This window comes from Loktanella sp. 3ANDIMAR09, assembly GCF_001420005.1.
GTDB lineage: Bacteria > Pseudomonadota > Alphaproteobacteria > Rhodobacterales > Rhodobacteraceae > Loktanella.
Window position 1 is genome coordinate 278,338 of record NZ_LJAK01000004.1, and the last position, 55,373, is coordinate 333,710.

General features: G+C 63.2%; 54 protein-coding genes, 1 tRNA gene and 1 riboswitch (1 of these 56 running past the window's edge). Of the genes, 24 read left to right on the forward strand and 31 right to left on the reverse strand.

What is annotated here, in order from left to right; translation table 11 throughout:
• The 4 genes from AN189_RS08645 to AN189_RS08660 all read right to left on the reverse strand — a co-directional run.
• On the reverse strand, positions 1 to 290 hold the start of the coding sequence (locus AN189_RS08645; RefSeq protein WP_083484322.1) for a putative PEP-binding protein. It extends 2,227 nt beyond the left edge of the window; only the first 290 of its 2,517 coding nucleotides appear in the window; its start codon is at positions 288 to 290; its stop codon lies beyond the left edge, outside the window.
• 142 nt (positions 291 to 432) lie between these two features.
• Complete coding sequence (gene glyS / locus AN189_RS08650; protein WP_056034049.1) at positions 433 to 2,481, reverse strand: glycine--tRNA ligase subunit beta; 2,049 nt, start codon at positions 2,479 to 2,481, stop codon at positions 433 to 435.
• Positions 2,481 to 3,008, reverse strand: coding sequence for a DUF6446 family protein (locus tag AN189_RS08655; protein ID WP_172794886.1), 528 nt, complete (start codon positions 3,006 to 3,008; stop codon positions 2,481 to 2,483). The genes glyS and AN189_RS08655 overlap by 1 nt, the downstream gene beginning before the upstream one ends.
• Positions 3,005 to 3,925, reverse strand: coding sequence for a glycine--tRNA ligase subunit alpha (locus AN189_RS08660; protein WP_056034053.1), 921 nt, complete (start codon positions 3,923 to 3,925; stop codon positions 3,005 to 3,007). Before AN189_RS08660 ends, AN189_RS08655 begins: the two co-directional genes overlap by 4 nt.
• A 163-nt stretch (positions 3,926 to 4,088) precedes the next feature.
• On the opposite strand from AN189_RS08660, the gene AN189_RS08665 reads away from it, so the two are divergent.
• Positions 4,089 to 5,840, forward strand: coding sequence for a trypsin-like peptidase domain-containing protein (locus AN189_RS08665; RefSeq protein WP_056034319.1), 1,752 nt, complete (start codon positions 4,089 to 4,091; stop codon positions 5,838 to 5,840).
• On the opposite strand, the gene AN189_RS08670 is transcribed toward AN189_RS08665, so the two are convergent.
• From AN189_RS08670 to metZ, 4 genes are all read right to left on the reverse strand, one after another.
• Positions 5,841 to 7,289 (reverse strand): TrkH family potassium uptake protein, encoded by a 1,449-nt coding sequence (locus AN189_RS08670; protein ID WP_056034055.1) that lies wholly within the window; start codon positions 7,287 to 7,289, stop codon positions 5,841 to 5,843.
• Positions 7,290 to 7,495: 206 nt separating this feature from the next.
• The gene (locus AN189_RS18765; protein WP_083484323.1) at positions 7,496 to 7,912 is read right to left on the reverse strand and encodes a VOC family protein; all 417 of its coding nucleotides are present in this window, start codon (positions 7,910 to 7,912) and stop codon (positions 7,496 to 7,498) included.
• A gap of 357 nt (positions 7,913 to 8,269) precedes the next feature.
• Entirely contained in the window at positions 8,270 to 9,370 is a 1,101-nt protein-coding gene (folE2, locus tag AN189_RS08680) for a GTP cyclohydrolase FolE2 (RefSeq protein WP_083484324.1), read from the reverse strand.
• A gap of 78 nt (positions 9,371 to 9,448) precedes the next feature.
• Positions 9,449 to 10,630, reverse strand: coding sequence for an O-succinylhomoserine sulfhydrylase (gene metZ / locus AN189_RS08685; protein WP_056034323.1), 1,182 nt, complete (start codon positions 10,628 to 10,630; stop codon positions 9,449 to 9,451).
• A 45-nt stretch (positions 10,631 to 10,675) separates the two neighbouring features.
• A riboswitch (SAM riboswitch) is annotated at positions 10,676 to 10,753 on the reverse strand.
• 111 nt (positions 10,754 to 10,864) lie between these two features.
• Here metZ and AN189_RS08690 point away from each other — a divergent pair.
• Positions 10,865 to 11,515, forward strand: a complete 651-nt coding sequence (locus AN189_RS08690) for a glutathione S-transferase N-terminal domain-containing protein (protein WP_056034065.1) — start codon at positions 10,865 to 10,867, stop codon at positions 11,513 to 11,515.
• A 54-nt stretch (positions 11,516 to 11,569) separates the two neighbouring features.
• Positions 11,570 to 11,899 (forward strand): PilZ domain-containing protein, encoded by a 330-nt coding sequence (locus AN189_RS08695; RefSeq protein ID WP_056034069.1) that lies wholly within the window; start codon positions 11,570 to 11,572, stop codon positions 11,897 to 11,899.
• Here AN189_RS08695 and AN189_RS08700 read toward each other — a convergent pair.
• Both AN189_RS08700 and ftsY read right to left on the reverse strand, forming a co-directional pair.
• Complete coding sequence (locus tag AN189_RS08700) at positions 11,896 to 12,516, reverse strand: inner membrane-spanning protein YciB (RefSeq protein ID WP_056034071.1); 621 nt, start codon at positions 12,514 to 12,516, stop codon at positions 11,896 to 11,898. The genes AN189_RS08695 and AN189_RS08700 overlap by 4 nt on opposite strands.
• A gap of 25 nt (positions 12,517 to 12,541) precedes the next feature.
• The gene (ftsY, locus tag AN189_RS08705) at positions 12,542 to 13,639 is read right to left on the reverse strand and encodes a signal recognition particle-docking protein FtsY (protein WP_056034326.1); all 1,098 of its coding nucleotides are present in this window, start codon (positions 13,637 to 13,639) and stop codon (positions 12,542 to 12,544) included.
• A 102-nt stretch (positions 13,640 to 13,741) separates the two neighbouring features.
• Between ftsY and AN189_RS08710 the strand changes: the two genes are divergently transcribed.
• Positions 13,742 to 14,623, forward strand: coding sequence for a lytic transglycosylase domain-containing protein (locus tag AN189_RS08710; protein ID WP_056034074.1), 882 nt, complete (start codon positions 13,742 to 13,744; stop codon positions 14,621 to 14,623).
• On the opposite strand, the gene AN189_RS08715 is transcribed toward AN189_RS08710, so the two are convergent.
• Entirely contained in the window at positions 14,620 to 16,305 is a 1,686-nt protein-coding gene (locus tag AN189_RS08715; RefSeq protein ID WP_056034077.1) for an NAD(P)H-dependent oxidoreductase subunit E, read from the reverse strand. The two genes, AN189_RS08710 and AN189_RS08715, sit on opposite strands and share 4 nt — an antisense overlap.
• A 58-nt stretch (positions 16,306 to 16,363) precedes the next feature.
• Between AN189_RS08715 and AN189_RS08720 the strand changes: the two genes are divergently transcribed.
• Both AN189_RS08720 and AN189_RS08725 read left to right on the forward strand, forming a co-directional pair.
• Positions 16,364 to 17,500 carry an alkane 1-monooxygenase gene (locus tag AN189_RS08720; RefSeq protein ID WP_253279581.1) on the forward strand — a complete coding sequence of 379 codons (1,137 nt, stop codon included), beginning with the start codon at positions 16,364 to 16,366 and terminating at the stop codon, positions 17,498 to 17,500.
• A complete protein-coding gene (locus AN189_RS08725; RefSeq protein WP_157057429.1) occupies positions 17,497 to 17,877 on the forward strand; it encodes a hypothetical protein in 381 nt (126 codons plus the stop codon). Before AN189_RS08720 ends, AN189_RS08725 begins: the two co-directional genes overlap by 4 nt.
• Here AN189_RS08725 and xseA read toward each other — a convergent pair.
• A complete protein-coding gene (gene xseA / locus AN189_RS08730) occupies positions 17,874 to 19,298 on the reverse strand; it encodes an exodeoxyribonuclease VII large subunit (RefSeq protein ID WP_056034083.1) in 1,425 nt (474 codons plus the stop codon). The two genes, AN189_RS08725 and xseA, sit on opposite strands and share 4 nt — an antisense overlap.
• Positions 19,299 to 19,369: 71 nt before the next feature.
• Between xseA and purD the strand changes: the two genes are divergently transcribed.
• Positions 19,370 to 20,632 (forward strand): phosphoribosylamine--glycine ligase, encoded by a 1,263-nt coding sequence (gene purD, locus AN189_RS08735; protein WP_056034086.1) that lies wholly within the window; start codon positions 19,370 to 19,372, stop codon positions 20,630 to 20,632.
• Between the two features lie 215 nt (positions 20,633 to 20,847).
• Here the strand turns inward: purD and AN189_RS08740 are convergent, their stop codons facing one another.
• The 5 genes from AN189_RS08740 to AN189_RS08760 all read right to left on the reverse strand — a co-directional run bounded on the left by AN189_RS08740 (position 20,848) and on the right by AN189_RS08760 (position 25,645).
• On the reverse strand, positions 20,848 to 21,354 hold the full coding sequence (locus AN189_RS08740) for a CarD family transcriptional regulator (protein ID WP_056034090.1): 507 nt from the start codon (positions 21,352 to 21,354) through the stop codon (positions 20,848 to 20,850).
• 189 nt (positions 21,355 to 21,543) lie between these two features.
• Complete coding sequence (gene fdxA, locus AN189_RS08745) at positions 21,544 to 21,879, reverse strand: ferredoxin FdxA (RefSeq protein WP_056034093.1); 336 nt, start codon at positions 21,877 to 21,879, stop codon at positions 21,544 to 21,546.
• Between the two features lie 50 nt (positions 21,880 to 21,929).
• The gene (locus AN189_RS08750; RefSeq protein ID WP_056034096.1) at positions 21,930 to 22,304 is read right to left on the reverse strand and encodes an RNA-binding S4 domain-containing protein; all 375 of its coding nucleotides are present in this window, start codon (positions 22,302 to 22,304) and stop codon (positions 21,930 to 21,932) included.
• Complete coding sequence (locus AN189_RS08755) at positions 22,301 to 25,072, reverse strand: helicase-related protein (protein ID WP_056034099.1); 2,772 nt, start codon at positions 25,070 to 25,072, stop codon at positions 22,301 to 22,303. The genes AN189_RS08750 and AN189_RS08755 overlap by 4 nt, the downstream gene beginning before the upstream one ends.
• 24 nt (positions 25,073 to 25,096) lie before the next feature.
• Entirely contained in the window at positions 25,097 to 25,645 is a 549-nt protein-coding gene (locus AN189_RS08760; protein ID WP_157057430.1) for a tetratricopeptide repeat protein, read from the reverse strand.
• Positions 25,646 to 25,721: 76 nt separating this feature from the next.
• Between AN189_RS08760 and AN189_RS08765 the strand changes: the two genes are divergently transcribed.
• The 7 genes from AN189_RS08765 to AN189_RS08795 all read left to right on the forward strand — a co-directional run bounded on the left by AN189_RS08765 (position 25,722) and on the right by AN189_RS08795 (position 33,157).
• The gene (locus tag AN189_RS08765) at positions 25,722 to 26,018 is read left to right on the forward strand and encodes an SCP2 sterol-binding domain-containing protein (RefSeq protein ID WP_056034103.1); all 297 of its coding nucleotides are present in this window, start codon (positions 25,722 to 25,724) and stop codon (positions 26,016 to 26,018) included.
• Positions 26,019 to 26,022: 4 nt separating this feature from the next.
• The gene (locus tag AN189_RS08770; protein ID WP_056034106.1) at positions 26,023 to 26,958 is read left to right on the forward strand and encodes an alpha/beta fold hydrolase; all 936 of its coding nucleotides are present in this window, start codon (positions 26,023 to 26,025) and stop codon (positions 26,956 to 26,958) included.
• A gap of 152 nt (positions 26,959 to 27,110) precedes the next feature.
• A complete protein-coding gene (locus tag AN189_RS08775) occupies positions 27,111 to 28,133 on the forward strand; it encodes a ligase-associated DNA damage response exonuclease (RefSeq protein WP_056034110.1) in 1,023 nt (340 codons plus the stop codon).
• Positions 28,130 to 29,719, forward strand: a complete 1,590-nt coding sequence (locus tag AN189_RS08780; RefSeq protein WP_056034113.1) for an ATP-dependent DNA ligase — start codon at positions 28,130 to 28,132, stop codon at positions 29,717 to 29,719. Before AN189_RS08775 ends, AN189_RS08780 begins: the two co-directional genes overlap by 4 nt.
• 3 nt (positions 29,720 to 29,722) lie before the next feature.
• The gene (locus AN189_RS08785; protein ID WP_056034116.1) at positions 29,723 to 30,802 is read left to right on the forward strand and encodes an endonuclease/exonuclease/phosphatase family protein; all 1,080 of its coding nucleotides are present in this window, start codon (positions 29,723 to 29,725) and stop codon (positions 30,800 to 30,802) included.
• 67 nt (positions 30,803 to 30,869) lie between these two features.
• The gene (locus tag AN189_RS19485; protein WP_056034119.1) at positions 30,870 to 32,690 is read left to right on the forward strand and encodes a M3 family oligoendopeptidase; all 1,821 of its coding nucleotides are present in this window, start codon (positions 30,870 to 30,872) and stop codon (positions 32,688 to 32,690) included.
• Positions 32,687 to 33,157 (forward strand): GNAT family N-acetyltransferase, encoded by a 471-nt coding sequence (locus AN189_RS08795; RefSeq protein ID WP_056034122.1) that lies wholly within the window; start codon positions 32,687 to 32,689, stop codon positions 33,155 to 33,157. The genes AN189_RS19485 and AN189_RS08795 overlap by 4 nt, the downstream gene beginning before the upstream one ends.
• Here the strand turns inward: AN189_RS08795 and AN189_RS08800 are convergent.
• From AN189_RS08800 to AN189_RS08830, 7 genes are all read right to left on the reverse strand, one after another.
• Positions 33,154 to 33,837, reverse strand: coding sequence for an NAD(P)-dependent oxidoreductase (locus AN189_RS08800; protein ID WP_056034125.1), 684 nt, complete (start codon positions 33,835 to 33,837; stop codon positions 33,154 to 33,156). The two genes, AN189_RS08795 and AN189_RS08800, sit on opposite strands and share 4 nt — an antisense overlap.
• 44 nt (positions 33,838 to 33,881) lie before the next feature.
• On the reverse strand, positions 33,882 to 34,847 hold the full coding sequence (locus tag AN189_RS08805) for a Gfo/Idh/MocA family protein (RefSeq protein ID WP_056034128.1): 966 nt from the start codon (positions 34,845 to 34,847) through the stop codon (positions 33,882 to 33,884).
• An 87-nt stretch (positions 34,848 to 34,934) separates the two neighbouring features.
• A complete protein-coding gene (gene rpoH, locus AN189_RS08810; RefSeq protein WP_056034130.1) occupies positions 34,935 to 35,831 on the reverse strand; it encodes an RNA polymerase sigma factor RpoH in 897 nt (298 codons plus the stop codon).
• Between the two features lie 144 nt (positions 35,832 to 35,975).
• Entirely contained in the window at positions 35,976 to 37,007 is a 1,032-nt protein-coding gene (locus AN189_RS08815; RefSeq protein ID WP_056034134.1) for an RluA family pseudouridine synthase, read from the reverse strand.
• 46 nt (positions 37,008 to 37,053) lie between these two features.
• Positions 37,054 to 38,079, reverse strand: a complete 1,026-nt coding sequence (locus tag AN189_RS08820; RefSeq protein WP_056034138.1) for an ABC transporter substrate-binding protein — start codon at positions 38,077 to 38,079, stop codon at positions 37,054 to 37,056.
• Entirely contained in the window at positions 38,049 to 39,410 is a 1,362-nt protein-coding gene (locus AN189_RS08825) for a sensor histidine kinase (RefSeq protein ID WP_056034141.1), read from the reverse strand. Before AN189_RS08825 ends, AN189_RS08820 begins: the two co-directional genes overlap by 31 nt.
• Positions 39,407 to 40,072, reverse strand: a complete 666-nt coding sequence (locus AN189_RS08830; RefSeq protein WP_056034145.1) for a response regulator transcription factor — start codon at positions 40,070 to 40,072, stop codon at positions 39,407 to 39,409. Before AN189_RS08830 ends, AN189_RS08825 begins: the two co-directional genes overlap by 4 nt.
• Positions 40,073 to 40,194: 122 nt before the next feature.
• On the opposite strand from AN189_RS08830, the gene AN189_RS08835 reads away from it, so the two are divergent.
• Genes AN189_RS08835 through AN189_RS08855 form a run of 5 tightly spaced genes read left to right on the forward strand, consistent with a single transcriptional unit; the run spans position 40,195 to position 44,736 of the window.
• Positions 40,195 to 41,160 (forward strand): tripartite tricarboxylate transporter substrate binding protein, encoded by a 966-nt coding sequence (locus tag AN189_RS08835; RefSeq protein WP_056034149.1) that lies wholly within the window; start codon positions 40,195 to 40,197, stop codon positions 41,158 to 41,160.
• A gap of 1 nt (position 41,161) precedes the next feature.
• The gene (locus AN189_RS08840) at positions 41,162 to 41,605 is read left to right on the forward strand and encodes a tripartite tricarboxylate transporter TctB family protein (RefSeq protein WP_056034151.1); all 444 of its coding nucleotides are present in this window, start codon (positions 41,162 to 41,164) and stop codon (positions 41,603 to 41,605) included.
• Positions 41,605 to 43,116, forward strand: a complete 1,512-nt coding sequence (locus AN189_RS08845) for a tripartite tricarboxylate transporter permease (protein ID WP_056034154.1) — start codon at positions 41,605 to 41,607, stop codon at positions 43,114 to 43,116. Before AN189_RS08840 ends, AN189_RS08845 begins: the two co-directional genes overlap by 1 nt.
• Positions 43,109 to 44,440, forward strand: coding sequence for an acyclic terpene utilization AtuA family protein (locus tag AN189_RS08850; RefSeq protein WP_056034157.1), 1,332 nt, complete (start codon positions 43,109 to 43,111; stop codon positions 44,438 to 44,440). Before AN189_RS08845 ends, AN189_RS08850 begins: the two co-directional genes overlap by 8 nt.
• Complete coding sequence (locus AN189_RS08855) at positions 44,437 to 44,736, forward strand: DUF4387 family protein (RefSeq protein WP_056034160.1); 300 nt, start codon at positions 44,437 to 44,439, stop codon at positions 44,734 to 44,736. The genes AN189_RS08850 and AN189_RS08855 overlap by 4 nt, the downstream gene beginning before the upstream one ends.
• A gap of 12 nt (positions 44,737 to 44,748) precedes the next feature.
• Here the strand turns inward: AN189_RS08855 and AN189_RS08860 are convergent.
• Positions 44,749 to 44,825 (reverse strand) — tRNA-His (locus AN189_RS08860).
• 83 nt (positions 44,826 to 44,908) lie between these two features.
• Here AN189_RS08860 and AN189_RS08865 point away from each other — a divergent pair.
• Positions 44,909 to 45,100 (forward strand): DUF6324 family protein, encoded by a 192-nt coding sequence (locus tag AN189_RS08865; protein ID WP_056034162.1) that lies wholly within the window; start codon positions 44,909 to 44,911, stop codon positions 45,098 to 45,100.
• Positions 45,101 to 45,241: 141 nt separating this feature from the next.
• Here AN189_RS08865 and AN189_RS08870 read toward each other — a convergent pair whose 3' ends face one another.
• From AN189_RS08870 to AN189_RS08890, 5 genes are all read right to left on the reverse strand, one after another.
• Positions 45,242 to 45,718 carry an MmcB family DNA repair protein gene (locus AN189_RS08870; protein WP_056034164.1) on the reverse strand — a complete coding sequence of 159 codons (477 nt, stop codon included), beginning with the start codon at positions 45,716 to 45,718 and terminating at the stop codon, positions 45,242 to 45,244.
• A gap of 479 nt (positions 45,719 to 46,197) precedes the next feature.
• The gene (gene nusB, locus AN189_RS08875; RefSeq protein WP_056034166.1) at positions 46,198 to 46,665 is read right to left on the reverse strand and encodes a transcription antitermination factor NusB; all 468 of its coding nucleotides are present in this window, start codon (positions 46,663 to 46,665) and stop codon (positions 46,198 to 46,200) included.
• Entirely contained in the window at positions 46,662 to 47,189 is a 528-nt protein-coding gene (locus AN189_RS08880) for a 6,7-dimethyl-8-ribityllumazine synthase (RefSeq protein ID WP_056034169.1), read from the reverse strand. Before AN189_RS08880 ends, nusB begins: the two co-directional genes overlap by 4 nt.
• Entirely contained in the window at positions 47,189 to 48,319 is a 1,131-nt protein-coding gene (gene ribB, locus AN189_RS08885) for a 3,4-dihydroxy-2-butanone-4-phosphate synthase (RefSeq protein WP_056034171.1), read from the reverse strand. Before ribB ends, AN189_RS08880 begins: the two co-directional genes overlap by 1 nt.
• 72 nt (positions 48,320 to 48,391) lie before the next feature.
• The gene (locus AN189_RS08890) at positions 48,392 to 48,997 is read right to left on the reverse strand and encodes a riboflavin synthase (RefSeq protein WP_056034174.1); all 606 of its coding nucleotides are present in this window, start codon (positions 48,995 to 48,997) and stop codon (positions 48,392 to 48,394) included.
• 149 nt (positions 48,998 to 49,146) lie between these two features.
• Here AN189_RS08890 and AN189_RS08895 point away from each other — a divergent pair, with 149 nt between their 5' ends.
• The 3 genes from AN189_RS08895 (at position 49,147) to AN189_RS08905 (ending at position 53,815) form a co-directional block, all read left to right on the forward strand.
• On the forward strand, positions 49,147 to 50,433 hold the full coding sequence (locus AN189_RS08895) for a capsule biosynthesis protein (protein WP_056034335.1): 1,287 nt from the start codon (positions 49,147 to 49,149) through the stop codon (positions 50,431 to 50,433).
• A 289-nt stretch (positions 50,434 to 50,722) separates the two neighbouring features.
• A complete protein-coding gene (locus AN189_RS08900) occupies positions 50,723 to 51,808 on the forward strand; it encodes a polysaccharide biosynthesis/export family protein (RefSeq protein WP_172794889.1) in 1,086 nt (361 codons plus the stop codon).
• A gap of 3 nt (positions 51,809 to 51,811) precedes the next feature.
• Positions 51,812 to 53,815, forward strand: coding sequence for a capsular polysaccharide biosynthesis protein (locus AN189_RS08905; RefSeq protein ID WP_056034178.1), 2,004 nt, complete (start codon positions 51,812 to 51,814; stop codon positions 53,813 to 53,815).
• A gap of 90 nt (positions 53,816 to 53,905) precedes the next feature.
• Here the strand turns inward: AN189_RS08905 and AN189_RS08910 are convergent, their stop codons facing one another.
• A complete protein-coding gene (locus AN189_RS08910) occupies positions 53,906 to 54,895 on the reverse strand; it encodes a PleD family two-component system response regulator (protein WP_172794887.1) in 990 nt (329 codons plus the stop codon).
• Positions 54,896 to 54,974: 79 nt separating this feature from the next.
• Here AN189_RS08910 and AN189_RS08915 point away from each other — a divergent pair.
• On the forward strand, positions 54,975 to 55,373 hold a 399-nt coding region (locus tag AN189_RS08915; protein ID WP_056034184.1), incomplete at its 3' end, for a hypothetical protein.

Consider the following 55,373-nt stretch of genomic DNA (forward strand, 5'->3'; position numbering starts at 1 on the left):
GCCTCGGTCTGGCCGATCCTGTCCGCCAACAGCGGCAGGCAGGCATCGTTCATCCCGATATTCAGGATCGCACCCGGCCCGCCCCAATCAGGGTCCTGACTGGACGGACGCACCGACAACAGCGGCTGCGGGCCAAAGGGGGCCAGAATGGCCTTCATGTCCGGCAACTGGCCCTTTGCACAGCGCAGGACCGCATCGAACGACAGCGCCACTGTCGTCGGCACCGGCATATCCAGCCGGATCAGACGTTGCAGACACTTGGCACGGCCACCGTGAACGTCCGGCGACATCCGCGCTGTCGGTGTAATCAATGTCACATCGTCAAAGGGGGCATATTGCTGCACTGCGGCATCCTTTCGTCAGTTCAGCATATGGGGCAGCGCGCCAACCTGTAAAGTCCGCGTCCGCCCCAACTGTCAACTTGACGCTACATCAGCCCTCAATTCGCGTCAGATCGGCGACGGACAGGCAAATTTGCCGAATACGGGACAGCAGATTCAGACGGTTGCGCCGCACGACGGTCGATTCGGCGTTCACCTGCACATCGGTGAAAAACATATCGATCGGGCCGCGCAGGGCCGCCATGGCAGTCATTGCGGTGCCGAAATCCTCGGCCGCCATCGCCGGCGCGATCTTTGCATCCGCAGCATCGAGGGCGTCGAACAGCGCCGTTTCCGCGTCCGCTTCGGCGAACTTGCGGTCGGCACCGTAGGAATATTCGACCCCGTCCTTGGCCTCGGCCTGGGTCAGGATATTGTTTGCCCGCTTGAACCCCTGGATCAGGTTTTCCCCATCGTCAGTGGCCAATGTCGCCTGCAAGGCCCGCGCCCGTTTCACCAACAAGCTCAGATCGTCGTTCCCCGGCATGGCGATGCACGCGTCTATGACATCGTGGCGAATGCCCTGGTCCTTGAGGTAGACCTTCAGGCGGTCGTGGAAGAAGGAGAGCAGGTGCGCCGACCATTCCGCATCGCCGAACGTGTCCGTCAACGGCATCCGCAGATCATTTTCCAGCACCAACCGAATGACCCCCAGCGCGGCACGGCGCAGCGCGAACGGGTCCTTGGATCCGGTCGGTTTTTCGTCAATCGCCCAGAACCCGGTCAGCGTGTCCAGCTTGTCGGCCAGCGCCACGGTCACGGACACGGGCGCTGTCGGCACATCATCCGACGGGCCCAGCGGCTGATAATGTTCTTGAGCAGCGGCGGCCACGGCGTCCGACTTGCCCGCAAGACCCGCGTAATAGCGGCCCATCAAACCCTGCAATTCGGGGAATTCGAACACCATCTCCGACGACAGGTCAGCCTTGGCCATCTTTGCCGCCTCTTCGGCCTCGTCTGCGTCAGCCCCCGTCACCGGTGCCAATGCCCGCGCCAGTGCGGCGATCCGGTCGATCCGGTCGCGCTGGCTGCCCAGCTTGTTGTGAAAGGTCACGTCCGACAGGCTATCCAGCCACGGCTGCATGCCACCCTTTGCCACGCGCAAATCATTATCCCAAAAGAATTTCGCATCCGCCAGCCGCGCGGACAGCACCTTTTGGTTACCGGCCAAGATCGTGGCCCCGTCATCCGCCGCCTCGATATTGGCGACCGTCACGAACCGTTCGATCCGGCCCGTTTTCGGGTTGCGCACGGAAAAGAACTTTTGGTGTTCCTTCATCGAGGTCTGCAAGACCTCTGGCGGCAGGTCCAGAAACTGATCGTCGATCTTGCCCAGCAGGACGACGGGCCATTCGACCAGCCCGGCCACCTCTGCCAGCAAGCCGCGATCCTCGACCAGATCGAGGCCCAGCGCAAAGGCCTGCGACGACGCATCGTTCCAGATTGCATCGGCGCGTTCGTCGGCCCGCAGCATCACGCGCGCACGTTTCAGCTTGGCCTCGTAGTCGTCGAACGACGTGACGGAAAACGCATCCGGCCCCATGAAACGATGACCGCGGGTGGTGTTGCCCGCCGCGATGCCGTCAACCTCCAGCGGGACGACCCGCGCGCCTTCTTCGTCCGTCAGGATACACAGGATCGTATGCAGCGGACGCACCCAGCGCAGGTTGCCCGATCCCCAGCGCATGGATTTGGGCCAGGGAAAGTTGCGGATCGTGGCGTCCAGCACCTCTGCGATGATTTCAGGGGCGCTGCGGCCCGGCTTTTCGATGACGGCGACGTAGAACTGGCCTTTCTTGTCATCGCGCACCTCGAGCTGGTCCAGTGTCAGGCCGGTGGACCGCAGAAACCCTGCAACGGCCTGTTCGGGTGCACCGACCTTGGGGCCCTTGCGTTCCTCGCGCACGGCGCGGCTTTCGGTGGTCAGGTCTTCGACCGACAGCGTCAGGCGGCGCGGCGTGGAAAACGCAGCCGCCGAGGCATAGGTCAGCCCCGCCTCGACCAGCCCGTCGGTCACACGCTTTTTCAGATCGGCGGCGGCCTGCGTCTGCATCCGCGCGGGGATTTCCTCGGAAAAGAGCTCGATCAATAGGTCAGACATCAGCGGGTGCTTTCAGGGGGCGGTGGGCAATTTTCGGGTGCGGGGTTGCCGTCGAACACGACCTCGCCGCAGTCGTTGATCTGGTGCCAGGCATAGGCGCGACCGTCATCATAGACCGCAACGATCCGGTCGATGCCATAGGTCACGTCCTTTTGCCCCAAGAAACCGATGGCAATTCCGGATTCCAGATCGGCACCGATCTGGCGGGCGTCGAAACAGTCGAACCAATCGGGGGCGACACGCGGTGCGGCCTCATCTGCAATCTGGTAGGTTTCGGTCATCATGGCCAGCGAGGTCGGCATCTCGTAGCAGGCACGATAGCGCAGCGGACTGGAGAGGCTGTCGATCCCCTTGTAGTTTTCGAACGTCAGCGGCTCTGCCTCGCCGGAAATCAGCGAGACAAATTGCACATTTGCGTCCTCGACCGCCACTTCTTCGTAATAGGCGTAGACTTGCAGGTAATAGAGGGCCACGCCCGCGATCAAAGCTATCAGCACCGTTGCTCCTATGAATAAGCGGGCGATCATGCCGCGGCACCACCGGCGGCCGTCTGCACGAATGCATCAGCGCAGGCCTTGGTCAGGGCGCGCACACGTCCGATATAGGCCTGCCGCTCGGTCACGGAAATCACGCCGCGCGCATCCAGCAGGTTGAACAGATGGCTGGCCTTGATCGCCTGATCATAGGCCGGATGCGCCATGATGATCTGCTTGCCCGTCTTGGGGTCCGTGGCCGGTTCGGCCAGGATGCGCGCGCATTCCGCCTCTGCATCCTTGAAATGTTGCAGCAGCGTATCTGTATCGGCCACATCAAAATTCCAACGCGCGTATTCCTGTTCGGTCTGCAAGAACACATCGCCATAGGTCAGTGCGATGGGCGACTGCGGGTCGTTGTAGGGCATTTCCATCACATGATCGACGCCCAGCACATACATCGCCAGACGTTCCAGACCGTAGGTCAGCTCGCCCGAGACAGGTTTGCAGTCGTGCCCGCCGACCTGCTGAAAATACGTGAACTGGCTGACTTCCATGCCGTCGCACCAGACCTCCCAGCCCAGCCCCCAGGCCCCCAGTGTCGGGCTCTCCCAGTCGTCCTCGACGAACCGGATGTCATGCATCTGCGCGTCGATCCCGATGGCCGCAAGCGACCCCAGATACAGCTCTTGCAGATCGGGCGGGCTGGGTTTGATCAGCACCTGATACTGGTAATAATGCTGCAACCGGTTCGGGTTTTCGCCATAGCGCCCGTCGGTCGGACGGCGCGAGGGCTGCACATAGGCCGCAGCCCAGGGTTTCGACCCCAGCGACCGCAGGGTGGTGGCCGGGTGGAACGTGCCGGCGCCGACCTCCATGTCGTAGGGCTGCATCACGGCGCAGCCGCGGCCGGCCCAATAGGTCTGAAGCCGCAGGATGATTTCCTGAAAACTGCGTGGTGTGTCGGCCATGTCACCCTCATCAATTGTTGCGACGGTGAATAGGCGGCTGGGCCGACAGGGTCAATCAGGTCACATTCACCGCCAAGTCATTGTCACACGCCGAATTGTGCTGCGCCGGTGATGCCGTCTGATAAAACCCGGTCGAATGACCGACAGCGCACAAGGGCCCGGAATGTTGAAGTTGAATGCGTGTCTTTTGATCGGAGCAGGTTTGTTGACGCTGGCGGGGCCCGCGCTGGCCCAAGACGGTACGTTCATCCAGCTCGAGGCGCAGCCAACGACGGCCGCGGCCATCACCCGCGCACAGGTCTATGACGCGACGCAGGACAACGTGCTGGGCTATAATCTGGGCGGACGCTGGAATGCCGTGGTCATCGGACCGTTCGCGACCCGGGATCAGGCGACCGCGGCCCTGCGTGTTTTGCGGCAGGCGGGCATTGCACCGGACGACGCGTTCTTGACGGACGGCGAACGGTTCACGGACCAATTCTATCCCGCAGCAGGTGCGACCCAGACAGAGGTGACGCCACCTGCGGCACCGGACGCACCGGCGACTGACGTCGTGGACCAGGTGGTCGAACTGCCCGCGCCAGCTGCGGATGAAACCGTGCAAGAGGCGCGCGTGTCCGAACAGACCCTGACGCGCAGCGAAAAGCAGGATCTGCAAATCGCCCTGCAATGGGCGGGCTATTACGATTCGGCCATCGACGGGGCCTTTGGCCGCGGCACCCGCAGCGCGATGGAAGCCTGGCAACTTGCAAACGGTTATGACCCGACCGGGGTTTTGACGACCTTGCAGCGAGACGTGCTGACCACCGCCTACAACGCGGTGCTGGACGGCATGAACCTGCAATTGATCCGCGATGATGCCGCCGGGATCGCCGTGCAGATTCCCACCGGAGTGGTCAGTTTCACCGAATATGAACCGCCCTTTGCCCGCTTTGGTCCGAAATCCGATGCGCTGGACGCGCAGGTGCTGCTGATTTCCCAAGAGGGCGACCAGAACCGCCTGTTCGGTCTTTATGAAATCCTGCAAACCCTCGCCATCGTGCCGACCGACGGCGACCGGCAGCGCGGTGATGACCGTTTCGAGATCAACGCCGTTGGGCCGCGGGTGGAAACCTACGTCACGGCCCAGCTGTCAGACGGGCAGATCAAGGGGTTCGCCCTCGTCTGGCCTGCCGGGGACACTGCCCGGTTCAGCCGCATCCGCGACGAGATGATCGCCAGCTTTGCCACGACCGAAGGCGTGCTGGACCCGGCATTGGCCCGCCCGGACGAGGATCAGGCCATCGATCTGGTGGCCGGTCTGGAGGTGCGCAAACCGCGCCTATCACAGGCGGGTTTCTACATCTCGGACACCGGCACCGTGCTGACTGCGGCAACCAAACTGGACAGCTGCACCGAAATTACCCTGAACGGAAGCGATGCCGCCACAGTGACGGCCAGCGATGCAGCCCTTGGGCTGGCGGTGCTGGAACCCGCGCAACCACTGGCACCGCAGGCGGTCGCTGCATTCCAAACGCAGGTGCCGCGCCTGCAATCCGAAATCGCCGTTGCGGGCTATCCGTTCGGGGGCGTGCTGCCTGCGCCCACGCTGACCTTTGGCCGGCTGTCCGACATCCGCGGCCTGAACGGTGAAAAAGATATCAAGCGGCTCGCACTTGCGGCGGAACCTGGCGATGCGGGTGGCCCGGTGTTCGACAATGGTGGCGCTGTGCTGGGGATGTTGCTGCCCCGCGCGACAGGGGCCGGGCAGGTTCTGCCGGCGGACGTCAGTTTTCTGGTCGATTCCGAAACCATCATCGGGTTTCTGGATCAGGCCGGGATCGCGGCACAGATCACCGACAGTCTGGCGTTCATGCCGCCCGAAACACTGACGCTGCTGGCGGCGGACAACACCGTGCTGGTGGATTGCTGGTAATCAGGTCCGCCAGAACCGCGGGCTGATCAGCACCAGCACCACCATGATTTCCAGCCGCCCGATGAACATGGCCGCGGCCAGCAGCCACTTGGCCGTCGGGTTCAGCCCGGCAAAGCTGCCCGCCGGCCCGATTTCAGCCCCCAGACCGGGGCCGACATTGGCCAGCGCCGTAGCGGCACCCGATACGGCCGTCACGAAATCCAGCCCCGTCAGCCCCAGTAGCACCGAAAACAGGCCCAGCAGCAGCAGAAACGCGACGAAAAACGCCATGACCGAATTCATGACATCCGCATTCACCGGCTTGCCCTCGTAGCGCGGCACGAACACCGCATGGGGGCTGTGGATCTGGCGGATCTGCGTCTTGATCGACGCGAAGAGCAACTGATAGCGGAACACCTTGACCGAACAGGCGGTGGACCCCGCGCAGCCCCCGATCAGACCGATGAAAAAGAACATGACGATGGGAAAGGTGCCCCATTGCATGTAGTCCGCGCTGGCATATCCCGTGCCGGTCACGATCGACGTGACGTTGAACAACGCCTCGCGAAAGGCCAGTTCCGTCACCGCATTTTCGCGGGCCCAGACCCAGAATGAAATCATCACGACGCAGACGATGATGATACAGATGAACGTGCGGATCTGGCTGTCCGTCAGGATCGGCCGCCCTGCCCCGCCCATCATCTGCACATACCGCACAAACGGCAGCGCCGCGAGGAACATGAACGCCGTCGCGACATAATGGACGCCTGCGCCGTATGCCCCGAATGAGGCGTCACTATTGGCCATTCCGCCCGTGGACACCGTCGTCATCGCATGGGTCAGCGCATCCAGTCCCGGCATGCCCAGCGCATAATAAATGATCCCGCAGGACACGGTCAGCGTGACATAGATGACCGAGATGCTGGCCGCGATCTGACCCGCACGCGGCAGGATCTTTCCCATCGTGTCAAAGGCTTCGGACCGGAAAATCTGCATCCCCCCGACCTTGAGTTCGGGCAGAAAGACCATCGCGACCACGATGATACCTATGCCGCCCAGCCATTGCAGGATGCCGCGCCACAGCTTGATCCCGTCGGGCAAGGTCTCGATCCCGCCCAGCACGGTGGCCCCCGTTGTGGTCAGGCCGGACATGGCCTCGAATACGGCGTCCGTCAGATTGGACTGGGTGGCCCCCAGCATGAACGGCAAGGCCCCAAAGGCCGGGAGCGTAACCCAGACCGCCGAGGTCAGCAGGAACGTCTGTCGCAGCGTCAGGCCTTGCGACACGCCGTTCGAACAGGCCAGCGCCATCAACCCGCCAGTCAGGATGCACAGGATCGCGCTTTCGGCAAAGACAGGCCAGTGACCGTTGTCGGCCAGCAGATCCGCCAGCATCGGAAACAGCATGAACATGCCCAAAGCCGTCACCAGCAGGCCGATTACATATCCAACGGGGCGCAGATCAATCATCGGCTATCGGTCGCCCGTCCGCCCTGCCCTGTCAAGCGTGGACGCAGTGCCCGCGCCCTGTCGGGCATCGTCGGTGGCGGTCTGGTGACGTTGCCCGTCAGGTCACCCCCATGAACCGACCGGAAAGGACTCTGCAGCAAAGGCCCGGTTTGAGCCCAAGAGTGACCAGTGCTGCTAGCTGTACAAATGTCAGCAATCATTTGGTTTCAATCGTCGCGTCCGGGTTCGTCTGATCTGTCGCAGAACAACGCAACCTTGTTTCCGTGAGGATCGCGAAGATAGCCAACGTAGAAATGAGAGCCGTATGAAGCACGAAAGCCCGGCTGCCCCTCGTCGGCCCCACCAGCAGCCAGGGCTGCCGCGTGAAGTTCGCGAACTTGGACCTGGCTGCTTGCTTCAAATGCCACCATGCAACCGTTGCCAGGCGATGCAGGACGACCATCGAAAGGGGATTTTACATAGAAATCGGGAGAGGTCGGTTTCTGACCGGGTGGTCCCGGGGGGATGTAACTCAAGTCTCCGTGGTATTCTTCGAGGGCATAGCCAAGGGGGAGCAAAAAAGCAGAGTAGAACCGCTCTGCCCGTGCGATGTCATCTGCGCCGACCGTGACATAGGCAATCATCCGAACTACTCCTCAATAAGCGCTTTGAAACCCGGGTTCGGGAATAGGTCCCTACAAAATCATTGTCATCTGCTTTCAAAGCTGACCTTGGCGCAGACGCGGCAGAGGTCGGCTTCGTCCGCAATTTGATCCATGCCGTGTCCCGTGCTGATCGACTGGTCTGGGGCCAAGCTTGCGGAATTTCGGCCAGTTTTGCGGGACCGGGGGACAAACAGGGTCAGTCAATCGGGCAGATTGCAACGGCCAATACCCGTGCGCCATCAACATCAACCTGAATGTCAGTGAGCCTTGTCGGCCAAATGCAAAGGGGCCGCGTGGACTGACGTCCGCACGGCCCCCAAAGTAGATGCACCTATATTAACCGACGTGGAACAGTGACGCGAACAGACGCGGGTCCAGCGACGTGGATTCGAACGTCGGGCCGCGTGTCAGCACCGACACGGCGTCGTGGCTGTGCAGGCTTTCCTGATGGCTGGCGACCACCCGGAAATCACCGATACGCTGATCGGCCTCCAGCGCCTGCGTGAACAGACGCGCCGCGTCTTCGACGAAAATCGGATTGGCGGCGTTCAGTTCCGCAAAGGCCTGTTCGTCCTCGCGTTTCACCATGACCTGCGTTTCGGTCGGCACCGCGGACCGCGCCAGTTCCACCAGATCCTCGAACCACAGGATCGGGGTGTCGGGTGCGATCACGGCGGACAGACGCGCGACCGACCGCTGCGAATGCGGCGTGGCCAGCTGCCCGCGGAACTGGCGGGCGTGTTCCGACAATTCCAGCGAACAGGGGCAGGTGCTGGAATAAACGTAGTCCAAGTGCACGATCTTTTGGCGCACGCCATCGCGTTCGACCACCTCCAGCGCGATGTCGTAATACTGATAGCCCGACAACCCCGACCGCAGGCTCTCGATCTTCATCGGGAACGAGAACCGCATCTGGATGCGCGCGTCAAAGCTTTCGAGGTCGGTGATATAGGCATCCAGCGCCTTGATCATCACGTCAAAGCTGAATGTCTCTTCGGCATAGCCATAGAATGTCCGCATGATGCGGGACATGTTGATGCCCTTTTTCTCGGCCTCCAGCGACACGGTCCCGGTCACGCTGGTTTCCAGCGTCAGGTCGCCATTGTCGCGCGTGTGAAACCGGATCGGCAGTCGGAAATTGCTGATGCCGACGTGCTGGATCTGCGCCTTGGCCCCCCGGATCAGGCTGGACGGACCATTCTGCAAATCCGGCATTGACGCGCGATAGCTGTCGTCGACCGCGAAATCCTCGGGATACGCTCTTGCGAGTGCAGGATAATTCGACTGGACCGCACCGGGGATCAGACGCGACAGCAGCGGATCGAGGTCCGCCACTTCTTCTGGTGCGGCATCACCCGCCCAGCTGCGCAACAGGCGCAAGGCATCCTCGGCCTGTTCGCGGGTTGGGGTCATGGGTTCACGCATGTGCTTGTTCATATCGGGCCCTCCTTGGGACGACATCGGAGGCCACTATATGGGGCGTCCTTTGATTATGAAAACAAAGCTAATGCATTTTTATGACCCGGCTATGTCGAGTGCCTGCGTCAGATCGTCCAGCAGATCGCCCGCATCCTCGAGGCCGACAGACAACCGGATCAGACCCGGTGTGATGCCCAGATGTGCCTTTTGGTCGGCGGGCAGGCGCTGGTGCGTTGTAGATGCAGGCGGCGTCGCAATGGATTTCGCATCGCCCAGATTGTTCGAGATCAGCCAGATTTTCAGGGCATTCAACAGTTTGAAGCTGGCCTCTTTTGACCCGGTGTCGATGGCCAGCAAGGTGCCGCCACAGCCCATCTGCGCCATGCACAGGTCATGCTGCGGATGGCTGGCAAGGCCCGGATAGATCACGCGTGTCAGGCCGGGATGCCCTTCCAGACCGCGGGCAATCTGTTCGGCGCTGGCTGTCTGTGCGCGCACGCGCAGTTCCATGTGCTCCAGGCTCTTGACCAGCGTCCAGGCGGTAAAGGGCGACATCGAGCCGCCGGTATGTTTCATGTAGGTCTCGATCGGACCCCGGATGAAATCGCGCTGGCCCAGGATCACGCCGCCCAGAGACCGGCCCTGCCCGTCGATGTGTTTCGTGGCCGAGTAGATCACGACATCCGCGCCCAGCTCAAAGGCCCGCGTATAGACCGGCGTGGCAAAGACGTTGTCGACCGTCACCATCGCCCCCTTGTCATGGGCGATCTGCGACACGGCGGCGATATCAACGGCCTCCAGCGCGGGGTTTGACAGGCTCTCGAAAAACACGACCGTGGTGTCGTCGCGCACGGCAGCACGCCACTGATCAAGATCGGCACCGTCCACGAATGTCACCTCGACCCCGAAACGCGGCAACACGACCTCCAGCACATAGAGGCAGGACCCGAACAACGCGCGCGACGACACAACGTGATCGCCCGCCTTGAGCGTGGCCATCAGCGCGCCCGACACGGCCGCCATGCCGGATGCACAGGCAAATGCGTCCTCGGCCCCTTCGATTGCGGCGATCCGATCCTCGAACATCGCGGTGGTGGGGTTGCCGTAGCGGGCATAGATGAATTCGTCGTCGCCAGCGGCCTCGAACCGGGCCTGCGCATCCTCGGCCGTGGGATAGACAAACCCCTGCGTGAGAAAAATCGCCTCGGACACTTCGCCGTATTGGCTTCGGCGTGTGCCTGCATGGACCGCCTTGGTCCGCTTGTTCCAGTTCGACATATCAGGCCCTTTCAAGGCAAAGAAAAACCCCGACACCACAGGTATCGGGGCAAACCCCTCACCCTTTTAGCGGAATGTTTAACGTGGTCCGCAATCCGGCATCAAATCACCACGCGCATCGCATACGCCCGACCGCCCCGTGGGTCAAGCAGGCGGCAGCGTTGCCTCGCCGTGGATTGTCGTGAATAGTCATATGCGCGGCAGTCGCGCCGCCGATTGCACACAGGCTGGACCATGCCGGACCCCATCGACCTATATTTCTGGCCGACGCCCAACGGATGGAAGGCGTCGATCATGCTCGAGGAATGTGGCCTGCCCTACGTGACGCATCTGATCGACATCGGCGCAGGCGACCAGCATGCCCCCGCGTTTCTGGCAATCAGCCCCAACAACCGCATCCCCGCCATCGTGGACCCTGACGGGCCGGACGGCGCGCCGATCTCGATTTTCGAGTCGGGCGCGATCCTGCGCTACCTGGCAGACAAGGTCGGACGCCTCGCGGGTGAGACACCTCGCGACCGGGTTGCGGTGGACCAATGGCTGATGTGGCAGATGGGCGGCCTTGGCCCGATGGCGGGTCAGGCGCACCATTTCCTGAAATTCGCCCCGCGTGCAGGCCACGACATCCCCTATGCCCAGGACCGCTACCGGGGGGAAACCGCGCGCCTGTATGGCGTCATGGACCGGCAGCTGTCGCGCACGGAATTTTTGGCCGGGGACCAGTACAGCATTGCGGATATCGCCTGCTGGGGCTGGGCGTCCCTGTGGCAAGGTCAGCAACAGACGCTGGATGACAAACCCCACCTTGCACGCTGGCTGGAAACGGTCAGCGCGCGTCCCGCCGTGCAGCGCGGCAGGGCCCTGCACGCAGAACTGCGCGGCTAACGCCGCCTTCATCATTTCGACCTAGCGTATCCCTGCAACCAAAGAGGGACCGCCATGACCCAGATTTACCGTCACCACCGTTATCCGACAGATTTCCCGACCATCGCAGGTACGGCCCACGGCCGGTCCAGTGCGCAAATCACAGACATCAATCAGGCAGGCGCACGCCTGCGCGGTCTGATCAACGTCCAGCGTGGTGACCAGATCATGCTGGAGGTGCTGCATCAGCGGATCAGCGCCCAGATCAGGTGGGTCCGGGGCGACACCTGCGGCATACGGTTCACGCAGACCATGGCGACGACTATTGTCGATACCGTCAGGCAATCACCCTCGCGCATCACGGGATGGCGGCATGTGTCATCACATATGCACGAAATGCGCTAGGCGTCGGTTTCCTCGGCATCCTTGTCTTGCTGGATCATGTAGGGTTCCAGCCCCATGATCTGCCAGACCATGAACACCATCATCAGGGCCGGAAAACCAAAGGTTTCGACCTTGACCCAGACATCGGTCGACTGCGTGCGCCACAGGATTTCGTTGAACACCGCGAGAAAGACGAAAAACGCCGTGATCCGCCGGGTCAGCAGCATCCAGCCGGCGGTGCGCATCGGGATCAGTTCACCCATGACCCATTCCAGATAGGACCGCCCGCGCCACAGCCCGAACCCCAGGATCGCCGCGAGGAACGTATAGACGATCGTGGTCTTCATCTTGAAAAAGCGTTCGTCGTTGAAATAGCCCGTCAGCCCGCCGAAAAAGATCACCATGACAGCGGTGAACACCTGCATCCGGCTCAACTTGCCGGTCAGCGCCCACAGGATCGCCATTGCGACCAGCATGATCGGCACGAACAGCAGGGTCGCCACGATGAACCCCGAATAGGCGGTGCCGCCTATGTCAAATGTGCGTTCATCCAACCGCTGGTAGATGATGAAAAACGCCAGCGTCGGCCCCAGTTCCAGCACCTGCTTCAGCACCGGGTTGATCTTGCGTTCACTCATTAACTTACCTTCCTTGCGGCCTGCATCACGGTCGGTCCAACCCGACCAATGCTGCGGCAAAATCCTCGGGATCGAACGGTGCCAGGTCGTCGATCTGTTCGCCCACGCCGATGGCGTGGATCGGCAGGCCGAACTTGTCGGCCAGCGCCACCAGCACGCCGCCCTTGGCTGTGCCGTCCAGTTTCGTCATCACGAGGCCCGACACATCTGCCAGTTCCTGAAACACCTTGACCTGTTGCAGCGCATTCTGACCGGTGGTCGCATCCAGCACCAGCAGGGTGTTATGCGGCGCATCGGGGTCTTTCTTACGGATCACGCGCACGATCTTGGACAGTTCTTCCATCAGGTCGGCCCGGTTCTGCAACCGCCCCGCCGTGTCGATCATCAACAGATCAGCGCCGTCCGCCTGCGCCTTGGTCATGGCGTCAAAGGCCAGAGACGCAGGGTCCGATCCCTCTGGTGCCGTCAGTACCGGCACGCCGGCCCGGTCGCCCCACACCTGAAGCTGTTCGACCGCCGCGGCACGGAACGTGTCGCCCGCAGCAATCACGACCGATTTGCCCGCCGCCTTGAACTGGCTCGCCAACTTGCCGATCGTCGTGGTCTTGCCCGACCCGTTCACGCCCACCACCAGCACCACCTGCGGGCGATGCGCATACAGCGGCATCGGTCGCGCGACCGGGTCCATGATCCGCGTCACCTCATCAGCCAGCAGCTGTTTGATTTCAGACACGGACAATTTCCGGCCCAGACGTCCTTCGGCCATGTTGGCGGTGACGCGCAGCGCGGTATCAACCCCCATATCGGCGGCGATCAGCAGCTCTTCGAGTTGCTCGACCATGTCGTCATCCAGCGTGCGCCGCACCACCGGGGCCGCATCCCTGCCCTTGAACAGCCCGCCAAGAATGCCGGGCTGGCTGGCCGAGGCCGGGGGCTGGGGTGATGGGTCATCCATGACCGGCGCGGGCGGCGTCTGCGGGTCCGGACGCACATGCGGTTCAGGCGCAGGCACCGGGGCATCTGCCTCGGCGGCACCCCCCTCTGACACGATGGCATCCAGCCCCTCGTCCAGTTTCGACGACGACCGGAACATCTTGTCCTTGAGTTTTTTGAAAAATGCCATCGGGTCCGCCTTGATCAGTTGCACCCTAGCTAGTCCCTCGCGCTCTCAAAGAAAAGAGAGCGACGCTTGACCGGGACACCTGCACTGGCTCTAACCTGTGACATGTTGCGCATTGTCCTGTTTCTGATCGCCCTCGCAGGGCCCGGGGCCGCCCAGTCAGAACCGGGCACGCTGTGCAGCAGCGGCAAATGGGGGAACGTCCAATGCATCCGACCGGCGCATTTTGCCCATGACACCTGTCAGGCCATCGCGCATTTCGCTGATGTAAATGCGCTGCCACCGGGGTTCTTCGCGCGCCTGATCTGGCAAGAAAGTCGCTTTGACCCCAACGCGCTTTCGCCGGCCAACGCCCGTGGCATCGCACAGTTTATCGACAGCACGGCACAGCTACGCGGTCTGCGCGACAGCCTGAACCCGGCGCTGGCACTGGAACATGCCGGACGCTATCTGGGCGAGATGACCCGGACCTACGGCAATGTCGGTCTGGCCGCCGTGGGATATAACGGTGGCGAACGCCGCGCCGAGGGGTGGATCACGCAGGCCGCCGGATTGATGCCCGAAACCGTGGACTATGTGCAGATCATCACAGGCCATTCCGCTGAAACCTGGCGTGACGCAGCGCCAGCCGACCCTGATTTCAGGCTACAGGGCGACATGCCGTTCCAGCAGGCCTGCGTGGCACTGGCCCGCGACCGCATCATGACACGCTACCCGCCACCGGAACCCCGATTTGCGCCATGTGGCGCGCAACTGGCTTTTGGCCGGACCAAGCAAGAGGCAACACGCGCCTACACCCGCCGCGCGGGCGATTGCGGGTTCGACAGGGGCGGCCGCGCCTTGGACCTCGTGTTTGTGCGCAATCGCGTCTCGGGGCGTCAAGGCTACTACATGGCACGGGTCGCCGCACAATCGTCAGCCGACGCAAACAGGGTGTGCCAGACCGCGCGGGCCAATGGTTGCAGCTGCGCCGTCTACCGCAACTAGACCTCGTCCGGAAAGAACTTGATCGTGGACCGGATCGCATTCGGGGCCGCCTGCCCCAGCCCGCAGATCGAGGCATCGACCATGACCTGGCTCAGGTCCTCCAGCAAATCCTGATCCCAGCGATCGGCCTGCATCAGTTTCACCGCCTTTTCGCATCCGACCCGGCAGGGCGTGCATTGCCCGCAGGATTCGTCGGCGAAGAATTCAAGCATGTTCAGCGCCGCCGCGCGCGCGCTGTCCTGATCGGACAGGACCACGACCGCAGCGGAGCCGATAAAGGTGCCGTAAGGTGCCAGAGTGTCGAAATCCAGCGGCACATCATCGATCCGTGCGGGCAGCAGTCCTGATGACGGACCGCCCGGTTGATACGCCATGAACCTGTGACCCGCGCAAATGCCTCCTGCCGCCGCGATGACATCAGTGATCGTCGATCCCGCAGGCAGCAGGTAGACACCCGGCTCCTTGACGCGGCCCGACACCGAATAGTTCCGCAACCCGCGGCGACCGTTCTTTTCCACCGCCGACAAGACCTGCGGCCCTTCGCGGCAGATGCGCGCGACCCAGATCAGCGTTTCGACATTATGCACCAGGGTCGGGCGATCGAATATGCCACGCTGCGCCACATAAGGCGGCCTGTGACGCGGAATGCCGCGCTTGCCTTCGATGCTCTCGATCATGGCGGATTCCTCGCCACAGATGTAACTGCCCGCCCCGCGTCGCAGATCAACATAGCCCGGCGATATGATTCCCGCCTGTTCCAGACGCGCCAGTTCATCCCGCAAGATCGCGATGGCGGCGGGGTATTCGTCACGCATGTACAAATAGATGCGATCCGCCGCGACGGCCCAGGCTGCGATCAACATCCCTTCAAGGAAGAGATGCGGCGTGCGTTCCAGATACCAGCGGTCCTTGAACGTGCCTGGTTCGCCCTCGTCCCCGTTGACGGCCATGTAGCGCGGTCCGGCCTCGGCCCGCACGAAACCCCATTTCTTGCCGGACGGAAAACCGGCACCGCCAAGGCCCCGCAAGCCAGATTCCGCGACCTGCGCCTGAACCGCCTCCCAATCGCCATCAGCCCGCAAGTCCCGCAACGTGTCATAGCCGCCTGCGGCCTGATATGCCTCCGGCCCCTCATATGCGGGTATTTCGGCGTGGGTATGACCTGCATCAATCGCCGCGCGCACCTTGGCCACGGTCGCGTTGTCGATCGCATGATGCCCCAGATGCAGCGCGGGTGCAGTGTCGCACCGCCCCATGCAGGGCGCACGCACCACGCGCACACGGTCCGCCGGCAGATCGTCGATCAGCGCCTGTTTCAGCGCCTGCGCCCCCGCCAGTTCGCACGACAGCGATTCGCAGATGCGGATCGTCAGCGCGGGCGGTGGTGTTTCACCCTCCTTCACCACATCAAAATGCGCGTAGAAGGTTGCGACTTCGTAAACTTCGGTCTGGGACAGTCGCATTTCCTCGGCCAACGCGCGCAGATGGGCGGCAGACAGACAGCCGTAGGCGTCCTGTATCAGGTGCAGATATTCGATCAACATGTCGCGCTGGCGGGGCCGGTCGCCCAGCAGATCGCGGATCTGATCCCAGGCCAGATCGTCCAGTTGGCGACCCTTGGGCGTGCGCCGCCCCTTGCCCTTGCCGGATTTCCAGACACCCTTGTCCTGATCAAGTGCCATGCCGTTTCTCCCCTGCACGTTCCACCGGGAACCTAACCCGCACCCGTCCCGTTTCACCATGCAAAAGCGACGGATCATCAACATCCCGCGCAGCGACGTCGTGTCATGCGGCAATCTGGGCCGCGACAGCGCCCCGCGCCCCGTGATACGCCTTGAGGCAGTAAACCCGGAAATAGCCATGCCTGCACTTGCGCTCTTCTCATTTGCGACACTTGTTCCGCTGCCACTGTTGCTGGCGGGCGCGTTCTGGGGTGGGATCTGGGTTTGGCTGGCCCTGTTTTACATCAGCGGGTTCACATACCTGATGGACCAGCTGGTCCGCATCGTACCCGCATCAGCACAAGACCGCGAATTTCCGGCCGCCGACCCGCTCAGCATCGTGCTGGCCCTTGCGCATTTCGTCCTGTTGGGCCTGGCCGTCTGGTCCGTCGGCACCGGTCAGATCGGGCTATGGCAGTCCATCGGCCTGATCATCGCAACCGGACTCTATCTTGGGCAGGTCAGCAATTCCAATGCGCATGAATTGATCCACAAGGGGGCCCGTCCCCTGAACATGCTGGGCCGCTGGATCTATATCTCGCAGCTCTACGGCCACCATACATCCGCCCATGTGCTGATCCACCACCGGCTGGTCGCGACCCCGGATGACCCCGCCACCGCACGTCTTGGCGAAGGCTATTGGTCCTATGTGCCGCGCGCCTGGATGGATGCCTTTCGCAAGGGGTATCGCGCGGAAAAGGCGCGACTGGACCGCGTGGGCCGCGGCCTGTGGCACAACCCCTATGTGACCTATGTCGCGGGCGGACTGGGGTTCTGTATCGCCGCAGCCCTGCTGGGCGGACCGCTGGGCCTGCTGACGTACCTCGTCATCGTTGTGTATGCACAGGGGCAGCTGATGCTGTCGGACTACGTCCAGCACTACGGCCTGACCCGGCGCATCATCAACGGCAAGCCAGAGCCGGTCGGCCCACAGCACAGCTGGGACGCACCGCAGTGGTTTTCCAGCGCGCTGATGCTGAACGCACCACGCCACGCTGACCACCACGCCCATCCTGCCCGCCCGTTCCCGGAACTTCAGCTTCATGCGGATGCCCCCAGATTGCCCCGCAGCCTGCCCGCCATGGCAAGTCTTGCGCTGTTCCCCCCGCTGTGGCGCCGCGTGATGGACCGCCGCGTCGCCCGGCTGACCGCATGAGAACCGCGGCAGCCCTCTTGTGCGTGCTGACAGCACCCGCGCTGGCCGATCCCATGACAGGCCCCGAATTCGACGCATATGCCACCGGCCGAACCCTGTCCTTTGCAGCCCCCGACGGCACGGTATTCGGCATAGAGGAATATCTGCCGGACCAGCGCGTGCGCTGGTCAGCGTCCCCCAACACCTGCGTTGACGGCAGATGGTTCGCATCTGGCGGTGCCATCTGTTTCGTCTACGACGGTGACCCAATCCCGAAATGCTGGGATGTCACGCTGACTGAAACAGGCCTGCGCGCGGTCTCTGCGCAATTCGGCACCGTGCTGGTCGAGGCGCAGGAAACCACGCTGTCCTGTCCCGGCCCGGATCTGCTGTCCTAGACAAGCCTGCCTTGCGGATCGTCACCGACCACCACGCGTCCATCCGCGAATTCGATCTCGACCTCACGGGCCCTGGCGGCCAATTGCGTGCTTGTCACCACCGCACCGTCCCCGCGGACCACGGCATAGCCCCGGCGCAGGGTTTCCTTGTAACCCACCGACTCGCGCACGCGGTCCAGCGCATCCACACGGGCGCGTCGCCGTTCCAGATCGCGTCCGGCCCGGTCCGACAAACGCCCCAGGACATGCAACAGACGATCCTGCGCCCGTCCCATGTCCGGTGCGACCAGTCGCGCAGCCAGCGCATCAAGCCTGCGCCGCTGTTCCGCCACGCCGCGCGCCAACAAGGCAGGCCGCAGGGCCGCATCGGCCAGTTGCACCCGCTTCTTGTTCGCCGCCGCCCGCAGCGCACCAGGCAATCGCTCGCCCAGATAATCCAGGCGCTGTCGCGGCCCCTGCAACAGCGCTTCGGGTTGTGGCAATCCCCGCCCCAGATCGCGCAGACGCTGATCGCGCTGCACCAATCCGGCGCTGACGGCCCGGCTGATCCGCGCGCCCATCTGGTCCAGACCGGCCTTCAGCTCCATACGCACCGGCACCGCGATTTCCGCTGCGGCCGTCGGCGTGGGCGCACGTCTGTCCGATACATAGTCGATCAGCGTGGTATCGGTCTCGTGCCCCACGGCGCTGATCAGCGGAATGGCACTGTCGGCCGTAGCGCGCGCGACGATTTCCTCGTTGAACCCCCACAGATCCTCGATCGACCCGCCACCGCGCGCCACGATGATCAGATCGGGCCGGGGCAAGGCACCGCCCGGCGTCAGCGCATTGAATCCCCGGATCGCCTGCGCGACCTCGGGGGCGCATTTCGCGCCTTGCACCGCGACGGGCCAGACCAGCACCTTGCGCGGGAACCGATCCCGCAGGCGGTGCAGGATGTCGCGGATCACCGCACCACTGGGCGAGGTCACGACACCGATGATCTCTGGCAGAAACGGCAGGGCCTGCTTGCGTGCCGGGTCAAACAACCCCTCGGCCTGCAGGGCCGCCTTGCGTTTTTCCAGCATCGCCATCAATGCGCCGGCCCCCGCAGGCGTCATGTCCTCGATGATGATCTGGTATTTCGACTGGCCGGGAAACGTCGTCAGCTTGCCCGTGGCGATGACCTCCATCCCCTCTTCCGGTTGCTGAACCAGCCCATCGGCCCGGCCTTTCCAGATGATCCCCGACAGCACCGACCGATCATCCTTGAGGTCCAGATAGACATGGCCCGACCGCGGCCGGGACACCCGCCCGATCTCACCGCGCACGCGCACGTGGCCGAATTCGCCCTCGATGGTCTTTTTGACCGCGCCGGAAATATCGGACACCGTGAATTCGGGCGTATTGCCACCGGGGCCGTCGTCTTCGAACAGATCCATCGTTGCTGCCTTGTGATCATGTGACCCACACCCTAAAACGCGCAGCATCAAAGGCCAAGCGGGGGCGCGCAATGAACATTCTGATCCTGGGCAGTGGTGGACGTGAACACAGCCTCGCATGGGCCATCAAACAAAATCCCAAATGCGACCGCCTGATCGTGGCCCCCGGCAACGCAGGCGTAGCGCAGCTTGCAGAATGCGCGGCGCTCGACATTCTCGATGGGTCCGCCGTGGCAACATTTGCAGCCGAACAGGCCATCGACTTCATCGTGATCGGGCCAGAGGCCCCGCTGGCAGCCGGTGTGGCGGACGATCTGCGCGCTGCCGGATTTTCAGTTTTCGGACCTTCCGCCGCCGCGGCCCAGCTGGAATCGTCCAAATCCTTTACAAAAGCGATCTGCGACGCCTGCAACGCACCCACCGCAGCCTATGCGCATTTCACCCACGCCGACGACGCCAAGGACTACGTCCGCACCCGCCCGGCACCAATTGTCATCAAGGCCGACGGCCTCGCCGCAGGCAAGGGCGTTGTCGTCGCCGAGACAACCCAACAGGCACTTGCCGCCATCGACGACATGATGGGCGGCCAGTTCGGTGACGCCGGCGCCGAGGTGGTGGTCGAGGATTTCCTGACCGGCGAAGAGGCCTCGTTCTTTGTTCTCGTGGACGGGACGACAGTGCTGCCGATCGGCACCGCACAGGACCACAAACGCGCCTTTGACGGTGACACCGGGCCCAATACCGGCGGCATGGGGGCCTATTCTCCTGCCCCCGTGATGACCGACGCCGTCACGCAAAAGGCACTCGACGAAATCGTGCGCCCGACCATGCGCGAAATGGCGCAGCGCGGCACGCCATTCAACGGGGTGCTCTTTGTCGGCCTGATGATCGACGCAGGCCAACCCAGCCTCGTCGAATTCAACGTCCGCTTCGGCGATCCGGAATGTCAGGGGCTGATGATGCGCCTGGGCGGCCAGGTCCTCGACCTGCTGCAGGCCTGCGCCGATGGCCGCCTGGACACACAGCAGGTCCATTGGGCCGACGATCACGCCCTCAGCGTCGTGATGGCCGCAAACGGCTATCCCGGAGATTATGAAAAGGGCAGCGTGATCGCAGCCCTCGACACCCTGCCCGAGGACAGCTTTCACATGGCCTTTCATGCAGGGACGGCCGCACGTGACGGACAGATCATTGCAACCGGTGGCCGCGTTCTGGCCCTGACGGCACGCGGCGATACGTTGCAACAGGCCCGCGACCGCGCCTACGCCATGGTCGATGCAGTCAACTGGCCGCAAGGTTTCTGCCGCCGCGACATCGGCTGGCGCGCGCTCTGACCCACAGCCTTTGATCCGGGCTACCTGCCCGCAGGTATCATCTTGCCGGAAATACTCCCGCCGGAGGCACCAGCCCCCGCAACCGGCGCAACGCCCGATCACACGGGGAATGCCTGCGCAGGCACCGCGCGATTTTCGCAGAAAATCGCGCCTGACATGGAAAAGGCCGCGTCCTCCCAAACGCGGCCTTCCCCCTCCCCCGGTGTGACGGGCTGTTAAGCCGCGCGTCCCACCAGAACCGATCCGATCTCTTCTGCGGCAGCCTTTTCGTCGTTGCCGGCAACAACCGCGATCTCGCGCGTCAGTCGCTCCAGTGCAGCCTCATAGAGTTGCCGTTCGGAATAGCTTTGCTCGCGCTGGTCATCCGCACGATGCAGATCACGCACCACTTCGGCAATAGCGATCAGGTCGCCCGAGTTGATTTTTTGCTCGTACTCCTGCGCGCGACGGGACCACATCGCCTTCTTGACCTTGGCCTTGCCGCGCAGCGTCTTCATCGCGTTGCTGACAACCTCCGGCGTGGACAGCGGGCGCATGCCCACCTCTGTCGCCTTGTGGGTGGGGACCCGCAGCGTCATCTTGTCCTTTTCAAAGGCGATGACGAACAGTTCCAACTCGAATCCCGCAACTTCCTGCGTCTCGACGTTCACGATCTTGCCGACGCCATGCGCCGGGTAGACGACGAAATCGTTGGGCTGGAAATCTTTCTTCTTCTTGCTCATGGCAGTCCTTTCCATGACCCGACGCAAACATCCCCGTCGGAAATTCCGGCGGGGCCATGCAGATAAAATGTCGGATCAAAACAGTAGCATTGCGGTGACCATACCATAAAAAAGGCCCCAGCGAAAGCGGGGCCTTTTTGACGGATATTCCCATGAAAACATGGGGTCGCAGTGCGAATCAGTCGCGAATCACCCGCCTTCGCCGGCAGCCTCGGAAAACAGCTCCATCTTGCCGTCCTTGCCGTCCATCTCCTCGGCACCCGGCAGCGGGTCCTTCTTGGTGATGATGACCGGCCACAGCTCGGAATACTTGCGGTTGAACTCGACCCACTTTTCCATGTCCGGCTCGGTATCGGGGCGGATGGCGTCGGCGGGGCATTCGGGTTCGCAGACGCCGCAGTCGATGCATTCATCCGGATGGATCACCAGCATGTTCTCGCCCTCGTAGAAACAATCGACAGGGCACACCTCGACGCAGTCGGTGTATTTGCAGGCAATGCAGTTGTCATTGACGATATAGGTCATGCGGTATCACTCAGAATTTGGTTGAAAACTCACTAGGACAGTCGGTTTGGTCATTCAAGCGGGAATGGCCCCTTGGTCGTCATGTCGCGGCGGTCCTTGCCGGTCGGGCGCCCCTTGCCTTCGTATTTCGGGGCCGGCGGGCGCGCGACGCGTTCGGGCGACATGTCGTCATAGAGCGCCTGCGCCTCTGGTGCCGGACCACGCCTGACACCGCAGCCCAGAATTTTCACGACCCGGACCGCATCACCCTGCACGAAGGTCAGCACGTTTCCCGGTCCTACGCTGCGGGCTGGTTTCGACACGGGCGTGCCGTCGACCCGCACCTTGCCCCCCGACACGACCCCGGCGGCCAGGCTGCGCGATTTGAAAAACCGCGCATGCCATAGCCATTTGTCCAGCCGGATCGTGTCGCCAGCCGTGCTCACTCAGGCTTGAACCCCGAAAGCGCTGCAGCAAAGGGATTGTCCGGGTCGATCTTCTTTTCCGGACGCTTGGGCTTTGCAGCAAAACTCTGCGGCTTTTCGCTTGGCGGCTTGCCCTTGCCTTTTGGCTTGCCCCGACCTTTGCCGGCCGGTTTGTCGCCGCGCGGCCTGCCGCCCGCCGGTTTGCCCTGCTGTCGTGCCGCGCGCCCACCCCAGGTAAAGGTATAGAATGTTTCCATGTCCGGCGCTGCGGGTTCTGCGGGTTCTGCCGTCTCGACGATGCCGGTCGCGGCGTCACCGATCGCATCGCCCTGTGGCGCGGCATCAGTCGCGGCAGTCTCGCCTTCTGTCGCATCGGGGGTCGCATCCTTTGCAGGCTCTTCCGCCTTTGGTGCCTTGACCTTGGCGCGTTCGCCCGGTTCCGCCTTGTAACCAAGACCCGTCATCAGGTTGGCGAATTGCACCAGCGTCATGCCGGTGATCGACAGCATATCCGCAGTGGCCTCGAACCCGCCACGCGAATCGCGGTCGCGCAGCATGTCGGCCAGCCGTTCCAGCATGTCGATGCGGATCGCGCGTTCGCCCGCAGCGCGGTAACCCGCCATCGTGTAATAGCCCTGCGGCACGCCCGCAGCAGCAGGCACGGTCACCAGACCGGGTGGCGGGCTTTCGGGGAATTCCGACAGATCGTTGTGCAGCGCCCACAAGACCAGACGCAGACGCGTCGGCGCAGGTTTCAGCAGCAGCGGCATGAAAATAGTGAATTGCCCGAACCGGATGCCGTGCTTGCGCAACGCGCCGCGCGCGTCCTGATCCAGCGCCTTGACCTCGTCGGCCACCTCACCACGGGTGATGATGCCGAAATGTTCGACCAGACGGTAGGCAAATCCCTTGGCAGACCCGGTCAGCGCCGCGTCGTTCGCCAGCGTCAGCAGCGGTTCCATCGTCGCGGCCACCTTGCGGTCGATGAAATGCTGCAACCGGCGTTGCACCTTGGCGGCCACGTCCGCCCCGGCCTCGTCATCGACGAACACGGTGACTGACGGTTTCAGCGGATCCGACCCTTTGGACAGTTTGCCCACGGCCTGATCGCCCCACATCAACCCACCCTGTTCGGTAAAATCGATCTCGGTGTCGGGTGCGTTGTAAAACCGGTCGGCACGCAGATGAAACTGCGGTGCAAGGGCGGCCACACTGGCCTGCCGCAGGGTTTTCGCCTCGTCGGGCGACCCTGCCTTGTCCATGCGAAACCGAAAGCCTTCCAGCTTGCCGATGAATTCGCCTTCTACCGTTACTTCGCCCTGGTCGTTCACGTCAGCCACAAGGCTCTCCTTTTGTTTGAGCCGGCGCAGCAAGACACTGGTGCGCCGGTCCACAAATCTTTGCGTCAGCGCGCCATGCAGCGCATCCGACAGTCGGTCTTCTACAGCGCGGGTTGCATCGCGCCAATGGTTTTCATCCCGCAGCCAGCCCTTGCGTTGCGCCACATAGGTCCAAGTGCGGATATAGGCCAGCCGTTTGGACAGCGTGTCGATATCCCCGTCATCCCGGTCGATCCGCGCCACCTGAAGCGCGAACCAGTTCTCGTCCACATGCCCGCTTTGATGCAGATCGGTGAAAATCCGCGTCAGCAGGCTGGCATGTTCCCCGCGACTGATACCGCGAAAATCGGGAATCCGGCACACGTCCCACAACAGCCGCACGGACGGGCCGTCGTGCGCGCGCGCCGTGATCAGGCCGTCCTGGCTCAAGGCACGCAGGGCCGCCAGATCATCGCTTTCGCGCACACGGGTCAGCCAGTCGTCCTGCGTATGGTGCTCCAGCGTTTGTAACAGGCGTTTGACCGATCCGAATTGCAGGTCACTGTTGCGCCACATCAGCTTTTTCACCGGCTGGAACCTGTGGGTCGTGATCTGCTCAATCGTCCCGTCATCCAGTTCCGACGCCTCGCCGGTGACGCCGAACGTCCCGCTGGCGGTATGTCGCCCTGCCCGCCCCGCAATCTGCGCCAACTCCTCGGGTCGCAGTTCGCGCATCCGCGTGCCGTCGAATTTCGATGTCGCGGAAAAGGCCACGTGTTTGACGTCCAGGTTCAGCCCCATCCCGATGGCATCGGTCGCCACCAGGTAATCGACATCACCGTTTTGATACATCTCGACCTGCGCATTGCGGGTGCGGGGCGAAAGCGCCCCCATGACGACGGCAGCGCCACCCTTTTGGCGACGCAGCAGTTCGGCAATCGCATAGACATTTTCAACCGAAAACCCGACGATGGCCGACCGTGCAGGCATCCGGCTTAGCTTTTTCGAACCTGTGTGGGTCAGCGTGCTGAACCGCTCGCGGTGGATGAATTCGACGCCCGGCACCAGCGCGTTGATCGCCCCCCGGATCGTCTCCGCCCCCATGAACAGGGTTTCCTTCAGCCCGCGCGCATGCAGCAGACGGTCGGTAAAGATATGGCCCCGTTCGGGATCGGCACAGAGCTGGATTTCATCGACGGCCAGAAAATCGCAGCCCATGCCGGTGGGCATCGCCTCGACCGTGCAGACCCAATAGGCCGCCCGCGGCGGCACGATGCGCTCCTCGCCCGTGACCAGTGCCACCACCCCCGGCCCGCGCGCGCGCACCAGCCTGTCATAGACCTCGCGCGCCAGCAGGCGCAGCGGCAGCCCGATCACACCCGTCCGGTGCCCCAGCATCCGGTCAATCGCAAGATGCGTCTTGCCGGTGTTCGTCGGCCCCAAAACGGCCGTGATACGTGAGGGTTGCATGATCGTCCCCGCAGGGGCGGCGCGTCACAGCGACGTGCCATCCAGTTCGACTGACAGACGGTCAATGGCCATGTCGACCCCGTCGATATGCGGGGCAATGTCACGGATTCGCTGATAGACCTCAAGCGCCTCTTGCGGACGGTCCAATTGTTGCAAGATCACCGCCAGCCCGCGCATTGCGTTGAAATGCCGCGGGTTCAGTTCCAGCGCGGTCCTCAGATCATCCAGCGCCAGCCCGATCTGGTCCTGCGCATAGAACGCCGAGGCCCGCAGGCTGTAACCTTGGGCAAAATCGGGGGCATGGTCGATCAGCGCACTCAGGTGATCTACGGCCAGCGCAGGGTTGCCATCCGCCAGCGCATCCTCGCCCCGGCGTAGCAACAGGTCCATCGCAGGCGATCCGCTGCGCGACCATTGGGTCTCGATCTGTCCGCGGATGCCCTCCGCCTCGGACGGATCGGCCTGTGCCAGCCGGTCGAACAGTGAATCAAGCTCGGCCGTCTGGGCCGCGGCAATCCCGCACCACAAGAGTGTCGCAACGACAGAGTTGAAGAAGAGATGATGTATCGACATACCGTCACTGTAGTTTAAAACCAGCCCGATACCAGTGGGCGCAGGCATCCAGCCCCCAAACCGAGGACACATTCCCATGAGCGATATCGTCTCTGCCGCCGTCACCCAGTTGAACGCCAAGATGGATGGCGAATCCTTTGACGGCACCGCCAAGTTCGTGATCGAGGGCGAAGGCGCCCTGATGATCGCAGGCACCGACGTCACCGCCTGCGCCGACGACGCAGAGGCCGACGTGACCCTGACCGCCAGCCGCGACACCTTCGAGGGCATCATGACCGGCGACGAAAACCCCACGGCGGCCTTCATGACCGGCAAGCTGACCATCGACGGCGACATGGGCAAAGCCATGGCGCTGGCCGGGGTGATTTCCTGATCCGATGAGATACGCGCCGCTCCATTCCGATCTTGCCGACGGCCCGGACGCCGGGGCGGCGCATTGGCTGAAAACCACAGACAACAAACAGATTCGCGTCGGCCACTGGGTGACCGGCGCAGATCGCGGCACCGTGCTGCTGTTTCCGGGCCGCACGGAATACATCGAAAAATACGGACGCGCCGCGCGCGACCTGCGTAACCGCGGCTATGCAACCATGGTGGTAGACTGGCGTGGTCAGGGGTTGGCCGACCGACTGACACCCCATCGCGCAACAGGTCACGTGGACCTGTTTTCCGACTATCAAAAGGACGTGGCGGCCATGCTGACGCATGCGCGCGACCTCGGCCTGCCCAAACCGTTTTATCTGATTGCCCATTCCATGGGCGGTGCCATCGGCCTGCGCGCCCTGATCGAGGGCCTGCCGGTGCGGGCCGCGATGTTCAGCGCGCCGATGTGGGGGATTCAGATGAAACCCACGCTGCGTCCGTTCGCCTGGGGGCTGTCGTCGCTGTCGCGCAAGATGAACTTCGACACCGCCATGGCACCGGGCCAAAAGGTCGAAAACTACATCGAGCGCATGGCCTTCGAGGCGAACGAGCTGACGTCCGACCGCGAGATGTTCGACTACATGCTGAACCAGATCAGCGCTGAACCCGACCTGTCGCTGGGCGGACCTTCCTTGCGCTGGCTGAACGAGGCGCTGACCGAATGCCGCAACCTTGCGCGGCTGACCTCGCCACGCACACCTTGCGTGACCTTCCTCGGCACGGCTGAAACCATCGTCGATGCGCACCGTATCCGCGCGCGCATGGCCAAATGGCCCGGCGGCACGCTGGACATCGTCGAGGGCGGCAAACACGAGGTCATGATGGAGGACGCGCAGACCCGTGCGCGCGTGTTCGACACCGCCTGCGCGCTGTTCGACGCCAACACCTGACGCAGGCGCTGCGGCAATGCCGCCCGCGTCGCATCATCTTGCCCCAAATACTCCCGCCGGAGGCGCCCGCCCTCACAGCCCGCCTATCCGCCTGTCAGGATAAAATCCGACTGCCATCTCGTCACCCGGCCCTACGGCCCTAACTGATCGCCATGGCTGACGTTCTGACCTTTACCGACCGGGGCATCTACTGCCCGGCGGGTGATTTCTACATCGACCCGTGGCGGCCCGTGGACCGGGCACTGATCACGCATGGCCACGCTGATCATTCACGCTGGGGGATGCGGTCCTATCTCGCGACCGAGGCGGCGGCCCCCGTCATCCGCCACCGTCTTGGCGACATCAAACTCGAGACCATCCGCTACGGCGAAACACGCCAGCTCGGCAGTGCGACCGTGTCATTCCACCCCGCAGGCCATGTGCCCGGCTCCGCACAAATCAGGGTGGCGGTCGGCGGTCAGGTCTGGGTCGCCTCGGGGGATTATAAAACTGTGGCGGACGGGCTGTCCGAACCCTTCGAACCCGTCCCCTGCCACGCGTTCATCACGGAATGCACCTTTGGCCTGCCCGTGTTCAAATGGACGGCCGAGGCCGCGCTGGCCCGCCAGATGAACGACTGGTGGGCCACCAACGCCGCCGCCGGACGCACCTCGATCCTTGGGGCCTATGCCCTGGGCAAGGCACAGCGCCTGCTGACCTCCGTCGACGCGCAAATTGGACCGATCCTGACCCACGGTGCGGTCGAAAACACCAACGCCGTGCTGCGCGCCCAAGGGATCAGCCTGCCCGACACGATCCGCGTGACACCCGATCTGAAAATCACCGACCACCCCGGTGCCCTGGTCATCGCCACGCCCAGCGCCATGGGCGGCACATGGGGACGCCGCTTCGGCCCATCCTCCAGCGCCTTTGCATCGGGCTGGATGGCCCTGCGCGGGGTGCGCCGCAGACGCGCCGGCGACCGCGGCTTCATCGTGTCCGACCATGCTGACTGGGCTGGCCTGAATGCCGCGATCAAGGAAACGGGTGCCACACGCATCTTTACCACCCATGGCTACACCTCTGCGTTCCAGAAATACCTGTCCGAACAGGGCTATGACGCCCATGTCGTCAGCACCGAATATGAGGGCGAAAGCCTCGATGGCGGCGACGAACCGGTGGTCGAGGACGCATGAAGGATTTTGCAGCCCTCTTTACCCGCGTGGACGAGTCGACCAAGACCACGGTCAAGGTCGCAGCCTTGGCCGATTATTTCCGCACCGCCCCGGATGATGACAAGCTCTGGACCATCGCACTGTTTTCGGGCCGCCGTCCCAAGCGCCTGATCACCGCCGCCCGCCTGCGCGAATGGGCCGCCGAACGCGCGAACCTGCCCCTGTGGCTGTTCGAGGAATCCTATTCCATCGTCGGCGATCTGGCCGAAACCATCGCGCTGATCCTGCCCGACCCGTCCAGTACCGCCGACCACAGCCTGACCCATTGGATCAACGAACTCGCCCGCCTGTCCGGCCTGGACGATGACGCGCGCAAGGCGGGCATCCTTGCAGCCTGGGACAGCCTGCCCACCACCCAGCGGTTCTTGTTCACCAAATTGCTGACGGGTGGTTTCCGCATCGGGGTCAGCCAGAAACTGATGACCCGCGCACTGGCACAGGCCACCGGCCAGGACGAGGCGGAACTGACCCACAAGCTGATGGGCAACTGGACGCCGCAAACCACCACATGGCACAACCTGATCGAGGCGCACGACCCCACCGCCGACCTGTCGCGCCCCTATCCGTTCTACCTCGCCTACGGGCTCGAGGATCTGGATGACCTCGGTCCCGCATCCGACTGGAACGCCGAATGGAAATGGGACGGCATCCGCGGCCAGTTCATCATCCGCGCGGGCGACCATCACCTGTGGTCGCGCGGCGAGGATCTGATGACGGACCGATTTCCCGAACTGGCCCAGCTCAAGGATTATCTGCCCGACGGCACCGTGATTGATGGCGAGGTGCTGGCCTTTCGCAACGAGGCCCCCCTGTCGTTCAACGCCCTGCAGTCGCGCATCGGGCGCAAGACCGTCCCGAAAAAGCTGCTGACCGAGGCCCCCGTGATCCTGATGGCCTATGATCTGCTCGAGGACGCAGGCAACGACATCCGGGCACAGCCCTTTGCCGATCGCCGCGCGCGGCTGGCCCAGATCGTGGACGACGTGCCGGACAGCGCGCCGCTGCGCCTGTCGCCAGCCGTCGATTTCGCCGACTGGAATACGCTGACCGCCCTGCGCGAAACCTCCCGCGACCGCAACGCCGAAGGCTTCATGCTCAAACGTCTCGACAGCCCCTATCTGTCAGGCCGCAAAAAGGGCGACTGGTGGAAATGGAAGGTCGATCCCCTGACCATCGACGCGGTGATGATCTACGCGCAGGCCGGATCGGGGCGCCGTGCCAACCTGTTCACGGATTACACTTTTGCGGTTTGGCAAGGGAATGATCTGGTGCCGTTCACCAAGGCGTATTCCGGCCTAACTGACGCAGAGTTTCGGCAAATCACCGCTTGGGTGCGCAAAAACACGCTTCAAAAATTCGGGCCGGTCCGGCAGGTAAAACCCGAGCACGTGTTCGAACTGGCGTTCGAGGGCATTCAAGCCAGCCCGCGTCACAAATCCGGCGTGGCGCTGCGATTTCCGCGGATGCTGCGCTGGCGGCACGACAAACCCACGTCCGAGGCGAACACCCTCGACGATTTGAAAGAGATGCTGGACACCTACGGATGATGCATGCGTAAATTTCTGATCCGCGTGGTGGGAACCGTCCTGTTCGCGCTGTGCGCAGCCACGTTTCTGCCGTTGCTGACATTCGATACATGGTGGATCCGCTTTCTGGATTTCCCGCGCCTGCAATTCCTCGCCGGCCTGTTGGTCAGCCTGGCCCTGTTCGTGACACTGCGCCGCGCGCAACCATCCTGGGGCACGATCCTGACGCTCGCCGGAATCGCAGCCATCGGCCTGCAGGTTGCAAAGCTTTGGCCCTATCAGCCCCTGGCCACGAAGATGGTGGCCAGCGTCCTGCGTTGCGACGCCGACGACCGCCTGCGCGTGCTGGTGACCAACGTGCAGGTGGCCAACCGCAACGACGACAGCGTGCTGGATATGGTGCGCAGTCAGGACCCCGATGTTCTGGTGGTGCTGGAAACCTCGCCCTGGTGGGACAACGCGCTGGCACCGCTGGATGACCAGTTCGACCACATCGTGCGCGAACAACCCGAGTCCGCCTACTACGGGATGCATGTCTACAGCCGTCATCCGTTCACGCAGTCCGACATGACCTACCCGATGGGCGTCGATACCCCCATGTTCGACGGACAGATTGCGCATCCGACCATGCCGATCCATCTGCTGGGCGTGCATCCGCGCCCACCGCATCAGACCAACGGCGGACAGCCCTCTACCATGCGCGATGCAACCATCCTGCATGCCGCTACGCGTGCGCGCGAAACCAGCGCCGTCAGCGTGATCGCCGGCGATTTCAACCTCGCCCCGTGGGAAGATACCGCGCAGCGCGCGTTGCGGATCGGTGCCCTGCTGGACCCGCGTGCAGGACGCGGCCCGATGAACAGCTACATGGCTGACAGCGACCTGATGCGCTGGCCACTGGATCAGGTGCTGTGGCAATCCGGTCCCGGCCTGCTGGACATGACCGTGCTGCCATCCGTCGGATCGGACCATCACCCGGTGCGCGTCGATCTGTGCCTGTCACCGCTGGTGGACGCGCGCACCATCCCCCTTCAGGACGGCGATCTGGCCGCAGCACAGGACACATTCGACGCCGCCCGCGCCATCGCTGGCCCCGCCGAATAGGCCCCGGTGGGTTGAGTGCACCCGCCCGCAGTCCTATGTCTGTTGCAACAGCAAACAGGATAGCCCCATGACCGAGAACCGCACCTTTGACGCCGTGAATGAAACCGGCGGCAGCCCGATGGGCGACCTGCCCGAATGGGACCTGACGCACCTCTATCCGGCTACCGACAGTGCGGAAATCAAACGTGACCTCGACTGGCTCGAGGAGGCCTGCACCCGCTTTGCCGCTGATTTCGAAGGCAAACTGGCCGACCTCGACGCCGCTGGCCTGCTCGAGGCGGTGCAGCGCGATGAGAAAATCAACGAAATCGCGGGCCGCATCATGTCCTACGCGGGCCTGCGGTATTACCAGATCACGACCGACAACGACCGCGCCAAATTCATGGCTGACATGCAGGACCGCATCACGACATATACCACGCCGCTGGTGTTCTATGGTCTGGAATTCAACCGCCTGCCCGACGACCACCTCGACACGCTGCTGGCCCAGAACGAAGAACTGCGCCGCTACAAGCCCGTGTTCGACCGGATGCGCGCCATGCGCCCGCACCAATTGTCGGACGAGCTGGAAAAATTCCTGCACGACCAATCCACTGTCGGTGCTGCCGCATGGAACCGTCTGTTTGACGAAACCATGGCCGCGCTGACCTTTGTCGTGGACGCGGAAGAGCTGAGCCTTGAATCCACGCTGAACCTGCTGACTGACAGCGACCGGTCCAAGCGTGAAGCCGCGGCCATGGCGCTGTCGGAAGTTTTCGCGCAGAACGTCAAACTCTTTGCCCGCATTCACAATACGCTGGCAAAGGAAAAGGAAATCGAGGACCGCTGGCGCAAGATGCCGACCCCGCAAACGGGCCGCCACCTGTCCAACCATGTCGAACCAGAGGTCGTCGAGGCGTTGCGCAACGCCGTGGTCGCCGCCTACCCACGCCTGTCGCACCGGTATTACGCGCTGAAAGCGCGTTGGCTGGGGCTCGAACGCATGGAAACCTGGGACCGCAACGCGCCGCTCCCGCGGGACGAAGACCGTCTCGTCAGCTGGGACGAGGCACAGCAAACCGTGCTGGACGCCTACGCCGGGTTTTCGCCTGACATGGCCGACCTTGCCAGACCGTTCTTTACCGAAGGCTGGATCGACGCCGCCGTCAAACCCGGCAAGGCCCCCGGCGCATTCGCCCACCCCACCGTCACCACGGTGCACCCCTATGTGATGCTCAACTATCTGGGCAAACCGCGCGACGTGATGACGCTGGCCCACGAGTTGGGTCACGGCGTCCACCAGCGTCTGGCCGCAGGGCAAGGGGAACTGCTGTCATCCACCCCGCTGACACTGGCCGAAACCGCGTCCGTCTTTGGCGAAATGCTGACGTTCCGCAAACTGCTGGACGGTGCCAAAACCAAGGCAGAGCGCAAGGTGCTGCTGGCGGGCAAGGTCGAGGACATGATCAACACGGTCGTGCGCCAGATCGCGTTCTACGATTTCGAATGCAAACTGCACGCCGCGCGTGCTGGCGGCGAACTGACCCCTGACGACATCAACGCGCTGTGGATGTCCGTTCAGGCCGAATCCCTTGGCCCGGTGTTCGATTTCCACGAAGGCTATGAAACCTTCTGGTCCTACATCCCGCATTTCGTCCATTCGCCGTTCTACGTCTATGCCTATGCCTTTGGCGACGGGCTCGTGAACGCACTCTACGCTGTGTATGAGGAAGGCGATCCCGACTTTCAGGCGAAATACTTCGACATGCTCAAGGCGGGCGGGTCCAAACACCACAAGGAATTGCTGGAACCCTTCGGCCTCGACGCCTCTGACCCCGCATTCTGGGACAAGGGCCTGTCGATGATCGAATCCATGATCGACGAGCTTGAGGCGATGGAGGACGCGTGACCAGCGTTACCCTCACCCCCTTCACCGACGACCAGCGCGCCGCCGTCAGCGCGCTGGCCGTTGCCCCCGATCAGGTGCAATTCTCGGGCCAGCCCGCGCAGATGATCCAGCCACAGGACCGCATCGACGTGCATTTGATCCATGCGGATGCGACCCTCGTCGGCATGTTCCGCATCGACCATGATTTCGCCCGCGAACACCCGCAGGTGCCATCAGGTGCCTATGGGTTGCGCAGCATGATCGTAGATCAGCACCATCAGGGTCGCGGCATCGGCACCGCCATGATCCGCGCCCTGCCCGCCTATATGGCGCAGCACTATCCGGCGGCTGCGCAGATTTACCTGACCGTCAACCTGCGGAACCCCGGCGCGCGGCGCAGCTATCTCAACGGTGGTTTTACCGATACCGGCGAACATTACCTGGGCGGTGATGTCGGTCCGCAGCACATCCTGCGCATGGACCTTTAGCCCGTCATATCACGGATCACGGCAGCGACTGATGTGGCCTCTGCATCCTCTTGCCGGGCCAAGGCCGGGGTCTGCCGCGACCAACTGCCCGTTTCCGCCAGATGCAGCATGAAATGCGCCACATCCGCCATGCGCGTGCGCACCAGATGTTCCGGGATCACATCCGGCGTCACCACGTAATCCGCCGTCAGATCGCCCTGCATCAACCAGCCGGGACGCACGGCCGTCCAATCCACGCGCGATGCACGCAATTGCGCCTCCATCTCCTTCATCTGGTCGAGTACGTTGTGCAGCGCCGCCATCACCGGCACCTTGAAATAGATCGGCCCGCGGTTCTTGGATTCGACGAAACTGGCCGAAATCACGGCCAGACGGTCGACCCCGGCGGCCTGCATACCCGCCAGGATATTGCTGGTGCCACGCGTATAGAGTGGCGGCGGGTCCAGCAGGACCTTTGGCGCATTGCCCACCCCCAGACAGGAAAGAACCGCGTCACATCCCGCAAAGGCGCCCGACAGATCATCCTGCAGCACGTCGGCCTCGATGCAGGTCAGCCCTGCGCGCGCGGGCATGTCGGCGCAGTCCAGCTCGATCGCGGTCACCGCGTGACCCCTGTCCAACGCCTGATCCAGCACATGCTGCCCGACCGCGCCCTTGGCACCCAATACTGCCAGCTTCATCCATCGGCCCCCATCTTGTTCACGGGGCCCAACACCTGTGGCCCTCAGGGGTTCCTTGCCTTGTCGAACACCATGTCCATCATCGCCTGCGTGCCACGACTGAATTCCAGCGGGCAGGCGTAGTCCTCTTCGCCGCGCGCCGCCGCGCCAAAGGCTTCGACCTGCAACACGTAGTGGTTGGCGGCAGGCCAGCGCTCGACCTGCCGGGTGCCATTCCCCGTCTCCAGTGTCAGCTGCGCCACGTCATAGAGGTTGGCATTGAACGGCGCGGTCAGCGTCAGGTGCCCCGCATCCCCGTGAAAGGTAATGGACTGGCGTGGCTGCATCCGCATCGACACCACGGCACCATAGGTAAAGTCGCCGAAATCCGCCGCCACATGGGCAAACACGTCGACCCCGTTCTCGAACCGCACATCCGCATAGGTCACCCGCTGACAATCGGCCCCGGTCACGAACCGCGCCGCACCAAAGGTATAGACCCCGATATCAGGCAACCCCCCGCCACCGGTTTCCGGCCGGTTGCGAATATTGTCGACCGCTCCTGCGTTGTTATAGCTGAAAACCGCATCCACATGGGCCAGCTTGCCGATCGCGCCATCCTGCACCAGCGCACGCGCGCGCTGGAACTGGGGATGATGCACGATCATGAACGCCTCTGCCGCCAGCTTGCCCGCCTTGTCACGCGCCGCAATCACACGGTCGATCTCCTCCGCACGCAGCGCGATGGGCTTTTCGCACAGCACATGCTTGCCGGCGTCCAGCGCCTTGATCGTCCAGTCCACGTGCAGATGGTTCGGCAGCGGCACATAGACCGCATCAATACCCGGATCCGCCAACAGGGCGTCATAATCATCAAACACGCGCAACCCGGGCGCAAAGGCACTGAACCCGGCTGCCTTGGCCGGATCAGAGGTCGCAATCGCCACCAATTCCGCGCCTTTCGCCGCGTGGATGGCAGGTGCCATCCACTCCCGCGCAAATTTCGCAGCTCCCAATATGCCCCAACGCATCGCGCATCCTCCGCATCATCTTGCAAAAAAATACTCCCGCCGGAGGCATCCGACGGGAGTAACTCTTGTCCGACCCTAGCGAGGGGATCACACGTCCTCAAGCATTCCGCGTTCGGCCGCCAGTTCGCGCATGCGCTTTTGCAGCTTTTCGAACGCCCGAACCTCGATCTGGCGAATCCGTTCGCGGCTGACGTCATACTGGCTGGACAGGTCTTCCAGCGTGATGGTCTCGTCGTTCAGGCGACGCTGCATCAGGATGTCCTTTTCGCGGTCGTTCAGGACCTGCATCGCCTCGGCCAGCATCTCGCGGCGGCTTTCCAGCTCGTCACGTTCCGCGTAATCGCCGGCCTGATCCGCGTCCTCGTCTTCCAGCCAGTCCTGCCATTGCATCGTGCCCTCGCCCTCGGACCCGACCGTGGCGTTCAGCGAGGCATCGCCACCGGACATGCGGCGGTTCATCGACACGACCTCGTCCTCGGTCACACCCAGATCGGTTGCGATCCGCTTGACGTTCTCGGGACGCAGGTCGCCGTCTTCCAGCGCACCGATGCGGGATTTCGCCTTGCGCAGGTTGAAAAACAGCTTCTTTTGCGCCGAGGTCGTGCCAAGTTTCACCATCGACCATGACCGCAGGACGTATTCCTGAATGGCCGCGCGGATCCACCACATGGCATAGGTCGCCAGGCGAAACCCTTTTTCGGGGTCGAATTTCTTGACCGCCTGCATCAGGCCCACGTTCGCCTCGGAAATCACCTCGGCCTGCGGCAGACCGTACCCGCGATAGCCCATGGCGATCTTGGCCGCGAGCCGCAGGTGACTGGTCACCATCTTGTGTGCCGCCTCCGTATCGCCATCCTCGGCCCAGCGCTTGGCCAGCATGTATTCTTCTTCGGGTTCCAGCATCGGAAACTTGCGGATTTCCTGCATGTAGCGGTTCAAGCCCTGCTCTGGGCTCGGTGCCGGTAGGTTCTTGTAATCGCTCATTTTGACTTCCCCTGGCTGGCCAATGTATCAGGCCTTAACATGGATATGGGTCGCACGGTATCGTGTTGCAATCTCTTGGCTCTCACAAACCTAACATTTTCTAACCCGCCCGGTTCCCGTCGCATACCTGCAAAAATGCACAACTCAACCGCGATGATCCAGATTATTCACAAGTTCGATCATATCCTCGGGCAGCGGCGCCTCGAACGCCAGCGCATCACCGCTGACAGGATGAACAAAGCCCAGGGTCGCGGCATGCAGCGCCTGCCGGGGAAAATTGCGCGCCGCGGCGACGCCGGCCTCGCCCACCGATTTTGCCGACAGTTTCTGCCGACCACCATAGGTCGGATCACCGATCAACCCGTGGCCGCAATGGGCCATGTGCACCCTGATCTGATGGGTCCGGCCCGTTTCCAGCCAGCATTCGATCAGCGCGGCCGCAGCGGGTGTGCCCAGCGGTTGCACGATCCGCGCCCGCGTCACCGCATGGCGCCCCGTGCTAAAGGACACGGCCTGCCGCTGGCGATCGGTCTTGTGCCGCCCCAGGAACGTTTGCACCTTGAGGATGTTCGCCGCCTCGAAACTGGTGCCCTTGACCCCGCGCAGGCGCGGATCGCTGGCATCAGGCACCCCGAAACAGACGGCCAGATAGCGCCGCTCGACCGTGTGGGCCGCAAATTGCGCCGCAAGCCCCTGATGCGCCTTGTCGGATTTCGCAACCACCAGCAGACCGCTGGTATCCTTGTCGATGCGGTGCACGATGCCGGGTCGCTTCATGCCGCCGACGCCGGACAGATCATCGCCGCAGTGATGGATCAGCGCATTGACCAGGGTGCCGTCGGGGCTGCCGGGGGCCGGATGCACCACCATGCCCGCAGGCTTGTTCAGCACGATCAGGTCCGCGTCCTCGAACACCACGTCCAGCGCGATGTCCTGTGCTGTGATATGGCTTTCGCTGACGACGGGCGTCGTCACGACGATCTCTGCCCCCTCTGACAGGCGCTGGCGCGGGTTGGTCTCGACCACGCCATTAACGGTCACGGCCCCCTCGGCGATCAGCGCCCCCAGGCGCGAGCGCGACAGCGTCGCGTCCTGCGGCACATCGCGGGCGAGGGCCTTGTCCATCCGCGCGGGCGGATCGGACTGAATGACAAATCGGACGGTGGTTTGTGACATGGGGCGTCTCCTTGGTGCCGCGCCTTAGCGCTCTGCGCGCCGCTTGTCACGGCTGGACGACGGCCGCGGTCCATTCCGTCAGGAACTTCTGGCGCATCATCGGGTCGACATAGACCAGCAGGCCCGGGTCCAGCCGGATCGGACGCAACTGGGGCGCTGCGGTGATCGTGGTATCCGACACCGGCGGCAAACCTGCCTCGGCCAGCAGTGACTGCCCTTGCGGTGACAGCAGAAAGGTCAGAAATCCGGCACCGGCGGCAGGGTCCGTGCTGGTCACAGGCACCAGTGCCGTGCGCAGCAGGACATGGGTGAAATCGGCAGGCTGGATGACCACCATGCCGGGATCGGGTCGCGCTGCCGCATAGGACCCCAGCACGTTGTAGGCCAGCGCCAGCCGCCCCGATTGCACATCGTCGATCATCGCCGCACTGGCGGTATACAGCCTTGGGTGCAGGCTGCCCGCGACTTCTGACAGCCGCCAGGCACTGTCGGACTGCCGTGCATCCTGCGTGGCAAACAGATAGCCTGCCCCGGACCCGGCGGGATCATAGGTGCCGATGCGTCCGGCAAACCGGTCGGCATTGTCGCGCAGCAGCGCTACCAGATCGGCCCGGCTCTGCGGCAGCGGCAGGCCCGCGAAATCCGCGCGCCGCGCGATCATCACAACGGGTTCCTGCGCCACGGCGAACAGCCTGTCGCGCCAGCGCGCCCAGTCCGGCAGCACCGCACCGCCGTCAAAGGCCCGCGCCGCGCCGTCGTTGGCCAGCTTCATCTGCAAATCCATCGCCGATGAAATCACCAGATCGAATGGCGCGCCGTCGCGCGCGATAGCGGCATAGACCTGCTGGCTGTTGGCCACCGTATAACGCACGGCCAAATCAGGCCGGGTTTCCAGATATCCCGCGATCACGGGTGCGAAAACCGCGGCATCCGTCGTCGACAGCACCGACACGACCTGCGCGCCCGCACCAAAGGTCGCAACCTCCTCGATCTCGAACGCCAGCGCAGGGCGGGCGAACAGCCCCCCGATCAGGGTCAGTGTCAGCGCAAGGGCAAGTGCAAGGTCGCGCATGTGCCGCCTCCTGGTCTGGGTGAAATCGTGAATGTCCCGCCGCAGGCGCGTGCTGCGTCGCGGACGATGGACAGACCCAGCCCGGACCCCACCACATCGCCCACGTTGTCGCCCCGCGCAAAGCGTCCGGTCAGCGCCGCCGCACCGCCCCCGCCCAGCCCGCGCCCCCGGTCGCAGACCGTGACACAACCGTCAGGCGTCAATGCGACCTCGATATCCGTGTCGGCGGTTCCGTATTTCAGCGCGTTGTCCAGCAGGTTGCGCAACGCACTTTCCAGCAGCAGACGGTCCGCCGACAGCGGCACCGGGCCCACGGGCATGTCGAGAACGAATGCCATGTCGCGCATGTCGGCGGTCGGTGCCATCTGGCCCACCAGATCACGCAGCACGACCCTGAGGTCCAGCGCATCCTGGGTGGGCTGATCACTGCGGTAGATGACGCTTGCGTGGTCCAGCATCTGCCCCGTCGATCGCGCCGCATTGTCCACCGCGCGGATCACGTTGCGCAGGCTGGCCCGCGTCGCGTCATCCCTCGCCTGCCGCAAGGCCACCTCGGTCTGCATCCGTACCGTGGCCAATGGGGTACGCACATGATGGGCGGCTTCGGTGATAAAGGATTCGGTCCGGTCCAGCGCCGACCGCAGCCGCGCGATCAACCCGTTCAGCGCCGCCACCAGCGGCACCAATTCGCGCGGGACGGCGCGCCTGACGGGGCGCAGGTCCTGCGGTCCGCGTCGCCCCACGGCCAGTGCCAGATCATGCACCGGGGCCAGCACGGACCGCGCCGAAATCAGCGCCAGCACAGCCGCCAGCGCAAAGATGCCAAGGCCCAACCCCGCCGCCCGGTTCGCCATCTGCGCCGAAATCACCGCCTGCGCGGTGCGCGTCTGGCCCAGCAGCACCGTCACATCGACCCGGTTGCCATCCACCAGCACCGACCGGCCCACGGCCCCGATCCGCACCTGCGCGTCCTGGTAGGGGACCGTGTAAAACGCAGGTGTCAGCCCCGGCACAACATCAGGAAGCGGCAGGTCAGGATAGCCGGTGACCGTCTGATCCCCCACCAGGATGCGATAGAAAACCCGGTCTTCGCCCACAGCCCCCAGCATCGAAAACGCGGCATAGGGGATGTCCACGCTGATCCCGTCGGCACCGCCGCGCAATTCCTCGGCGATGACGACCGTTGCCGTGCCCAGGACCGAATCCTGCACGGTCTGGATCGCCGCACCCGCCACACCGCGCACCGCCAGATACAGCACCAGCGCCAGCAGGGCCGCCACGCCGATCCCCTGCAACAGCAACCGGCGCCGGATCGAGGCGGGCCGCCTCACCCTTGGGTCAACCGGTAGCCGACACCGCGCACCGTCTCGATCCGCGCTGCAGAACCCGATAGCTTCTTGCGCAAGCGCCCCACATAAACCTCGATCGCGTTGTCACTGACGGCCTCGGAGGCGGACAAGAGCCTGTCATGCAGATGTCCCTTGGAGAAAATGCGCCCGGGCCCCGCCATCAGGATTTCCAGCAGCCGCAGTTCGCGGTTGCGCAAGTCGCGCACGTCGCCCCCCACCGCCACGGTCCCACCCAGCGGGTCGAACACCAGATCGGCGTAGGTCACCTGTGTCTGCGCCGTTCCACCACGCCTGCGCAAAACCGCCCGCACGCGTGCCTCCAGTTCGGCGAAATCGAACGGCTTGGTCACATAATCGTCCGCGCCCGTGTCCAGCAGCGCCACGCGGTCGCTGACGCCCGCACGCGCCGTCATCACGATCACCGGCGTATCGCGCGGCACACGCCTGTGCGCGGCCAGAAAATCGCGCCCGTCACCATCGGGCAGCATGATATCCAGCAGGATCAGGTCATAGCTGGACACCGCCAGATGCGCCTCTGCGTCCGCCAGACTGCGCGCCCAGTCCACGCCGTGTCCGTCCAGCGTCAACCGATCCAGCACGGCCTGCCCCAGATCGGGCGTGTCTTCTACCAGCAAAAACCGCAAAAAGAATCCCTTTCTCTCGCACCGTGACAGGTTAGCGTCAGCTTGGGCGCAAACAAACCAGCCCTGCAAGGGTGTGCTGCGGGAGACAGCACATTCTCAAGCGACATAATGGGAGGAATACCATGTCAAAGACTCTGTTGCGCGCGCTGTCCAGCGCCGCTGTTCTGGCTGTCACGGCCACATCCGCATTCGCCGTTGAATGCATCGCACCCGCCAACCCCGGCGGTGGCTGGGACTTTACCTGCCGTCAGGTGGGCAAGATCATGTATGACATCGGTCAGGTTGCCGATCCCGTGCAGGTCACCAACCTTGCCGGTGCCGGTGGCGGTCTGGCCTTTTCCACCGTGGTCAACGAACGCAATAGCGATCCTGACCTGATGGTTGCCGCCTCCAGCGCGACAACGACCCGTCTGGCACAGAACGCCTTTGGCGGTGCAACCGCCGATCAGGTGCGTTTCGTGGGTGCAATCGGTGCTGATCCGGGCGTCATCGTCGTGGCAGCCGACAGCCCCTATCAGTCGTTGGGCGAACTGGTTGACGCGATCAAGGCCGATCCCGGTTCGGTCGCCTTTGCAGGCGGTTCGGCCGTCGGCGGTTTCGACCACCTCAAGCCGCTTCAGGTGCTCAAGGCCGCTGGCTTTGATGATATCACCAAGGTGCGCTATATCGGCGTTGACGGTGGTGCCGATGCGATCACCCAGACCGTCGGTGGCTTTACCCAGGCCATGACCGGCGACATGTCCGAAATCGTGGGCTTTATCCCCACCGGCGACATCCGCGTCCTGGCCGTGATGACCGACGAACGCGTCCCCGGCTTTGAGGATATTCCCACCGCCAAGGAACAGGGTTTCGACGTGCGCGCAGTGAACTGGCGCGGCATGTATGTGCCAAAGGACATCAGCGACGCGCGGTTCCAGGAATGGGCGGGCATGTTGCAGGCGGTGGCTGATTCCGCCGAATGGCAGCAGGCCATGGCCGACAACGGACTGGCACCGTTCACGCTGGTTGGTGACGAATTCCAGGCATGGGTTGACGGTGTCGTTGCCGAAACCGAGGCCCTGTCCCGCGAAATCGGTGTGATCCAGTAACATGACACGCCCATCAGACCGCATCTTTGGTCTGGTCGTGATCCTGGCGGCGCTCGCGTATATCGCGAGCGCCCTCCAGGTGCAGGCCAGTTTCCTGTCTGACCCCGTGGGTCCAAAGGCCTTTCCGATTGCTGTCGGGATCGTCGCCATCCTCTGCGCCGTCACCATGATCGCGCGCCCTGACGCAGAACCCGAATGGCCCGCCCTGCGCAGCACCCTGGCGATCGGCATCGCGATCGTCGTGCTGGTGATCTACGCCTATGCGCTCAAGCCGCTTGGCTTCTTGATCCCGACGGCCGTGGTCGCCGCGATCCTCAGCTACCAGATTTCCCCCAGCCCCAAGGTGTCGGTTCTGTCAGGCATCGGCCTGTCCATCGGCCTGTTCGTGCTGTTCCGTTTCGTGCTGGGCCTCAGCCTGTTCGGCTTTCCGCGAGGGTGGTTCTGATGGCTGATCTTCTTGCAAACCTGTCGCTGGGCTTTGGCATCGCGCTGTCGCCCTATACGCTGCTGCTGGCCATCATCGGCTGTTTCATCGGCACCATCGTCGGCGCGCTGCCGGGTCTTGGGCCTGCAAACGGCGTCGCAATCATGATCCCGATCACCTTTTCCATGGGTCTGGACGCCACCGGCGCGCTGATCCTGCTGACGGCGATCTACTACGGCGCGATGTACGGCGGGCGTATCAGCTCGATCCTGCTGAACATTCCCGGCGATGAACCCGCGATGATGACCACGCTGGACGGCTACCCGATGGCCAAGGCTGGCCGCGCGGGTGACGCGCTGGTGATTTCCGGTTTCGCCTCTTTTGTCGGTGCGTTCCTGGCCACGCTTGGCCTCGCGATTCTCGCTCCGGCGCTCAGCCGCATCGCCTATGAATTCGGCCCTGCCGAATACTTTGCCCTATACCTGCTGGCGTTTTGCACGCTGGGCGGCATCGCGTCCAACAACCAGGCCAAGGCGGCACTTGCCTCTTGTCTGGGCATCGGCATCGCGATGATCGGCCTTGATCCGAACTCTGGCCTGCCGCGCATGACGGGCGGCAACCTGCACCTGTATGACGGCATCGACTTTCTCGTGGCCATCGTCGGCCTGTTCGCCGTGTCCGAAGTGTTCTTTTTCATCGAGAGCAAGGGCAAGAGCGGTGCCGCGGGCATCAAGCTGCGCGGCCGCGTCACGGTCCCATGGGCTGAGATCTGGACCACCCGCTGGACCATGATCCGCTGTTCTGTCGTGGGCTTTATCGCGGGTGTCCTGCCCGGCGCGGGGGCCTCACTCGGCAGCTTCATGACCTACATGATGGAGAAAAGCATCGCCGGCGAAAAAGGCAAATTCGGAACAGGCGTCGCCAAGGGCATCGCCGCACCAGAGGTCGGCAACAACGCCGCCGCCGGTGGCGCGCTCGTGCCGATGCTGACGCTGGGCGTGCCCGGGTCCGGCACCACCGCCGTGTTGCTGGCCGTGCTGGTCACGCTGAACATCACACCCGGTCCGACGCTGTTCGTCGAACGCCCCGACGTGGTCTGGTCACTGATTGCATCCCTGCTGATCGCAAACTTCGTCCTGCTCGCCATGAACGTGCCGATGGTCAAGGTCTTCGTCAAAGTGCTCGAAGTGCCCCCCGCCATCCTCATGCCGGGCGTCACCATGGTCAGCTTTGTCGGTATCTACTCGCTGACGGGCAGCTATTTCGACCTGCTGCTGGTCGTGCTGTTCGGTGTGCTGGGCTACGTCTTGCGCAAACTTGACATCCCCACCGTGCCGGTCATCCTCGGCATCCTGCTGGGATCAAAGATGGAAAAGCAATTGCGCGATGCCATGGTGCTGTCTGACGGCGACTGGACCTATCTGTTCTCGTCCACGATCTCGAGCGTGCTGATCGTGGCGGCCATCGTGGGGTTCATTCTGCCGATCTTCTTGCGGGGGCGGATTCGCAAACCGCAGCGCGTCAGTGACTAGGATCCTGATCCCCTCCGGGGCCCTCGGGCTTGGATACGATCAGATTGCACTTGATCGGGGCGTCGCCGCACGCCCCGATCTCATTGCCATCGACGGCGGATCGACCGACAGCGGCCCCAGCTATCTGGGCCGCGGCCTGTCCAAATACACCCGCGCCGGGACCAAGGCGGAATGGGCCGGCCTGATCCGCGCCCGCCAGGCCGCCGGTTGCCCGCTGGTCATCGGCACCGCAGGCACCTGCGGCACCGACAGCACCGTCGACTGGCTGGTCGACATCACCCACGAAATTCTGACCGAAGAAGGCCTGACCGCAAAAATCGCCACGCTGAAATGCGAACAGGACCCGGCACAGATCGCAAGAGCCGCGCTGACCGCCCTGCCCGGCGCTCCGGATGTTGACCCGGACACCATCGCAAGTTGCACGCATATCGTGGCGCTGGCCGGGGCCGAACAGATCATGGCCGCCCTCGACACAGGTGCCGACATCATCATCGCGGGCCGCACCACCGACACGGCGATCATCGCGGCCCTGCCCTTGCAGCGTGGCGATCACGCGGGTGCTGTCTGGCACGGGGCCAAGGTCGGCGAATGCGGCGCACTATGTGCCACCAACCCGCAATCGGGCGTCCTGCTTCTGGACACTGATGCAACCGGTTTTACGGTCACGCCACTTGCCGACGGTGCGCGCGCCACGCCGCACACCGTGTCGGCCCATATGCTGTATGAAAACTCCGACCCGTTCATCCTGCACGAGCCGGGCGGTTATCTTGACGTGACCGACGCGACCTACACGGCCCTTGATGACAGGTCCGTCCGTGTGACAGGTGCCGAATGGCACATAGCCGACGCCTATACGGTCAAGCTGGAGGGCGCGCGCATCGCAGGCTACCAGACCGTGGCCCTCGTCACGATCCGCGACCCGCATTACGTCGCCAATGCCGCGGCATGGTGCGACGACATCCTGCAAAAACACGCAGCCAAGGTCACCGCCCGCATGGGACCGCAGGACTACGATTGCCAGCTGCGCATCATCGGCCAGACCGCGACCCTCGGGGCACTGGATCACAGCCCCGCACCGGCGTCAGAGGTCGGCGTGCTGGCCATCGTCACCGCCGCCGATCAGGCCACAGCCCATGACATCGCCAAATTGCTGAACCCCTACCTGCTGCACCATCCCCTGACCCGGGACGAGGAACAGCCGACCTTCGCTTTCCCCTTTTCGCCACCCGAAATCGACAAGGGTGCCGCCTATGCCTTTGTGCTGCATCACGTCATGACGCTCAGGGACCCGATGGATGCCTTCAGGCTGGAGGTGCTCGCGTGATCGTCCGTGACGTGGTGACCAAGGTCCGGTCCAAGAACGCAGGTCCCTTCTGGCTGACCATCGACATTTTCTGCGGCACGCCCGATGCTTTTGCCCGCATCCGCGACGGGTTGTCCACGGACCGGGTGGCCACAGCCCTCGCCACCGATCCGGCCACCATCAAACGCTTTGATATCGCGCCGCTTCACGTCGTGAAATTCTCGCTGCCCCGCCCCACGGTCCAGGGCGCGCTGGACGACCGCGACATGCACGGCGCAGGCTGGGCCCCGCTCATCGCGGAACTCGATCTGAACTGAATGGGGGGGGGATGGTACCACGTCCTGGTCTCGAACCAGGGACCTCTTGATCCACAATCAAGCGCTCTAACCAACTGAGCTAACGCGGCACTGCGGGCGATTTACCGCCCCGCGAACCTGATTGCAAGTCCCGAAAACCTCGCCTAAACCCGTTCCAACCAAGGAGGCATCGATGGGTATCAACGACGAACGCGACGTCGAGGCGAACATGCAGATCGGCCCGACCGAACTGGGGATGGTCCGCCTGTTCGTCAGCGCAGGCAACACCGAAATCCCGATGGATTTCGACCCCGAAGAAGCCGAGGAAATCGCCGAGGAAATCCGCGCCGCAGCCGCAGCCGCCCGCGCCGTCAAACCGCGCTGAGGGTGGTCAGGCGCGTCGCTGTCGCCTGACCGGAACCAGTTCGAGCGCGAAACGCCCGTACCTTCTTCTGGTCAAAAATATCCGCCCCGCCGGCGAGGCGCCCCGCAACCTCAATCCGCGAGACGCATCCCGACCGGGAACCTACGCCGCCCCGAACCCGCTGACAAACCCCGGATCACGCGCGGCCTGCGCGCGCATGGCGGCGTGGCGCGCGAATTTCTGCACCATCACCTTGCGTCGCGCCGGGGCCAGCCGCGTCTCTAGCCCCATGCGCACGATCTCCGCGTCATAGCCGTCGGCGATGATCAGCCCCGTGTCGTCAGGCAACAGGTCCGTATCGAAATCAGGCCCGACCGCCCAGAAAAACCGGTCGCACCAGTCCAGATAGCCCTGCCATTTGCCATCGGACATGAAATCGGCACGACTCGATTTGCATTCCACGATCCAGATTTCGCCCTTGGGGCCCAATGCCATCACATCGACCCGCAGACCGGATGTCGGCACCAGTTCCTCGACGGTGACAAAATCATGACTGCGCATGTGCCGCGACACACCACGCGCCAAAACCTGCCCCGGCATGAGGGCGGATGCGCTTTGAGAGAAGACATCTTCAGGCATGCACCGTATATGAACAAAAGGTAAACATCGGTCAACCCGCGACCGATTTTCGCAGCATCCCCCCTTGCCGCACCCCCTGCCCCATCATAGCTAAGGATCAGGCGGGTTTCTGCTCTTCCCGTGCGCATGGGGGCTACATTCCAGTGGCCTTAAGCAAATCCGAGGGCGCTGGCTCTGTTCGGACCCTGGTCCGGTTAACCGGTGCCCACCTGTACATACAGGTCCTCGGGAATAAGCCCTCGCACGGTCGCTGCGGTTCCCGCCACAAAAGCCCCGGCTTTTGTGGCGCGTGCGCAAAGCCGTCTTGCGCAGCAAGATCGGCAGCGGCACCAACCCGATACCTGTGACCGTCACCGGAAGCGGCACTCACCCGATCCCCGTCACCCATCAGCGACAACGCACCACACCAATGCAGCCCACGCCCGGGGCGCAGCCCCGAAAAGGGGTGGGCGGGCGGGCACCGCCCCCACCCCGGTCGATCAGAACCCGTCGGGCAGCAATTCGTGCGCCATGTGGTCCAGCACGGCATTGGTGAACCGCGGCTCTTTCGTTTCGGGAAAGAACGCCCCTGCAACGTCGACGAATTCCTTGATCACAACGCGCGGCGGTGTGTCACCGATGATCAACTCTGCACCGGCGGCACGAAACAGCGCCCGCAATGTGGGGTCGATCCGACCCAGCGGCCATTTCGCGACCAAGGCGCGGTCGGTCAGCTGGTCGATGCGGGCCTGTTCGTCAACGGCCTTTTCGATCAACGCGCGGAACGTATCCACATCACCTTCGAGCATTTCGATATCGTCACGAACCTCGCCAAAGCGGTGATCCTCGAATTCCACGATCACGCGGTCGACGGTCTGGCCAATCGCTTCCATCTGGAACAGCGCCTGAACGGCATAGAGACGCGCTGCCGATTTCATCTTGCGGCGCTGGTTGTTGGACAGGGTCATACGGTCTCGCCGCCTTTTGCGAATGTTGTCGGCGCGAATCCCACACCGGTTTCGCGCGCGCCCCATTTGCGCGTCAATGCGATCAGATGCAACGCCGCCGCAGCGGCACCGCCGCCCTTGTTCTGGCCGTCAGCCTGCGCACGCACTGCGGCCTGTTCGTAATTCTCGACCGTCAGGATGCCGTTGCCGATGCACAGCCCCTGCAACCCCAGCAACGTCAACCCGCGCGAGCTGTCATTGCAGACGGTGTCGTAATGCGTGGTCTCGCCACGGATCACACAGCCCAACGCCACATAGCCGTGGTAATCGCCCATCCTTTCCGCAATCCCAATCGCGCTGGGAATTTCCAGCGCGCCGGGCACTTGCACGACCTCGACCTCGGCGCCGGCCGTCTCGGCCACAGCACGGGCACCGGCCACCTGCTGGTCAAAGATATCCTTGTAATAGGGCGATGCGACGATCAGCAGCCGAACCGGATCGGTAAATTCCGGCAAGGGCATTTCAAAATGGGATACTCCGGCCATCAGCCAATCTCCGATATCTTGCGGGTGCCGACGATTTCCAGACCATAGGCATCAAGGCCCACGACCTTGGGCTGCGGCGAATTCGTCAGCAGTTCGATCTTGTGCAGGCCCAGCGACGACAGGATCTGCGCCCCCAACCCGTATTGCCGCAGGGTCTGGGGCGACACCTCGTCGTCGGCCACCAGTTTCATGTGCAGGTCGCGCAACAGGACCAGCACACCGCGTCCTTCGGCGGCGATCAGTTCCATCGCATCGCCGAATTCGTTGCGACGACCACGCGGGCCGGCACCGACAACGTCCAGCATCGGGTCCAGCGCATGCATCCGCACCAGCACGGGTTCAGCGCTGTCCACGCAGCCCTTGACCAGCGCGATATGCTCGGCACCCTGGGTTTCGTCGGTGTAGATTTTCAACTGCCATTCACCGCCGAATTCCGACGTGAACGTGCTTTCGTCGCGCAACCGCACCAGGTTGTCATGACGGCGGCGATAGGAAATCAGGTCGCTGATGGTGCCGATCTTGAGGCCGTGAAACTGCGCAAAGGCCACAAGATCGGGCAGACGCGCCATTTCGCCATCGTCTTTCATGATCTCGCAGATCACGCCGGACGGGTTCAGACCGGCAAGCCTCGCGATATCGACGGCGGCCTCTGTGTGACCTGCGCGGACCAGCACGCCGCCTTCGCGGGCGCGCAACGGAAACACGTGGCCGGGTGTGGCGATATCGGCCGCCCCCTTGGATGCGTCGATGGCGACCGACACGGTGCGGGCACGGTCATGGGCGCTGATGCCGGTGGTGACACCTTCGCGGGCCTCGATCGAGGTGGTGAACGCCGTCTCGTGGCGCGAAGAATTGTTGGTCGACATCAGTTGCAGACCCAGCGCGTCGATCCGTGCGCCGGGCAGCGACAGACAGATCAGGCCACGGCCATGAGTCGCCATGAAATTGATCGCGTCCGGCGTTGCCATCTGCGCGGGGATCACCAGATCCCCCTCGTTTTCGCGGTCCTCGTGGTCGACCAGCACGAACATGCGTCCGTTGCGGGCGTCCTCGATGATATCCTCGATCGGACTGATGGCGTCTTTCCAGTTCACTTCGACTGGTCCGGGCGTCTCAAAGGCTTGCGTCATGGTCTGGTCCTCATGCTTGTGCCGGACCTAGCCCAAGGCCGCCCAAAGGGAAAGACCGCTGAAGCCCGCAGGTCAGCCTTCGTAATCGCGCAGTCGTGCGACATAGCGCGCCATGGTGTCGATTTCGAGGTTGATCGCGTCCCCGATCCGGCTGTCGCCCCAGGTCGTCACCTGCTTGGTGTGGGGAATGAGGTTCACACCAAAGGTCTGGCCATCCACCTCGTTCACGGTCAGCGAGGTGCCGTTCAGCGCCACGGATCCCTTGGGCGCGATGAAACGCGCCAGATCACCCGGCGCGCGGAATGTCATGCGGGTGCTGTCGCCCTCGTCGCGCATCTCGATCAGTTCGGCGACACCGTCGACATGGCCCGATACGATGTGTCCGCCCAATTCGTCCCCGACCTTGAGCGCGCGTTCCAGGTTCAGCCGTTGACCGACCGCCCAACCGTTGCGACCGATGGCCGTCATGTTCACGGTTTCCGCGCTGATCTGCACGTCGAACCAGCCGCGCGGGTCCTGCCCCTTGGCCACGACGGTCAGACAGACGCCCTCGCAAGCGATAGAGGCACCGATGTCGATACCGTCCACATCATAGCTGGTGGCGATTCGCGCCTTCAGGTCGCCTTCTTGTGCGACGGACAAAACCTCGCCGATGTCGGTGACGATACCTGTGAACATTGCGGATCTCCTTCACGCTTGCGCCAGCAGGTAAAGCGGTACACCCCATGTTTCAAGCATCTGACACGGGTCCGGTCCAACCCGGCCCCAATTATGCCTTGTCTGCGTCGTAGGGGTTACCTTAACTCGGATGGATGCAATTGACTTCGATGACTGACCCCAGCGCCCGACGCTTCTTGTTTTTGCAAGGTCCGCACGGCCCGTTCCTGTACCGGCTGGCAAAGATGCTGCGCGCGGCGGGTGCGCATGTGTCGCGGGTGGGGTTCAATGCGGGCGACCGGGCGTTCTGGTTCGGTGCACCCGGCTACATCGCGTTTCGTGGCAAGCCAGAGGACTGGACCGATACGTTCCGTGACATCGTCGTGACCGGCGGGATCACGGATATCGTCCTGTACGGCGACACCCGCCCGATCCATGCGACCGCGGTCGAAATCGCCCGCAAGATGGGTCTGCGCATCCACGTCTTTGAAGAAGGCTACATGCGGCCCTATTGGGTAACCTATGAGCGCGGCGGCACCAACGGTCATTCACGGCTGATGAAAATGGATGTGGCCGACATGCAGGCCGCACTGGCCCGGTCCGACCTCGAGGTGCCGACGCCGCCTGCGCACTGGGGCGACATGCTGCACCATGTGTTCTACGGGGCGCTGTATCATTGGTTCGTGATGTTCCGGAACAGTGATTACCGCAATTTCGCCCGGCACCGCGACCTGCCCGTGGCGACCGAGGCCGCACTCTATACCAAACGGCTGATCCTGATGCCGCTGATCGCGTTGGACCGCCGGATCGCCACGCTGCGCATCCGCTACGGCGGATTTCCCTATCACCTCGTGCTGTTGCAGCTGGAACATGACGCCAGTTTCCAACAACATTCGCCATTTACCCGGATGGAAGAATTCCTGAGCGTCGTCATGGAAGGCTTTGCCAAGGCGACACCGCGCCACCATCATCTGGTGTTCAAGGCGCATCCGCTGGACAATGAACGCAGCCCCACGAAACGGATCATACGGCGGCTGGCCAAACAGCATGGCGTCAGCGCGCGGGTGCATTTCGTGCGCGGCGGCAAGCTGGCGAAGCTGCTGGATCATGCCCGCACGGCCGTGACCGTCAATTCGACGGCCGCCCAACAGGTGTTGTGGCGCGGTATCCCACTCAAGGTGTTTGGGGCCGCCGTCTATAACAAGCCGGAATTCGTGTCGGACCAACCCTTGCCGGAATTCTTTGCCAGTCCGGATCGTCCCGACAGCCGCGCCTACAAGGACTATCGCCGGTTCCTGCTGGAAACGAGCCAGGTGCCCGGCGGGTTTTATTCCGCACGCGGCCGGCGCCAGCTGATGCGGCAGGTCGTTGACATGATGCTGGCCGATGACGACCCCTATGACACGCTCGCATCCGGCAAAAACCCGCCGCGCCAGCCGCTGCGCATCGTCAGCTAGAATATATCACGAAACGATGATGTTTCGCATGCGAAACATATTATGTCATATTTAACAGTAATTTAACTACTGTGCCCGATGGCTGCACCCTGCGTCTAGTGCGAGTTGTCGCGGCAACATGGCAACAGTCTTTTATGGCCCGATTCCCATCAGCGACGCGGCAACTTTCTTTTTGACCCTCTCTGCCCTACGATAAAAAGAAAAATTCCGAGGCAGAACAATAACAGGTCGAGGAGACCGAGCCGTGACATCCCTGACTGTACGCCTGTCAAAAGGCGTGGCCCTGATCATGATCCTGGGCCTGATTTCGGCGTGCGCCCTGCCGCGCGTCGGCCCAAACAAACAAGAAATCTTTGCCGGGTCCGTCCTGCGCGAAGGTGATTCATTCGTGCTGACCGTCGATGACCGCATCAATGCCATCGCAGCCGTGGCCCCCGCGCTGGGGTTTTCTGCGGGTTTCCTGAACGCGGGCGTCATCGGGTCCGACACGATCCGGCCCGGCGATACGCTGGGTCTGACGATTTTTGAGAACGTGGATGATGGTCTGATCGTACCCCAAGGTGCCAATTCCACCCTGCTGGAAGAAGTGCAGGTTGACGGCGACGGCTTCATCTTTGTCCCCTATGCAGGCCGCATCCGTGCCGCGGGCAACACACCAGAGGCCATCCGCCGGATCATTACCGAACGGCTGGGCGATCAGACACCCGACCCGCAGGTGCAGGTGCGCAGGCTGGCGGGCGACGGGGCAACCGTATCCGTGGCCGGTGCCGTCAACGCGCAGGGCGTCTATCCGATCGAACGTCCGACCCGCACGTTGATTTCGATGCTGGCGGCAGCGGGCGGCGTGTCGATCAACCCCGAAATTGCGCGGGTCAAAATCCAGCGCGGCAGCCACACGGCCGAGATTTTCTATGACGATCTGTATGACAGCCCGCGCAATGACGTGGCGCTGCGCGGCGGCGACAACATCATCGTGAATGCCGATACCCGGTCCTTTACCGCGCTGGGGGCCACCGGCAGCCAGGAACGGGTCCAGTTCGAGACCAAGACGATTTCCGCCATCGAAGCCATCGCAACAGTGGGCGGCCTGTCGTCGCTGACCGCCGATCCCACGGGCGTTTTCGTGTTCCGCACCGAACCAGAGGCGATTGCAGAACAGCTGGTCGGTCTGGACGTGACCGGACCGCAGCGGGTCGTCTATGTGCTGGACCTGACGCAGCCCAATGGCATGTTCACCGCGCGTGAATTCGCCATCCGCGACGGCGACACGGTCTATGTGACCGAAGCGCCCTTTGTCCGGTTCGACAAGACGGTCGCCGCCATCACCGGGTCGCTGTCCGCGACATCGGCGCTGACGAATGCCTCTGGCCTGTAAGCCATGATTGATCTGCCCACGGGCCAGGCCGCCGCAGGGGAAACCTTGCGGCGGCTTTATGTTTACAACGGGGGGTTTCTGACCCAGTCGCGGGTGCGGCGCATTCTGGGCCTCGCTGGATGGGATATCCGGCTGGGCATGCCCGGCACCGGCGACCACGTGGGCGTCTGGGGCCATGCGCCGACCGCCCCGCGCGGCGAGGCAGTGGCCGCCCGGCGCGAAACCCCCGTGGTGCGGGTCGAGGACGCATTCTTGCGGTCCGTCAGGCCCGGACGGGACGGCGACCTACCGCTGGGTCTGACGGTGGATCTGCGCGGCATGCACTATGACCCTGCACAGCCATCCGATCTGGAAATGCTGCTGCGGGACAATCCCCTGGACGACAACGTTCTCTTGACCCGCGCCCGCGACTGCATGGACCGGATCGCCCGCGCGCGATTGTCCAAATACAACATCCACGACCCGGACCTGCCGGTGCCCGACCCGGGCTATGTCCTGGTAATCGACCAGACCAAGGGCGATGCCGCCGTCACCGCAGGCGGTGCCGACAGCAACACCTTTCGCGAGATGCTGTTCTATGCCCAGACCGAACATCCCGCCGCGCGCATCGTGATCAAGACCCACCCCGAAACCGCGCAGGGCCATCGCGACGGCTATTTCAGGGCGGCGGATCAGACCGACAGGATCACGCTGCTGGATGCGCCTTTGTGTCCCCACGCGCTGATGCAGGGGGCCATCGCCGTCTATACCGTGTCCTCGCACATGGGGTTCGAGGCGATCATGGCAGGCCACAGGCCGGTGGTGTTCGGACAGCCGTTCTACATCGGATGGGGCCTGACGGATGATCGCGCGCCACTGGACCGCAGGCAACGCAGGCTGACGCGCGCCCAGCTCTTTGCGGGTGCGATGATCCTGTATCCACTGTGGTTTGATCCCTATCGCGACCGGCTGTGCCAGATCGAGGATGTGATCGACGCCCTGGCAGCACAGGCCCGCGCCTGGCGCGAAGATCGCCACGGCTGGCTGGCCCATGGCATGAGCACATGGAAACGCGCGCCGTTGCAGCGGGTCTTTGGTCAGGTGCACAAGGTCCGGTTTTCCGGCCCGCCCGACGGTCGCCGGCAAATGATCTGGGCGTCAAAGGCCACGACGGATAGCGAGCATGTGCGGGTCGAGGACGGTTTCTTGCGCTCGCGCGGTCTGGGGGCGGACCTCATTCCGCCGCTCAGCCTCGTGCTGGACGATCTGGGGATCTATTATGACCCGTCGCGGCCCAGCAGGCTTGAGACGCTGATCACTGCGGCCCCTGCCCTGCCCGATCACGCCCGCGCCCGTGCGCGCCGGCTGATGGCAACGCTCACCCGGAACAAATTGACGAAATACAATCTGGGCGGAGGTGACGTGCCGGACCTGCCCCAAGGGCGGCGCATCCTAGTGCCCGGTCAGGTCGCTGACGACGCCTCGGTGCGGCTGGGGGCGTCAGAGGTGGCGACCAATGGCGATCTGCTGCGGGCAGCACGTGCTGCAAATCCTGCCGCGGTGATCCTGTACAAACCGCATCCGGACGTGGTCGCGGGGCTGCGCGACGGCGCGGTGCCTGACGCGGGCAATTGGGCCGATGCGATCATCGACCTGGACGCCGCTGCGGCCATCGACCTTGTGGACGAGGTCTGGACCATGACATCCGGTATCGGGTTCGAGGCCTTGCTGCGGGGCAAGCGGGTGACCTGTCTGGGCCAGCCGTTCTATGCGGGTTGGGGCCTGACCGACGATCGGGCCATGCCGATCCTGCGCCGCGCCGCGACCCCGACACTGGAAGAAATGGTGCACGCGGTGCTGATCGACTATCCGCGCTATTTCGACCCGGTCACCGGGCTCGCTTGCCCTGTAGAGGTCGCAGCCGCCCGCCTGCGGGACGGCAAATTACCCCATCCAGGCTGGCGCAACCGGGCGCTGGCCAAGTTGCAAGGCCACTTTGCGGGATTTGCCTGGATCTGGCGGCGGTAGCCTGATCGGTGGCAAGGCGCTCTCGGACAGGGTGTCCCCTGTCCGATCTGTCCCGGCACAACCGGGCAAAGGTTGCGATCCGGCCTTGGGTCAGGCGCATAGAACCTGCGTGCGTTCGCGCGCGCGCGCCAGGCTTTCGTCGATGCTGCCAAAGTCGCCCGCCGGGCTGCGGAACACGCGTCCGATCGCGATCTCGATCGCATGCAGGCCGGTCGATCCGTGGCGAAGTCCCTGTCGTGACATCTCTTTTTTCACGCGAAACGCGACTTCATCAGGGAATCCCGGTTTGCCGGCTGTCGTCTTGATCACCAGAAAACAGCCCGACCCGGCATAGGTGAAATGACAACTCTCGCCAATCAGCGCGGTCGACAGAACGCTGCTCATCCGGGTGAGCACGGCGACAAATTCCTGCGCGGACACGTTTTCATACATGTCGGATGCATTGCTGACCTTGACTGACACGACACCGCCATGCCGGAACTGACTGCGTTCCATCCGGTCTATGAAATTCCGGAACGTCGGCTGATCCAGATAACCCGGCGTGTTTTCAAAACTGACAGGATCCTCGAATTGCAGGCGGAATGGCCCGGACTGACGCTGACATGCCGAGGCGATCTGGCGCACAAGCCGGTCTGCCGACATGATCTGTTGACTGAGCCGCGCCGCTGAATCGATCCGATTCATCAGATCATCAATCTGAAACGGCTTGGTGATATAGTCGTTTGCCCCGGCAGAGAACGCGGTTTCAATGTATTTTCTGTCCGACATCGCCGTCAGCATGATGATCGGCGTCCTGGCGTAGGCCTGATTTTTCCGGATTTCCGCACAAAGTGCGACACCGTCCATGTCGGGCATCTGGATATCCAGAAGCAGGCAACCGAACGGATCCCTTGCGGATTTCATCATCGCGAGCGCCTCTGTCCCGGACCGCGCAGAAGCCACGTTTTCAAACCCGAGGGCACCCAACGCCATGGTCAGGAAATCGATCAGAACCGGTTCATCATCGACCACCAGTATCTTCATCTGGTAATTGCTCTTGCAGCGTGCGCTGACCTCATCCTGAAACATAGAAGTCTCCATTCTGACCACCTTTTCACGCCATGGTTGCAGCATCCGTGGCAAATATGTTCAAATTTTGGCAAGATTGTGGAACACGAGGGTGAAGCCCATTGTACTGCAGCAGCCTGCAGCGAACGGATCAAGCGGGCAGATGTCGCCCCAGACCTTCAAGACATGGGCGACCGGGTTGCAGCCTGCGTCGTATCAGCGGCGGAAGTCGGCGGGTCTCACCTACGCGAACGGATGTTCATTCTGGCCCACGCCGACCTATCTGATGGGCGGGAATCGGACGAGCATCCGGGTCGGGCCGGGTCACTTTCAGTTCATCGCGGACCAGAACCAGAAGGGGTCGCAGGTCGGCCTGATCATGGCCGCCCGGTGCTGGATCATGATGTGGGACCTGTTGCGCGCGACGGGCTGGACGCCAGGACCGCTCGTCTCTTCCCCCCGATGCCAGGTGACTTTGCGCACCAAGGCGCTGCACTCCAAGGAGGCGCTG

Bases quoted from the DNA above. Each gene is read 5' to 3' on its own strand.
- AN189_RS08900 (WP_172794889.1), top strand. From the start codon at position 50,723: ATGATCCTGGGCCTGATTTCGGCGTGCGCCCTGCCGCGCGTCGGCCCA.
- AN189_RS08760 (WP_157057430.1), bottom strand. From the start codon at position 25,645: ATGTCGATACATCATCTCTTCTTCAACTCTGTCGTTGCGACACTCTTG.
- AN189_RS08725 (WP_157057429.1), top strand. From the start codon at position 17,497: ATGAGAACCGCGGCAGCCCTCTTGTGCGTGCTGACAGCACCCGCGCTG.
- AN189_RS08665 (WP_056034319.1), top strand. From the start codon at position 4,089: ATGTTGAAGTTGAATGCGTGTCTTTTGATCGGAGCAGGTTTGTTGACG.
- AN189_RS08820 (WP_056034138.1), bottom strand. From the start codon at position 38,079: ATGCGCGACCTTGCACTTGCCCTTGCGCTGACACTGACCCTGATCGGG.
- fdxA (WP_056034093.1), bottom strand. From the start codon at position 21,879: ATGACCTATATCGTCAATGACAACTGCATTGCCTGCAAATACACCGAC.
- AN189_RS08720 (WP_253279581.1), top strand. From the start codon at position 16,364: ATGCAAAAGCGACGGATCATCAACATCCCGCGCAGCGACGTCGTGTCA.
- AN189_RS08670 (WP_056034055.1), bottom strand. From the start codon at position 7,289: ATGATTGATCTGCGCCCCGTTGGATATGTAATCGGCCTGCTGGTGACG.
- AN189_RS08780 (WP_056034113.1), top strand. From the start codon at position 28,130: ATGAAGGATTTTGCAGCCCTCTTTACCCGCGTGGACGAGTCGACCAAG.
- AN189_RS08695 (WP_056034069.1), top strand. From the start codon at position 11,570: ATGACCCAGATTTACCGTCACCACCGTTATCCGACAGATTTCCCGACC.
- AN189_RS08805 (WP_056034128.1), bottom strand. From the start codon at position 34,847: ATGCGTTGGGGCATATTGGGAGCTGCGAAATTTGCGCGGGAGTGGATG.
- rpoH (WP_056034130.1), bottom strand. From the start codon at position 35,831: ATGAGCGATTACAAGAACCTACCGGCACCGAGCCCAGAGCAGGGCTTG.
- AN189_RS08755 (WP_056034099.1), bottom strand. From the start codon at position 25,072: ATGCAACCCTCACGTATCACGGCCGTTTTGGGGCCGACGAACACCGGC.
- AN189_RS08865 (WP_056034162.1), top strand. From the start codon at position 44,909: ATGGGTATCAACGACGAACGCGACGTCGAGGCGAACATGCAGATCGGC.
- AN189_RS08880 (WP_056034169.1), bottom strand. From the start codon at position 47,189: ATGGCCGGAGTATCCCATTTTGAAATGCCCTTGCCGGAATTTACCGAT.
- AN189_RS08835 (WP_056034149.1), top strand. From the start codon at position 40,195: ATGTCAAAGACTCTGTTGCGCGCGCTGTCCAGCGCCGCTGTTCTGGCT.
- AN189_RS08870 (WP_056034164.1), bottom strand. From the start codon at position 45,718: ATGCCTGAAGATGTCTTCTCTCAAAGCGCATCCGCCCTCATGCCGGGG.
- metZ (WP_056034323.1), bottom strand. From the start codon at position 10,630: ATGTCGAACTGGAACAAGCGGACCAAGGCGGTCCATGCAGGCACACGC.
- AN189_RS08785 (WP_056034116.1), top strand. From the start codon at position 29,723: ATGCGTAAATTTCTGATCCGCGTGGTGGGAACCGTCCTGTTCGCGCTG.
- xseA (WP_056034083.1), bottom strand. From the start codon at position 19,298: ATGGATCTGTTCGAAGACGACGGCCCCGGTGGCAATACGCCCGAATTC.
- AN189_RS08690 (WP_056034065.1), top strand. From the start codon at position 10,865: ATGCCGGACCCCATCGACCTATATTTCTGGCCGACGCCCAACGGATGG.
- AN189_RS08845 (WP_056034154.1), top strand. From the start codon at position 41,605: ATGGCTGATCTTCTTGCAAACCTGTCGCTGGGCTTTGGCATCGCGCTG.
- AN189_RS08740 (WP_056034090.1), bottom strand. From the start codon at position 21,354: ATGAGCAAGAAGAAGAAAGATTTCCAGCCCAACGATTTCGTCGTCTAC.
- AN189_RS08770 (WP_056034106.1), top strand. From the start codon at position 26,023: ATGAGATACGCGCCGCTCCATTCCGATCTTGCCGACGGCCCGGACGCC.
- nusB (WP_056034166.1), bottom strand. From the start codon at position 46,665: ATGACCCTGTCCAACAACCAGCGCCGCAAGATGAAATCGGCAGCGCGT.
- glyS (WP_056034049.1), bottom strand. From the start codon at position 2,481: ATGTCTGACCTATTGATCGAGCTCTTTTCCGAGGAAATCCCCGCGCGG.
- AN189_RS18765 (WP_083484323.1), bottom strand. From the start codon at position 7,912: ATGATTGCCTATGTCACGGTCGGCGCAGATGACATCGCACGGGCAGAG.
- AN189_RS08660 (WP_056034053.1), bottom strand. From the start codon at position 3,925: ATGGCCGACACACCACGCAGTTTTCAGGAAATCATCCTGCGGCTTCAG.
- AN189_RS08905 (WP_056034178.1), top strand. From the start codon at position 51,812: ATGATTGATCTGCCCACGGGCCAGGCCGCCGCAGGGGAAACCTTGCGG.
- AN189_RS08710 (WP_056034074.1), top strand. From the start codon at position 13,742: ATGTTGCGCATTGTCCTGTTTCTGATCGCCCTCGCAGGGCCCGGGGCC.
- AN189_RS08910 (WP_172794887.1), bottom strand. From the start codon at position 54,895: ATGGAGACTTCTATGTTTCAGGATGAGGTCAGCGCACGCTGCAAGAGC.
- AN189_RS08890 (WP_056034174.1), bottom strand. From the start codon at position 48,997: ATGTTCACAGGTATCGTCACCGACATCGGCGAGGTTTTGTCCGTCGCA.
- AN189_RS08700 (WP_056034071.1), bottom strand. From the start codon at position 12,516: ATGAGTGAACGCAAGATCAACCCGGTGCTGAAGCAGGTGCTGGAACTG.
- AN189_RS08895 (WP_056034335.1), top strand. From the start codon at position 49,147: ATGACTGACCCCAGCGCCCGACGCTTCTTGTTTTTGCAAGGTCCGCAC.
- ftsY (WP_056034326.1), bottom strand. From the start codon at position 13,639: ATGGCATTTTTCAAAAAACTCAAGGACAAGATGTTCCGGTCGTCGTCG.
- AN189_RS08840 (WP_056034151.1), top strand. From the start codon at position 41,162: ATGACACGCCCATCAGACCGCATCTTTGGTCTGGTCGTGATCCTGGCG.
- AN189_RS08815 (WP_056034134.1), bottom strand. From the start codon at position 37,007: ATGTCACAAACCACCGTCCGATTTGTCATTCAGTCCGATCCGCCCGCG.
- AN189_RS08655 (WP_172794886.1), bottom strand. From the start codon at position 3,008: ATGATCGCCCGCTTATTCATAGGAGCAACGGTGCTGATAGCTTTGATC.
- purD (WP_056034086.1), top strand. From the start codon at position 19,370: ATGAACATTCTGATCCTGGGCAGTGGTGGACGTGAACACAGCCTCGCA.
- AN189_RS08775 (WP_056034110.1), top strand. From the start codon at position 27,111: ATGGCTGACGTTCTGACCTTTACCGACCGGGGCATCTACTGCCCGGCG.
- AN189_RS08715 (WP_056034077.1), bottom strand. From the start codon at position 16,305: ATGGCACTTGATCAGGACAAGGGTGTCTGGAAATCCGGCAAGGGCAAG.
- ribB (WP_056034171.1), bottom strand. From the start codon at position 48,319: ATGACGCAAGCCTTTGAGACGCCCGGACCAGTCGAAGTGAACTGGAAA.
- AN189_RS08800 (WP_056034125.1), bottom strand. From the start codon at position 33,837: ATGAAGCTGGCAGTATTGGGTGCCAAGGGCGCGGTCGGGCAGCATGTG.
- folE2 (WP_083484324.1), bottom strand. From the start codon at position 9,370: ATGAACAAGCACATGCGTGAACCCATGACCCCAACCCGCGAACAGGCC.
- AN189_RS19485 (WP_056034119.1), top strand. From the start codon at position 30,870: ATGACCGAGAACCGCACCTTTGACGCCGTGAATGAAACCGGCGGCAGC.
- AN189_RS08765 (WP_056034103.1), top strand. From the start codon at position 25,722: ATGAGCGATATCGTCTCTGCCGCCGTCACCCAGTTGAACGCCAAGATG.